This window comes from Pedococcus sp. 5OH_020, from assembly GCF_027812955.1.
Taxonomy (GTDB): Bacteria; Actinomycetota; Actinomycetes; order Actinomycetales; family Dermatophilaceae; genus Pedococcus.
On sequence record NZ_JAPYZV010000015.1, the window covers coordinates 1 to 55,525 of the forward strand.

Consider the following 55,525-nt stretch of genomic DNA (forward strand, 5'->3'; position numbering starts at 1 on the left):
ACCAATCTCCCAGCACGGCGGGGCATCTCGTTGTTACGGCGCGCTCAACACCTCAGGCCCATCGGTGGATCGAGGCTAAGCCGTCCGCGGTGAATGCGGGTCCGTTTGGGACCGCGAGTCCCTCCACCTGGGTGCTGATGGTTTCGTCGTGGTCCACGAGGAAGACGGAACCCGCGCCAGGTTCTGCGTTCCAACCCATGCAGGTCGCCTAGAACCGCCCGCGGGTGTCGCAGGCGCCATCGTTCATCCGACGAGGAGTGCCGCCGTCCGCCGGTCGGCCCAGCCAGTGCAGCCCCGCGCCCGGCTCCAGTAGAGCGATTCCTGTGCCCACGGCCGCCACCCACGTGTCGGGGGCCGATTTGACGGGGGCCACTGCGCCGAGCGGCAGCGGTGACGTTGACCTCCGCCAGCATGTTCTACAGCTACGACTGGATCGACACGGCGCGCTGGGACCGGTGGCTGTACGAGAATTACGGACAGTGGCAGCAGGCGATGGACCAGGCCCTCGACGACCGTCTCGGCGTGCTGGCCCGGTGGTCCGACCGTCACTCAGTGCCACTGGTCATCGGCGAGGGCTGGATCGGGTACACACCGCTACACGCCGAGGTCGAGGACGGACCCGTCGGGCAGGCCGTCGCCGAAGCGGCCCTGCGCCGGTGCATGGCCGCCGGCGCCTGGGGCGTAGTCCTGGGATCGAACTCCGCCCCCCACCACCCGGGATGGCAGAACGTGGCCTGGCAACAGCACTGGAACAGCGAGTTCCTAGGCTCCTGAGGAGGCGCCAGTACGAGGACTCGATACCGACACTTCGCCGGCCGAGCTTCCGATCTTCAGGCAGACGGGAACGCGCACGTCATCGGCCCACCCTGCGTCTTCGTGCACCGCCTCGTGCAACATTCGGGTCTTCCGTGGCCGCACGTGGCGTACGCACGGCCGGAAAGCAAGATCGAATCTCGGCCATTCGAGAGCGGGGCCAGGTCCACAGAGGCTGTTGCCGTGATCTCAGCCAAGCCCGAACCACGTCACAAGGATTGCGGCCACCTATGCGGCGCCTCGCGGCGACGTCGTTGAATCCGGCATGCGACCCAATGAGCCCCTCCCTGGCAGGAGGCCCTCTGCAGATCGAGGAAGACGGGCCCAGAAATGGGCCCAAGAAGCCCGGCGTGGAACGACCTGAGTAACGATCCGACAACACTCGGCTTTGGACGACTGAACGCGTCTGCAGCGCCGTGACCTGCAACGATGCGCCACGGGGATCCTCTGTGAGTCGTGCCGAGTCACGGCCAGTCGTTGTCCGGGAATTGCTACGGATCAGAAGGTTAGGGGTTCGAATCCCTTCGGGCGCACTCTGTGTTGAGACAGAGCCCAGCAGGTCACAGCCCCGCGCCGATCCACACGGCCGGGGCTGTTGCTGTGCCGGTCGACCGTGGTGCCGCCATCAGCACCTGGCAGAGCCGGGCGACAGGGGTCACAAGCGGCCGCAAGCAGGGCAGCGCCTGCCGTTCCGCGCGCCTATGCAGGCAAACGCGACTGTGCGACTGCCCTCCAGGGCCAACGCAAGAACCGTCATGGGCTGAACGGCTACACGGGCGTTACTTTCTCGGTCCGTGCCGACGTCGGAGCGGTACCTTCGCGACTGTCCGGGAAACGCCCGCACAGTCGCCCGGGCAGCGGTGAGGCTGCGCTTTGCGCAGTCCTCTCGGGGGACCAGGCAGGTGGCCGCAGATGAGGAACAGGACCACGTTCAGGCGTGCTGAGGCGAAGGTGCATGCCCTCAAGGCCGCTGGGGAGTTCAGCCTCCGCGACGGGCCTGGCGCGAAGGTCGCCGTGCTCATGCCTTTCGTCGCCGGACTGGTTCAGGACCAACGCGACGACTACGCGTCCTTCGAGAGCGATGCGCAGGCTCTGGTCGCCCATATCGAGGCGAATGACCGCGAGCCCGTGCTCCACATGCGCGCGACCGTGGCGGACTTCGAGTCGGCGATGACTGACCCGACGATCCCGACGGTCATTCTGCGAGGCTTCGGGAACCTGTCCGCGATCTCGACTCCGAGGGAGGCCGGTCCAGACGCCCCGTACACCGTGCTCGAGTGGTCGCACCTCGCCGCGATGGCGGACCATCTGAAGCTTGGCAAGTTCGTGATGCGCTCGTGTGGTGGCATGACGCGGATCTTCAACCCACCACTCGGCTACGGAGTGGTCGCGTCACACCGCGACATCCTGGCGCCGGTCGGCCTCGCCATCAGCGTGGTGGGTCTGGACGACCCGGTCAACGACTTCATCCGACCCGTCACGGAGACCGAGCAGCTCACTCGGGAGGACATCCTCAGCCAGTTCCCGCTCCAGCGGCTCCGAGATGTCCCCGAGTTCATCCCCGACTCGGTCTACGTGGGGGCCCGCGCCCTCCACTTCCTCTTCTCCGACCCGTACGCCGGTCGTCCGCGGCCCACGCGCTAGCGTCGCCATTCCGCCGGCCCTACCGGCACTCGGCCCGGGCCCTACCGCCACTTGGCCCCCGGCCCTACCGGCGGGCCGGGACCCGCTGCTGTCCCTCCAGTCGGGGAAAGCCTGTCCCGCGCAACGCCCCCGGGCGTACATTCAGGGCATGGCCGAGTCCGTGGGCATGACGCCCGACTTCGTGCGTCTGATGCTGACCGGAGACCATCCCGGCCTGGCCGACCGGCGACGCCGGAACCTGCGGTTCCCCTCCGACCCCCGGTGCAAGCTGTGCGCGGCACCCTTCGCAGGAGTGGGCCGCCTCGTCTTCGGCCCACGGGGCTACGGCCGCTCGGGTAACCCCTCCCTCTGCATGAAGTGCGTGGAGGTGCTGCGCGGCTTCGGCCTCACGGGGGTCGAGATCCCTGTGTCGTTGGTCTTCTCCGACGTCCGCGGCTCCACGACTCTCGGCGAGCAGCTGCGGCCGGCGGAGTTCCACGCCTTCCTCCACCACTTCTACAAGCTGGCCACCCAGGCCATCGTCAGCCACGGGGGCCTCGTCGACAAGATCGTGGGGGACGAGGTCATCGGCCTGTTCTTCGGAGGCATCTCCGGCCCTGGCTATAACGACCAGGCCGTCTCGGCGGCGCTGGACCTGGCGGAGCGTGCCGCCAGGTCCGACGCCACGCCGTCAGGAGCCATCCCCGCAGGCACCGCCGTGCACACCGGTGAGGCGTTCGTCGGCGCCAGCGGCCCTGCGGACACGGTCGACGACTTCACCGCTCTGGGGGACGCCGTCAACACCACCGCGCGGTTGGCATCCGCCGCGCTGGCCGGCGAGGTGATCGCAAGCCAGGCGGCCGTCTCCGCCTCGTCCGCCACGGCGGAGAGCAGGGAGTGTCGGCTGGTCGACATCCGTGGGCGGACGGAGCCGATCGAGGTCGTGGTCCTGCGGCAGGCGACGCCCCGGGTCTCAGCAGCACCCTGAGCCTCTCCACAGCAGCCTGAGCCGCGAGCCGTCACGGCCTCCGACGGGACCCGGCGTGGTTGCCCTCAGCCCAGCTCGCGACCCAGGGCGGAGCCCAGCCAGACGGCGAGCAGGCCCAACCCCAGTGACAGCGACAGGTTGGCGACGAGTGGGCGCCAGTGCCGCTCCTCCCAGAACGCCCAGGTCTCGAAGGCCAGTGTCGAGAACGTCGTGAGGGCTCCGCAGAACCCGACACCGACGAGTGCGAACACCCAGCTCGGGGCACCTGGCAGGCCGGCGACCAGACCGAGCAGGAGCGACCCGACGACGTTGACGACCAACGTCCCCAGCGTCGTCCCGGCGCGGCTGTGCCGGCGGCTCCAGCGGTCGACCAGGTAGCGGACCGGTGCCCCTACGGCAGCTCCGCAGACCACGAGCAGGGCGGTCATCGACGTCGGCCGAAGACGAGCTCACCGAGACTGACCCCGAGACCGACCGCCGCCAGGCCCACGACGAGGGAGCCGACGAGGTACGCAGCCGCAAGCCCCTGGTGCCCCCCTACGGCCATCGTGTGGATATCGAGGGCGTAGCTGGAGAAGGTGGTCCAGCCCCCCAGCACCCCCACGCCCAGGAACGGGCGCAGCCAGGGGTGTGGCTCCGCGAGGGAAAGCACCCATACGACCAGGAGTCCCATCGCGAACGAGCCCGTGACGTTGACCACGAACGTCGACCACGCGAACGAGCCCGCATTATGCGGCAGCGCCACCGCGAGCCCGTACCGGCTCAGCGAGCCGATCGCGCCGCCGAGGGCCACCGCACCCAACAGCCCGCTCGTCAGGTCGGGGTGGTGGGCGGACACCCGCGACAGTCTGCCAAAGGCCGGCCTGCCGTGACTCGGCCTGCCATGGCTCTGCTGCAGAGCGCCTGCCGCCGCGAACCTAGCGCTGGGTGGCCAGGAACTCCGCGATCCGGCCGATGGCGAACTCCAGGTCCTGGACGCTCGGCAGGGTGACGATGCGTACGTGGTCCGGCGTGGGCCAGTTGAAGCCCGTGCCGTTCGTGATCAGGATGTGGGTCGCCCGGAGCAGGTCGATGACGAACGCCTGGTCGTCCTCGATCGGGTACACCTGTGGGTCCAGCCGTGGGAACAGGTACAGCGCCCCCTGCGGCTTCACGCAGGTGACGCCGGGGATGTCCGTGATCAGCCGGTGCGCGAGGTCGCGCTGGGCCAGCAGCCGGCCACCCGGAAGGATCAGGTCCCGGATCGACTGGTACCCGCCCAGTGCCGTCTGGATCGCATGCTGCGCAGGGACGTTCGCGCACATCCGCATGTTTGCGAGCAGGGTCAGCCCCTCGAGGAAGTTGCCCGCGCGCTGTCTGGCTCCCGTCACGACGACCCAGCCGGAACGGAACCCGGCCACCCGGTAGGCCTTGGACAGCCCGCTGAAGGTGAGGCACAGGATGTCGTGCGCGTACGTCGCGGCATGATGGTGCCGGGCGCCGTCGTACAGGATCTTCTCGTAGATCTCGTCAGCGAGGACGACGAGGTCGTGCTTCGTGGCCAGCTCGACGAACCCCTTGACGGTCTCCTGCGAGTAGACGGCACCCGTGGGGTTGTTCGGGTTGATGAGCACGATGGCCTTGGTGCGGTCCGTGATCCGGCTCTCGACGTCCTCGAGGCTCGGGTTCCAACCGTCCTCCTCGTCGCACAGGTAGTGCACGGGCGTGCCCCCGGCCAGGGTCACGGCGGCAGTCCACAGCGGGTAGTCGGGGGCCGGGATGAGGATCTCGTCGCCGTTGTCGACGAGCGCCTGGAGGACTAGCGAGATCATCTCGCTGACGCCGTTCCCGATGAAGACGTCCTCGACGGTGACGTCCTTGAGCCCCTCCTCCTGGTAGAAGTGCGCCACCGCGGTCCGTGCCGAGAAGATGCCGCGCGAGTCCGAGTACCCCTGGGCCTCGGGCAGGTTGTGGATCATGTCGACGAGGATCGACTCGGGGGCCTCGAAGCCGAACGGCGCCGGGTTGCCGATGTTCAGCTTCATGATGCGATGGCCTTCGGCCTCGAGCTTGTGGGCCTCTTCGAGGATCGGCCCGCGCACGTCGTACCGGACGTTCTGGAGCTTTCTGGACTGGTTCACCGGGCGCACCAGGCCAGTGTTCCAGGCTCGGTAGAGGCGTGGCGCGCCGCCACCCCGGCCCGCGCGCCAGCGCCGCTGAGGAGCGGCCTGCGCTCTCAGGAGTGGCGCACCACGGTGGCCGTGGTGACGACCGTCGTGACGAGCTGCGTCACGCAGGGGGTTGCAGGAGTGAGCTGAAGCCGAACCGGCACGGCGGATCGACCGGCGCGAGCTCTCCCAGGTCGGTGCCTCGCCAGCTGCCATGCACAGAGGCCAGCGCATGCAGGTCGGTGGCTCCGTCCGGCCCACGACCAGCTCGGCGGTGAGGTGGTCGCCCGCCCGGACCGCCCAGGTGCGGTCGGCGACCGTCACGTCGACCGGTGTGACGCAGACTTCGTCGAAGACATACGTCCGCGCGACGAAGTCCGCGAGCTGCGGCGTCGGCGCGAGCAGCGTGCGATGGCCCTGCCGGTCCTCGACCATGACGTCGGCGAAGGTGCCGAAAGGCGAGGTGTCCCAACGGCCCACGACGAAGCGCGTCCCGCTGGCGGTGCCGACCCCGGCGATTGCCCCACTGAACCTGAGCTCCTCCACGGCGCCCACCCTGACAGTCCCCTGGCGGTCGCGCGAACCGTGCGTCCGCTCCCCGTACTCTCGTGCCCATGGCGCCCACCTCTGCGTTCGACGAGCTCGAGGTCGAGCTGACGCGCTTGGTGCGTAGGGCGCGCAGCGGTCAGCGGCGTACGGCCGCGGACGTCCATCCCGAGCTGGATGCCGCCGGGTATGCCGTGCTGGTCGCCGTCCGCGAGCTGTCGGCGGGCGGGGGAGGGGTTCGCGGTGGCGAGGTCTCGGATGTGCTCGGGCTGCACAAGTCCACGACGAGCAGGAACCTCGCGACGCTGGAGGCGCTGGGGCTCGTCGAGCGGATCCCCGACCCTGCGGACGCCCGAGCCCGCCAGGTGCGTCTCACGCCGCCCGGCTCTGAGGCGCTCGAGCGCTCCTTCGAGGCTCGGCGGGAGCGGCTGCGGGCGCAGCTGGGCACCTGGGAGCCCACCGACATCGCGGAGCTGGCCCGGCTGCTGCGTCGCCTCAACACGACGCTCTCCGCCTGACCGGGCCGGGTGAGCCCCGGCGCCGAACCATGGGCGCCACGCGCGCGCCCTCGGCTTCACCGCGATCGCCGGCGCCTTTTCGTCTCCGACAGACTCGGTGCCAAATCAAGTTGCATTCGGCAACTAATTGGCTTATGGTTGTGTTCTGCAACCAACTAAGGGGACGCCATGACTGTCTCGACCGGTGCCCGCACCACGACCCGCGACGTGGTGTCCGCGCTGTCCAGCCTCATCCGGGCCAGCCGGTCCGCGGCTCGTCAGCGGCAGGTACAGCTCGGTGCTTCGGGGACGGCACTGGCCATCCTCAAAGCCCTCTCCTACGACAGCGCCCTGGACCGCCCGGGCGACCTCGCGCAGGCGACCGGCGTCGCGCCATCCGTGGTCAGCCGCGCGCTGGCGCGTCTCGAGGACGACGGGCTGGTGGAGCGGACCCGGGACGACCGGGACGCTCGTGCCTGCCACATCTCGCTCACCGAAGAGGGTCGCAGGCAGCTGGAGACGGTCGAGCAGGAGTACGTGACGCTGCTCGACGATGCGCTGACCGAGCTGAGCGACGAGGACGTCCAGCGGCTGCCCGGTCTCCTCACCCTGCTCGAACACTCCATCCGACGCGCCGGCGAAAGGGCGACAGCCCCCCGGCGGCTGACGATGGTCGCCAGCCTCACCGACCACGACCCTCACCCCCTCCACCACCCCCACCACGCCACGTCCGAAAGCCTGTGATGTCGACTACCACCGCACCCACCCGACCCCTGGCCCTCAGTGGGGACCGTGGGGACCCGGACACGGGGCAGATGAGCCACCGTCAGATCCTCGAAGCGATGACCGGACTGTTGGCCGGTCTCTTCACGGCGATGTTGAGCAGCACCATCGTCGCCACGGCCCTGCCGACCATCATCGGGGACCTGCACGGCACCCAGCGCCAGTACACCTGGGTCATCACAGCGTCACTGCTGGCCACCACGGTCAGCACCCCGATCTGGGGCAAGCTGTCCGACCTGTTCAGCAAGAAGCTGCTCGTCCAGGCGTCTCTGGTGGTCTTCGTCGCCGGCTCCGTCGCCGCCGGAGCCTCCCGGACGGTCGGCTTCCTCATCGCCTGCCGCGTCGTCCAAGGCCTCGGCATGGGCGGCCTGACGGCCCTCACCCAGTCGATCATGGGAGCCATGATCGCCCCGCGCCAGCGTGGCCGGTACTCCGGCTACATGGGCGCAGTCATGGCAGTCGCTACCGTCAGCGGTCCGCTGCTCGGCGGCGTCATCGTCGACAGCAGGCTCGGCTGGAGGTGGACCTTCTATGTCTGTGTGCCGCTGGCCGTCGTCGCGATCTTCGTCCTGCAGGCCAACCTGCACGTCACGACCGCCAAGCGGACCCCCAAGATCGACTACCTCGGCGCGGCGCTCATCGCCGTCACGGCGTCGTTGCCGCTGCTGTGGGTCACGTTCGCGGGCAGCGACTTCCCGTGGTGGTCCCCGCAGACCGCGTGGTACCTCGGTGGGACACTCGTCGCCCTCGCGCTGACGCTCGTCGTCGAGTGGCGCGCCGCGGAGCCTGTGATCCCCATCCGGCTCCTCAAGAACGTCACCACCGGGCTCGTCGTGGTGGCGAGCGGTGCCGTGGGGGTCGCCATGTTCGGCGGCACCACGTTCCTCACCCAGTACTTCCAGGTCTCCCGTGGCTACAGCCCCACCCATGCCGGTCTCCTGACGATTCCCCTGATGGGCGCGCTGCTGGTCTCCTCCACGGCCGGCGGCCAGTACGTGAGCCGCACCGGTCGGTGGAAGGGCGTCATCGTGGGAGGCGGCGGGTTCCTGGTGGCCGGCCTCGTATGGCTGGCGCGCCTGGACCACGTCACCCCTCTCTGGGAGATCGGCGTCGCGATGGCGTTGATGGGGTTCGGCCTCGGCGCCATGATGCAGAACCTCGTCCTGGCGGTGCAGAACTCCGTCGATGTGGCGAACATCGGCGCGGCCTCGGCCACCATCGCGTTCTTCCGGACGCTGGGCGGTGCGGTCGGCGTCTCGGTGCTCGGCGCAGTGCTCGCCAACCGCGTCCGTGACGGCATCGTCACCGGCCTTGCCGAGCTCGGTCCCAAGGCGGCAGCAGCGGCACAGTCCGGCGGTGGCACGGGCACCCTGGACCTCAAGGACATGCCTGCTCCCGTCGCGCTCGTCGTGCGAGGCGCGTATGGCGACGCCACCGGCCACATCTTCCTGCTCAGCGCCGCCGTCGCGGTCGTCGCGCTCCTGGCCGTGCTGTTCGTCAAGGAGGTCCCGCTGCGTACGACGGTCGCTATGGTCGAGGAACGCACCCCGGATGGGCCCACGGCGTCCGACTTCCGCACCGACGAGCCCAAGGCAGGCGCCGACCATGTCGACGGCACAGTGGCGGCGACGAGCGTTACCCGGCCCGTCGGCTGAGGGCCCCGAGCCTCAGAGCTCGCTCAGCCACCCTTGTCCAGGTGCCAGCGACGGGTCGCCCGCACCGTGCTCAGCATGCGCCGGTCGTGCGTGACGAGGAGAACCGTGCCGGGGAAGGAGTCCAGCGCCTGCTCGAGCTGCTCGATGGCGGGCAGGTCGAGGTGGTTGGTCGGCTCGTCGAGGACCAGCAGGTTGACCTGGCGCGCCTGGAGAAGTGCCAACGCCGCCCGAGTCCGCTCTCCAGGCGACAAGGAGGCCGCGGGCCGCTGCACGTGGTCCGTCCCGAGGCCGAACTTGGCGAGCAAGGTTCGCACCTCCGCCTGAGGCCAGCCCTCCAGGGCGTCGCCGAAGGCCCGCGCCAAGGGCTGGCGCCCGAGGAAGAGCGCACGCGCCTGGTCCACCTCTCCCACGCTCACACCGGATCCGAGGCCTGCCACGCCCGCGTCAGGGCGGACCGTGCCCAGGAGCAGGCCGAGCAGCGTGCTCTTCCCGGAGCCGTTCGCACCCGTTACCACCACGCGGTCCGCCCACTCCACCTGCACGTCGACCGGGCCGAGGCTGAAGGCGCCGCGGCGGACGACCGCACCGCTGGCACTCGCGACGACCGTTCCCGACCGTGGCGCGGTGGCTATCGACATCCGCAGCTCCCATTCCCTGCGCGGCTCGTCGACGACCTCCAGTCGTTCGATCATGCGCTCGGTCTGCCGGGCCTTGGCGGCCTGCTTCTCCGCCGACTCCGCCCGGAAGGCGGGGATGAACTTGTCGTTGTCCGTCGCCTTGCGCCGGGCGTTCCGGACCCCCACGGTCATCCAGCTGCGCTGAGTGTCCGCTCGCTGCACGAGCCGGCTCCGAGTCTGCGCGTAGTCCTCGTACGCCTCCCTGGCATGGCGGCGGGCCAGCTCGCGTTCGGCGAGGTAGCTCTCGTACCCGCCTTCGTAGACGCCCACCTGCTGCTGCGCGAGGTCCAGCTCGACGACGCGGGTCACCGTGCGAGCCAGGAACTCGCGGTCGTGGCTCACGACGACGGCGGCGCTGCGCAGGCCGATCACGAACCGCTCCAGCCGCTCCAGGCCCTCGAGGTCGAGGTCGTTCGTCGGTTCGTCGAGGAGCAGCACGTCGTAGCGCGAGAGCAGCAGCGCTGCGAGCCCCACTCGGGCCATCTGGCCCCCGGACAGCGTCGTCATCACCGTCTCGGGGGATACGTCCAGACCGAGCGCCGCAAGGGTCTGGGCCTGCCGCTCCTCCAGGTCTGCGCCGCCGAGGGCCAGCCATCCGTGCAGCGCGGCGTCGTACCGGTCGTCGGCGGCCGTGACGTCCTCGGAGAGCGCCTGGGCGGCGGCGTTCAGCTCGCCCTCGGCCTCGGCAACGCCCGTGCGCCGGCCGAGGAAGCCGGCGACCGTCTCGCCGGGGCGCCTCTCGGGCTCCTGGGGGAGGTGTCCGACGGTGGCGGTCGGCGGGCTCAGCGTCACGCGGCCGTCCTCGGGTTCCAGCTCACCGGCGAGGACGCGCAGGAGCGTGGACTTGCCGGCACCGTTGGCTCCGACGAGCCCGATGACGTCCCCCGGCGCCACGACGAGGTCGAGACCTGCGAAGAGCGCTGTGGCGCCGTGGCCGGCGGCGAGCTGCGTGGCCTTGAGGGTCGCGGACATGACGCCAGGACGGTACCGGCACGGGCGCAGCGCAGGAAAGCGGGATTCGGCGACGACGGAGGCCGGCCCGCACGTGTGCCGGGGGTTGTGGGGCGGCGGCGTCAGGGGTGGGATGGCAGTCATGACAACGCTGTCGCACACGGTCGGTGAGACGCAGCCTCCGCTGCTGGAGCAGACGATCGCGGACAACCTCGACGCCACGGTCGCCAGGTTCGCCGGCCGAGAAGCCCTCGTCGACGTCCAGCAGGGGATCCGGTGGACGTATGGCGAGTTCGCCGAGGAGGTCACCCGGCTCGCTCGCGCCCTGGTCGCCGCCGGTGTGGGCAAGGGGATGCGGGTGGGCATCTGGGCACCCAACTGCGCGCAGTGGACGCAGGTCCAGTACGCCACGGCGAGGATCGGAGCCATCCTCGTCAACATCAACCCCAGCTATCGCACGCACGAGCTGGGGTTCGTCCTCAACCAGGCGGGGGTCTCTCACCTCTTCCTCGCCCGGTCCTTCAAGACCAGCGACTACGTCGCCATGCTCGAGGAGGTGCGGTCGGGCTGTCCGGCGCTCGTGGACGCCTACGTCATCGGTTCCGACTCGTGGCATGCACTCCTCGCACGTGCGGCCGACGTCGGTGCCGAGGTGGTGCGCGACGGACAGGAAGGGCTCGACCCCCACGACCCCATCAACATCCAGTACACGTCCGGCACGACCGGCTTCCCCAAGGGCGCCACGCTCAGCCACCGCAACATCCTCAACAACGGGTACTTCGTCGGCGAGCTGTGCCGGTACACGGAGCAGGACCGGATCTGCATCCCAGTGCCCTTCTACCACTGCTTCGGCATGGTGATGGGAAACCTGGCGGCGACCTCGCACGGCGCCTGCATGGTCATCCCAGCGCCCGGGTTCGACGCGGCCGCCACCTTGAGGGCCACCCAGGACGAGCGCTGCACGTCGCTCTACGGAGTACCGACGATGTTCATCGCGGAGTGGTCGCTGCCAGACTTCGAGACCTACGACCTGTCGAGCGTACGCACCGGAATCATGGCGGGATCGCCTTGCCCCGCAACGATGATGGAGAAGCTCATCGCCGCTGGGATCGAGGAGGTCACCATCTGCTACGGGATGACGGAGACCTCCCCGGTGTCCACGCAGACGCGCACCGACGACTCGTTCGAACGCAAGGTCGGCACGGTAGGCGCCGTGCACCCACACCTCGAGATCAAGGTCGTCGACCCGACCACGGGTGAGACGCTGCCGCGCGGCGAGGCGGGGGAGTTCTGCACCAAGGGCTACTCCGTGATGCTCGGGTACTGGGAGCAGCCGGACAAGACCGACGAGGTCCTGGTGGACGGCTGGATGCACACCGGCGACATCGCCGTGATGGACGACGCGGGCTACGTGCAGATCACCGGACGCATCAAGGACATGGTGATCCGGGGTGGCGAGAACATCTACCCGCGTGAGATCGAGGAGTTCCTCTACACCCATCCCGACATCCTCGACGCACAGGTGGTAGGGGTCCCCGACGCCACGTACGGAGAGGAGCTGTGCGCCTGGATCAGGATGCGTGAGGGCGCGGCACCACTGGATGCCGAGTCCGTGCGCGCGTTCGCCACCGGCAAGCTCGCGCACTACAAGATCCCGCGGTACGTCGTCGTCGTCGACGACTTTCCGATGACCGTCACGGGCAAGGTCCGCAAGGTCGAGATGCGTGAGAAGTCGGTGGCGGAGCTGGGACTCTCCTCCACCTGACCCGACCACTACCGGCTAGGTGGTCACGAGGTCGGCGGGGGTCCCCGAGCTAGCGAAGGTCGCGAAGGTCGCGGAGGTCGCCAGGTCACCCAGTCGCTCGGGTCGCGGTGTGAGCGGACGGGCCAGTGGGTAGGACATCGGTGGACCGACCCCCGCGAGGGGGGTTTGCGAACCCGGGAGAGATCCATGGATACCAGCACGATCGTCTGGATCATCGTCGCTATCGTCGTCGTCGCCGTCATCCTGGCGCTCGTCATGAGGGCTTCACGGACGCGGCGGGCGGAGGCGCATCGCACAGAGGCTGCCCGGCTTCGCGACGAGGCCCGCGAGCACGACCGCGGGCTGCGCGAACGAGAGGCCCACGCCGCCGAGGCGGACGCCAAGGCGCGGCAGGCCAAGGCCGAGGCGGACCTGCGTGCAGCCGAGGCGCAGCGTCTGGAGGCGGAGGCCGAGCGACGCTCGGAGCGGGCGGATGAGGTGCGTAGCGCCCGGGACGAGCGGCTGCGCGCCGCCGATGCTCGGGACCCTGACGTGCAGACGGACGACGACGGCTACCGACTCGACGAGAACGGAGAACGCATCGACGACCTCCGGGGCACTGACCGCCGTGGGAATGACGATGGCGTCAACCGTGAGGCGGGTTCCGGCTCGTGGGAGGGCGAGCGACGCGATGGCGTCGGGACGGAGCGTCAGCAGGGCTGAGGGCTGCCCGGCCGGCTGGGTGTCCTGGCCACCAGAACCGCTCGCCGAGCAGGCTGACCAGCGCCGGCACGAGGACGGACAGCACCAGGGGCGTGTCGGGGAGCACGCCGATACCGACGATGACGCCGCTCTGCGCCAGCTGCACGAGCGGTAGGACGCCGAGAAGCGGGCGCGACGCTCGGAGAGTGACGTCTCGCCTGGAGAGCTGGCGACGGCCCTCGGCCTCAGCCGCCCGGCGACCTCAGCCCTGCTTCGGCGTGTGGAGTCTGCCGGCCAGGTCCGGCGCACGCACGGCGAGGCAGATCGTCGGCGGGTCTCCGTGGAGGTGACCGATGAAGCGATGAGTGTCGCCCAGGGCATCTTCGCCCCCATAGGCGCGACGATGCGAGAGGCGATCGCGACGTACTCGCCGGACGAGCAGGCCACCGTGCTGCGCTTCCTCCTCGATGCCGTCGACGCGGCCGCCCGGGCTCTGGAGGAGGGCGGCGGGTCGCGGTCGGGAATGGGTTGACTCGGATCGGCGTTCACGGAATAGTTGAAATTTGAACGACTAGGAGATCCAGATGCCAGCTGTCACCGTCCCCGACCTGACCGTCCTTCCGCGAGTACCCGCCCCGGCGGCGTCCGCCGTGCGGCGCCCTGTTCGTTCGTTGTCGACCGCGCCGGGTGGCCTCGAAGGTGAAGGCTTCCCGGTCAAGCGCGCCTTCGCCGGGGTCGACCTGCGAGACCTCGACCCGTTCATCCACATGGACGAGATGGGGGAGGTCGAGTACGCGCCTGGCGAGCCCAAGGGCACCCCGTGGCATCCGCACCGTGGGTTCGAGACGGTGACGTACATCATCGACGGCATCTTCGACCACCAGGACTCCTTCGGCGGCGGCGGCACCATCACGAATGGCGACACCCAGTGGATGACGGCGGGATCGGGCATCCTGCACATCGAGGCGCCGCCCGAGCACCTCGTGGTCAGTGGCGGCCTCTTCCACGGGTTCCAGCTGTGGGTGAACCTCCCGAGGGTCGACAAGCTGAAGGCGCCGGCCTACCAGGACCTGCGGTCCAGCGAGGTGGGCCTGGCCACGTCCGCCGACGGCGGTGCGCTCCTGCGGGTCATCGCCGGCGAGGTGGGCGGGGTCCGCGGCCCGGGTTCCACGCACACGCCGATGGCCATGGTCCACGCGACGGTGACGCCCGGCGGAGTGCTCGAGCTGCCCTGGCGACGCGACTTCAACGCACTCGTCTACGTGATGGGCGGCGACGGTCTCGTCGGGCCGGACCAGACGCCGATCGGCACGGGCCAGCTGGCGGTCCTCGGGACCGGTGACGCGCTGAGCCTGTCGTCGGCGCGCACGCAGCAGCAGCGGTTCTCGGAGGGGATGGACGTGCTGATCCTCGGTGGTCTGCCCATCCGCGAGCCGGTTGCGTGGGCTGGGCCGTTCGTGATGAACACCAAGGCCGAGGTGATGCGGGCCTTCGAGGACTACCAGGCGGGACGGCTCGGTCAGCCGGTGCCCCACGGCCACGTGGGCGGCGGCTCATCGTGAGTGCCATGTCCACGGTGTGGACGGCGGGCGCGACGGCAGTCACAGGTACGCGCCGGTAGCGACCCGCTCCCGTAGGTTGTCGTCGTCACGCGACCTTGCAACGACGGGAGCTGTAGGTGCGAATCGGTGTACCGGCTGAGTCCAAGCCCGGGGAGTCCCGGGTGGCTGCCACGCCCAAGACCGTCGGTCAGCTGACCGCGCTGGGCTACGAGGTGGCGCTCGAACGGTCGGCGGGAGCCCGAGCCGCCTTCTCCGACGAGGCGTATGCCGCCGCGGGCGCAGCCGTCGTGAGTGCGGACGAGGTGTGGGCGAGCGACATCCTCCTGAAGGTCAACCCCCCGTCGGAGGCCGAGATCGCCCGTCTGAGACCGGGTGCCGTACTGGCGTCGCTGCTCTCCCCGGCGCTGAACCCGGAGCTGGTCACCCGCCTGACGGAGGCCGGCGTCACGGCCCTCGCCATGGACGCGGTGCCGCGCATCTCCCGAGCACAGTCCCTGGACGTGCTGTCGTCAATGGCGAACATCGGGGGGTACCGCGCAGTCATCGAGGCGGCTCACGAGTTCGGTTCGCTCTTCACCGGCCAGGTGACGGCCGCCGGAAAGGTTCCGCCCGCCAAGGTGCTGGTCGTCGGGGCCGGCGTCGCGGGGCTCGCGGCGATCGGCACGGCGAGCAGCCTGGGCGCCGTGGTCCGCGCGTTCGACGCCCGCCCTGAGGTGGGCGAGCAGGTCGAGTCGATGGGCGCGGAGTTCCTGCGCATAGACCTGGGGAACGCCGCCGACGACACCCCGAGCCTCACCGGGTACGCCAAGGAGATGGGGGAGGACTTCAACGCCAAGGCGGCAGCGTTGTACGCCGAGCAGGCCCGGGACGTCGACATCGTCATCACCACGGCGCTGATCCCCGGAAAGCCGGCGCCGCGACTGCTCACCGAGGAGATGGTCGCCTCCATGAAGCCGGGATCCGTGGTCGTCGACATGGCGGCCGCCAACGGCGGGAACGTGGCTGGGACCGTGGCCGACCAGCTGGTCACCACGAGTGGGGGCGTAAGGATCATCGGGTACACCGACCTTCCGGGCCGGCTGCCCACTCAGGCCAGCCAGCTCTTCGGCACCAACCTCGTGAACCTGCTCAAGCTCCTCACGCCCGGCAAGGACGGGCAGCTCGTGCTCGACTTCGAGGACGTGGTCCAGCGCGGCATGACCGTATGCCGCGACGGACAGACGCTGTGGCCACCACCGCCGGTCCAGGTGAGTGCTGCGCCCGCCGGCCCGGCGCCGGTGCAGGCCCGCGAGCCCAAGGCTGCACCTGGACCGCGCGACCCCCGCCGCAAGTACGGGGGGATGGTGGTCGCCGCGGCGTTGTTCGCGCTCGTCGCAGCGAGCTCGCCGGCCGCCTTCCTAGGACACTTCATCGTCTTCGCACTCGCCGTCATCGTGGGGTTCTACGTCATCTCCAACGTGGCCCATGCGCTGCATACGCCGTTGATGTCGGAGACGAACGCCATCAGCGGCATCATCCTGGTCGGCGGGATCCTGCAGCTCGGCCACACCGACCCGCTGATCCGGTCTCTCGCCTTCGTCGCCACGACCGTGGCCAGCATCAACATCTTCGGTGGCTTCGCGGTGGCCGGTCGCATGCTCCAGATGTTCCGGAAGGACTGAGCGGCGTGACGACCTCCAACCTCGTGCAGGCCGCCTACATCGTCTCGGCCGTGCTGTTCGTCCTGTCCCTCGCCGGCCTCTCCCGCCATGAGTCGGCCAAGGAGGGCAACGCCTTCGGTGTGACCGGCATGGCGCTGGCTCTCGTGGCGACCATCTGGCTGTCCGTGGACAGGTCTGGCAGCCGGCTCGCCACTCTCGCCCTCATCGTCGCCGCCATGGCGGTCGGGGCAGCGATCGGGCTCTGGCGGGCCCGCGTCGTCGAGATGACGCAGATGCCCGAGCTCGTGGCGATGCTGCACAGCTTCGTCGGCCTCGCCGCGGTCCTGGTGGGGTACAGCTCGTACCTGGAGTCCAGCGACGCGGGGACTGCTGACGGCCTGCACCTGGTCGAGGTCTTCCTCGGCGTCTTCATCGGTGCGGTCACCTTCACAGGCTCCATCGTGGCCTTCCTCAAGCTGAGCGCCCGCATCCGTTCAGCGCCGCTGATGCTGCCTGCCAGGCACTGGCTCAACCTGACGGCGCTCGTGCTCTCCGCCGTGCTGCTGGTGTGGTTCGTGCGGTCGCACTCTGTGGTCCCCCTGCTGGTGATGACCGTGGTGGCGCTGGCCTTCGGCTGGCACCTCGTCGCGTCCATCGGTGGCGGTGACATGCCGGTGGTCGTCTCCATGCTGAACAGCTACTCCGGCTGGGCGGCGGCAGCGGCCGGCTTCATGCTCGGCAACGACCTGCTCATCGTGACGGGCGCGCTCGTCGGGTCGTCCGGTGCGATCCTCAGCTACATCATGTGCCGGGCCATGAACCGCTCCTTCGTTTCGGTGATCGCCGGCGGCTTCGGTCAGGAGGTCTCCATGGGCGAGGACCGCGACTACGGCGAGCACCGGGAGACGACGGCCGCCGACGTGGCGGAGCTGCTGCGCGACGCCTCCTCCGTGGTCATCACTCCCGGCTACGGGATGGCCGTTGCGCAGGCGCAGTACCCGGTGGCGGAGCTCACCGCTCAGCTCCGCAAACGCGGCGTCGACGTCAAGTTCGGCATCCACCCCGTCGCCGGACGACTCCCCGGCCACATGAACGTGCTCCTCGCCGAGGCGAAGGTCCCCTACGACATCGTGCTGGAGATGGACGAGGTCAACCCCGACCTCCCGGGCACCGACGTCGTTCTCGTGATCGGTGCCAACGACACCGTGAACCCCTCCGCGGCCGAGGAGCCCAGCAGCCCGATCGCCGGTATGCCGGTGATCGAGGTCTGGAAGGCACGCACCGTCGTCGTGTTCAAGCGCTCGATGGCGACGGGCTACGCCGGCGTGCAGAACCCGTTGTTCTTCAAGGAGAACGCCCAGATGCTGTTCGGTGACGCCAAGGACCGGGTCGAGGACATCATCAAGGCGCTGTAGCCACTCGGCGGGCGGCACTCTGGCGAGCCGGCGAGAGGCGCTCTAGGGAGCCGGCGTGGCGGGCGAGGCCGGCGTCCCGGGCGCGGGGCCCGGATGGCCGGGGCCCGGATGGCCGGGGCCCGGATGGCCGGGGCCCGGATGGCCGGGGCCCGGATGTCCCGGGTCCGCGACGATGTCGAGCTCGTTGCCCTCCGGGTCCGCCATGACCTGCCACCAGATGCCCAGCGACGCCAGCAGATCCGTCACCGGCTCCCCGAGGCGCCGCCCGCCCAGCGCTTCCAGGCGCTCGACCAGGCCGGGAACCCCTAGCTCGAGCGGCGGGTGCACGTCCACGTGCATGCGGTTCTTGTGCACCTTCCCTTCGGGGACCCGCTGCAGGATGAAGACTGGCCCCGTTGGCTCGCCGTCGCGGGCGCGGAGCACGTCGAAGTCTTCGAGGGCGCCGGCCACCTCATAGCCCAGGGCGGCGCACCAGAAGGGCCTGAGCAGGCTCAGGTCCTGCCCGTCGAGCACCACACTGATGCGCATTCGGCCGACCCTAGGTGCTGGTGAGGCTGGGGACCTCGTCTTCCTTCGGACGTCCGGCGAGGCGGGCGTTGCGATGGCTGTAGAGGAAGTAGATGACGAAGCCTGCGGCCATCCACACCAGGAACCGGATCCAGGTCTCGATCGACAGGTTGAGCATGAGGTAGAGCGACGCCACCGCGGCCAGCAGCGGCACCACCGGCGACAGCGGCACGGTGAAGGCTCGCTTGAGGTCCGGACGCTTGCGCCGCAGGATCGGCACGGCCACGGACACGAGTGTGAAGGCGGCCAGCGTGCCGATGTTGACCATCTCCTCGAGGTCGATGTGGTTGCCCAGGTAGGCGCCGATGAAGGCCACGACGAGGCCGACGAGGATCGTGATGCGGACGGGGGTGCCCGTCCGGGGGTTCGTCCTGCCGAGGCTCGGCGGCAGGAGCCAGTCACGGCACATGGCGAACAGGACTCGGGAGGCGCCGATGATGAGCGTCATCACGACGGTCGTGAGCCCTGCGACCGCGCCACAGGAGATCACCGTGCCGTAGCCGGCCTTGCCCGCGTCCTTGAAAGCCGTGGCGAGTGCCGCGTCCGGGTCGATCTTGTCGTACCGCACCATCCCGGTGATGACGAACGCGACTGCGACGTAGAGGATCGTGCAGATCACCAGCGAGGCGATGATGCCGATCGGCAGGTCTCGCTGGGGGTTCCTGGCTTCCTCCGCGGTGGTCGCGACGACGTCGAACCCGATGTACGCGAAGAAGACGATCGAGGCGCCGGCCACGATTCCACCGAGGCCGTACGTCGTGGGCGTGAAGCCGAGCAGCGCCTGGATCACCGGCTGCTTGAGCCCCTCGCTGGCGGCCCCGGCCTTGGCCGGCGGAATGAAGGGGTGGTAGTTGGCCGACTTGATGTACGCGAGGCCCGCGAAGATGACGAAGAGCACGATGAACAGCTTGATCCCGACGAGGACCAGGTTGACCCGCATCGACTCCTTGATTCCCCAGGCGACCAGGGCGGTGAGGATCGCGATGAGCAGGAAGGCCAGCAGGTTGAGCTGGCCGGCCGGGTTGTCCTCGGTACGTGGCGCAAGGGCGTCCGGTAGGTGGATTCCCAGGTCGCCGAGGAGGAGGTTCGCATAGGACGACCAGCCCTGCGAGACGACGCCTGCGCCGAGGGCGAGTTCCAGGAGCAGGTCCCACCCGATGATCCAGGCCACCACCTCGCCCAACGAGGCGTACGAGAAGGTGTAGGCCGATCCAGAGACCGGGACGGTGGAGGCGAACTCGGCGTAGCAGAGAGCGGCGAGGGCGCACACGATCGCTGCGATGACGAACGAGATGACGATGGAGGGACCGGCGTAGGCCTTCGCCGCCTTGCCGGTGAACGTGAAGATGCCCGCGCCGATGATGACGCCGATGCCGAAGACGGTGAGGTCGAGCCAGGAGAGGCTCTTCTTGAGCGCGTAGTCCGGGTCGTCGGTCTCCCTGATGGACTGCTCGATCGACTTGGTCCTCAACACGGACATGGCCGGCCTCCAGGTCTGGTGCGTAGGCCGCCCTCCGGCGGCCCAGACGTCACGACACGCTAGCGCGGGGCGAGCCAGGACGCTTGTCGGCGGCGGCCCGTTCTGGGGACGGCCGCGACGCAAGGACGGGTCAGTCGTCAGCCATGGGTCAGTCGTCGTACTCGTCGCGCGGCGGGTAGAGCGGCATGGGCCCCGTGTCGGCGCTACGGTCGCGGGCCTGGAGGTCGGAGGAGCGGTACAGCGAACCGGCGGCGCGGTTCGGGCCCCGGTCCTCCTCGTTCCAGCCGGCATACAGGTCAGGTGGCGAGGGCTGCGAGGGGATGGAGCCCTCCCGGCCGTGTCCCACGCTCGCAGGCCACCCGTCCTCCTCCGCGACCAGCAGCGCCCGGTCCGGGACGCCGAAGATCTCCGCGCAGATGGCCCGGTAGTGGTGGTCGGGCTGAGGTACCCAGTTCACCACGCGCAGCGCCTGGTCCTGCCCGGCCGACTCCATGACGAAGCGCCCGTACCCCGTCAGCCGGCCTGGGACAGAACGCTCGTACGACATGTCGGTCACCTTCGTCAGCGGCATCATCGAGACCCTTCGGGTGATGAATCCGTAGAAGAGCAGGAGACGTTTGTCTGTGGCGACGAACCAGTCGTGACGCCATTGCGCGAGCAGGTAGAGCAGCCGCAGCACCAGGGCGAACCAGGCCCACCACACCACCGTGCTGACCAGGTGGAAGCTCGGCCCGACCTTGGCGTCCACCCAGAGGGCCACGATGCCCCCCGCCACCGCGCTTCCCACTGGCTCGGCCACCTTGCCCCAGTGCTGGTGCACGGCCGTGACGAGCCGTTCACCGTCGAGGAGGTACCGGTCGAGCTCCGCATGGCGTCGCGCCTGGCGGTCCATGGCGCGCTAGCGGCCGAGCAGGGCGTCGAAGAAGCTTCCGATGCTCTTGCCGCCGTCGACCAGGATCGACCCGGAGGTCCGGACGATGTCGGCTGCCTGGTTGGGCGAGGTGAAGATCGCGTAGGCGGCGAACGCGACGAGGACCCACAGCAGGATCTTCTTCACGCGCTGCATGCTGGTCTCCTTGGGGGCGGGTGTGCGGTGGACGCACCGCGTCGTCCATCGTGGCGCACGGCACCCGCGGGAGCGGTGAGGCGCGCCGCGCACTTCAACGGCTGGGGGCGGGCGCCTCAGACCAGTCCGTAAAGGCGGTCGCCGGCATCGCCGAGCCCCGGCACGATGTAGCCCTTGTCGTTGAGCCGCTCGTCCATGGCGCCGGTCACGATGGTGATGGGGATGTCCAGGTCGGCGAGCTCATCCTCGAGGTGGGCGATGCCCTCCGGCGTTGCCAGCAGGGTCACGGCGGTGATGTCGTCGGCGCCACGGTCCGCGAGGTAGCGGATCGTCATCGCGAGGGTTCCGCCCGTCGCGAGCATCGGGTCGACCACGTAGCACTGCCGCCCCGCCAGGTCGTCCGGCAGGCGGTTGGCATAGGTGATCGCCTCCAGCGTCTCCTCGTTGCGCTGCATCCCGAGAAAGCCCACCTCCGCACTCGGCAGCAGGCGCACCATGCCCTCGAGCATCCCGAGCCCGGCGCGCAGGATCGGCACGATGAGCGGCTTCGGGTTGGACAGCTTGATGCCCGTGGTGGGTGCTATGGGCGTCTCGATCTCGAAAGGCTCCACCCGCACGTCCCGCGTCGCCTCGTACGCCAGCAGGGTCACCAGCTCCTCGGCGAGCCTTCGGAACGTCGGGCTGTCCGTGCGCTTGTCACGAAGATAGGTGAGCTTGTGGGTGATCAGCGGATGGTCGGCGACGAGGACACGCATACGCGAAACTTAGCGCGTGACTCCCGCCCGCGGCCCCGCCCTCGACCCGCGGTACGCCGAGTGGATGGGGGTCGCGCTGGCCCTGGCAGCGCGCGCCGGTCGCGAGGGTGACGTGCCTGTCGGCGCGGTGGTGGTCTCCCCCGAGGGCGAGCTCGTCGGTGAGGGGCGCAACCTCCGTGAGGGCCGAACCGACCCGACGGCACACGCGGAGGTGCTCGCGTTGCGGGCCGCCGCCCTCGCCCTGGGCTCCTGGCGGCTGGAGGGTTGCACGCTGGTGGTCACGCTCGAGCCGTGCCCGATGTGTGCCGGCGCCTTGATGCTCGCCCGCATCTCGCGACTGGTGCTGGGTGCTTGGGACCCTAAGCTCGGCGCCACGGGGTCGGTGTGGGACATCGTGCGCGACCGCAGGGCCACCCACCGCGTCGAGGTGCTGGGGGGCGTGCGAGAGTCTGAGTGTTCCCAGGTGCTGCGGGAGTTCTTCGCCGCTCACCGAGCCGACGGCGTTCGAGGGGTAGGACCATGAGCGGGCTGGTCGGCGACCTCGTCAAGGAGGTCCTGAGCGCGCCGGCCTGGCTCGTCTACGTCATCGTTGCCCTGGTGGTCTTCGCCGAGGACGCGCTGTTCGTGGGTTTCGTCATCCCCGGCGAGACGCTGGCCGTCATCGGCGGGGTGACCGCGAGCCTCGGGCACACTTCGGTGTGGTGGGTCCTGGTCGTCGTGGTGGTCGCGGCGGTGGTGGGCGACTCGGTCGGCTACGAGATCGGCCGGATGTTCGGGCCTCGCGTCATGGGCCTGGGCGTCCTGCGGCGCAGGCAGAGGAAGCTGGATGCGGCGCAGGAGTTCCTGCGCCGTCGGGGCGGTTCGGCGGTGTTCCTCGGGCGGTGGACCGCCTTCTTCCGGGCTGTCATGCCGGCACTGGCAGGGCTTTCCGGGATGAGGTACCGCGTCTTCCTCCCGTGGAACGCGGTGGGCGGCATCGCCTGGGGTGCCACAGCCGTGACGGCCGGCTACCTGGCCGGGCAGTCCTACCACCGGGTGGAGAAGTGGCTTGGCCGTGGCGCGGCCGGCGTCGTCGCCCTGGTCGTGGTCGTGGCGATCGCCGTATGGGCGGTCAGGCGGCACCGCGCAGGAAGTGCAGCGTGAGTTCGCGAGGCGGTCGCCCCGGGTCGGGTCCGTCGTTCGCCTGAGCGCTGGACAGCACTCCAGTGCCCTATGACCGAAGGACGCTACCTCGGGCTCGGGGCGGAGGCGGCCTGCACCGTAGGTGAGCTCTCGGCCGACCTCTGGCCCGACTCTTCTGCGGATGCTGCGGTCACCCGTGGCATGACGGCGCCGGCGACCACCGTCAGGACGGAGGCGACGAGGACCGCTACGAACACGGCAGAGCCGGAGGCCACCGCCGTGCTGGGGTCGGTCTCCGGACGGCCGGAGGAGGCGATGACAGCATTGGCCACCGCTCCGAAGACCGCCGCGCCCACGGCACTGCCGATCGACCGGGCGAACATGCTCGTCCCGGTGGCCACCGCCCTTTCGTGCCACGCCACGCTCGCCTGGGCCGCGATCAGCGCGGGGGTGGCCACGAGGCCCATGCCCATGCCTGTGACGAAGCAGCCGATGGCCACGACCGCCACCGAGGGAGAATGCGAGAGCAGTGCCAGTGTGGCGGAACCCGCCACGATGAGGGCGAGGCCGATCAGGATCGTCGGGCGAAACCCCAGGCGCAGGTAGAAGATCCGGCCCGAGAGCGTGGCGCTGAGCGGCCAGCCGAGGGTGAGCGCTGCGAGCGCAAGACCGGCTACCAGCGGTGGTACGCCGAGGGAGTTCTCGAGGTAGGTCGGGACGAAGGACGTCAGCCCGATGAGGATCACGCCCACGCCCAGGGACAACGCCGTCGTCGTGGCGAGCAGCCTGCGGCTGAACACCCACAGAGGCAGCACCGGCTCGGCGGCGCGCCGCTCCACGAGGGCGAAAGTGGCGAGGAGCAGCCCTCCCACGACGAACACCGCGACGCTGGTCGGCGAGGCCCACGCCCAGGCCTGCCCACCTTCGAGCACGCCCAGGATCACCAGCGTCATCGCCGTGGTGAGCAGGACCGAGCCCAGGTAGTCCACCCGATGCTGTCGGCGTTCGACCCGCTCGTGGAAGCTGCGCAGGATCAAGCCACCGGCCACCAGGCACAGGGGCACGTTGACGAAGAAGATCCACCGCCAGATGCCGAGCTGGGAGAAGACTCCACCCAGGGTCGGGCCGACGACCGAGGCGATCGCCCAGACACTGGCGAGGTATCCCTGTGCCTTCGCCCGCTCGGCGACGCTGTAGATGTCACCGGCGATGGTGATGGCCATGGGCTGGACCGCCCCCGCACCGAGGCCCTGCACCGCGCGAAAGGCGATGAGGGCAGGCATGCTCCAGGCGAACCCGCACAGCACCGATCCGACCAGGAACAGCCCTATGCCGAGGAGCATCAGCGGCTTGCGCCCGACGGTGTCGGCCAGCTTGGCGTACACCGGGACGGACACGGCCTGGGCCAGGAGGTACACCGAGAAGAGCCAGGGGAACTGCGCGAAGCCGCCGAGGTCGCGCACGACGGATGGTACGGCGGTCGCGAGGATGGTCGCATCGATGGCGATCACGCCGGTCGAGACCATCAGCGCCAAGAGGATGGGGCCGCGCTCTGAGCGCAGTCCGACGGAGGCGTGCGAAGGTGACGTCACGCTCAAGGACAAGGCTCGCCGGTCCAGAGGCATTCCCCAGCGTCTCGATCTCGGACGCCAGCGGGGCCGCGGAGGCGATTTCGGGGGCGGGTGCGGCTCTAGTACTCTGCTCGGCGGTGGCGTGTCCGAGCGGCCTAAGGAGCACGCCTCGAAAGCGTGTGAGGGTTAACGCCCTCCGTGGGTTCAAATCCCACCGCCACCGCCAAGCCAACCAAGCGTGAGGGATCCCGACATGCTCGTCGGGGTCCCTCACAGTTCTCGAACGCCCGGGATCTGGCAGGAGCACGTTACGAACGACGGTTCGCACCGCGGCCGGCGGTGCTACCGCATACATCGACGGGCGCGTGCGGTCAGCTGCGGTACTCGTCCTCGGTGACATGGTCGAGCCACATGACGACTTGCCCGTCGTCTGCTTCCTGGATGGCGACGTGGCCCATGAACCGGTCGGGGGTGGCGCCATGCCACTGTTCCTCGCCCGGTTCGATGTAGACGACGTCGCCGGGGCGGATCTCCTGGACGTCTCCGCCGCGGCGGGCGACGTATCCGATGCCGTCGGTGACGTACAGGGTCTGACCCTTGCGATGGGTGTGCCAGGCCCTGCGGGAGCCGGGGGGGAACCGAACGTGGGCCGCGCCAACGGCGGACTGGTCGTCAGGATTGGCGGATGCCGTCGATGTGGACGGCGCCGGTGGACCAGTCGGCCGGGCCGGTACCGGTCTGACCGCTGCTGGGGGTGAACTTCACGCTGAGTGCCTCTTCTCGGGGAGTGTGCGGGCTGGTGGTGGAGGTCAGCGGTCGCCGACGCGGACGAGGGCCTTGATCGCGCGGCGCTCGTCCATGGCGGCGTACGCGTCGGCGATGTCCTCGAGGTCGACGCTCAGGTCGAACACCTTCCCCGGGTTGATGCTCCCTGCGATCACGGCCTCGAGCAGGTCGGGCTGGTAGTGGCGGGCTGGTGCGGGGCCGCCACGCATGCCGACGTTGCGGTAGAACGTGCCCCCTGCGTCGACGGGCGCGTCGTGGGGGACACCGACGCGGCCGACGACCGCGCCGGCCCTGGCAACGGCGAACGCGGTCTGCGTCGCTTCCCTGGTGCCGACGCGCTCCAGCACGGCGTCGGCGCCGTACCCGTCGGTCAGGTCCTGTAGCGCCTTCACGGCCTCCTCACCGCGGACGGTGATGATGTCGGTCGCGCCCCACTCGCGGGCGAGAGCGTGACGGTCCTGGTGGGTGCTGCCGAGGAGGATGATGCGCTTCGCGCCGAGGAGCTGCGCGGACAGGACGCCGGACAGGCCGACGGCGCCGTCTCCGACGACAGCGACAGTTGAGCCGGCCGTGACGCCTGCACTGACCGCGGCGTGGTACCCGGTGCTCATGACGTCGGTGAGCGCCAGCAGGGACGCCATCGTCTCCTCGGAGTAGTTCGCTCCGGGCACCTTCAGTGGCCCGGCAGCGAAAGGCGCGGGACTGCGGGGGTGGTGTTGCTCGTTCTTCTTGGTGCGGGCGAGCTCGTCGGCGACTGCGCGAGCCTGCTCGGACAGCTCCTGCGTGCGAGCGTCGTCGCCGGCTTGGACGGCACGCCAGTACTCGACTTTGAGGCGCACGTACCGCTGACGTAGAGCGATGCGCTGCGCCTCGGCGGTGAGGCGGCGGTCCTGCTCCTGTAGCAGCCGGACCTGGTCCGCGGCACCCGACGGGCCGAGCTGCCCGTTGGACACGTACTGCCGCATCTCAGCGACAGACATGCCCGTCGCAGCCAGGCAGGCGACCCAGATCAGCCGGTCGAGGTCCTCCTCGTCGTACACCCGGTGGTCGCTGCTTGCTACGCGACCCACTGGTGCAACGACACCGATGGTCTCGTAGTACCGCAGCGTGCTCGAACGCGAGGGAGCCAGAGGGCTGGGGGCCAGGCTCTGCGAGCGTTCGCGATCCCTGTTCGCCCCCGACGTGGATCTGCTGGGTCCACTGGTTGGCGGTCTGGGTGTGCACGGTGCAGTGGCGCTCGGCGACGAGGTCGGGCGCGGTGCCGGCGCTGCCCGAACGGCTCCATCTCGAGTCGCGTTCGACCTAGGAGATGGCCACAGGCCACCATGTCGGTGTGACCAGCCACGTTCCGTCCCTCCCGCGCAGCCTCCTCGCCGAGTTCCTGGGGACCGCCCTGCTGGTGGCCGTCGTGGTCGGCTCCGGGATTGCGGCCCAGCGGCTCTCACCCGGCGATGCCGGGCTCCAGCTGCTGGAGAACAGCACTGCCACGGTGCTCGGCCTGACCGTGCTGATCCTGCTCTTCGGGCCCGTGTCCGGCGCTCACTTCAACCCTGTCGTGTCACTCGCGGACTGGGTTGCCGGCCGCCGCGTCGGGGCCGGCCTGTCACTGCGGGACACGGGCGCGTATGCCGTCGCGCAGTTCTCCGGTGCCCTCGCCGGGTCGGTACTCGCCAACGCCATGTTCGAGGCGGCGACGTCGCTGTCCACCAGGCATCGGGCGAGTCCAGGGCACCTGCTCGGGGAGCTCGTGGCGACGTCGGGCCTGGTGTCGCTGATCTTCGCGCTCGCTCGAACCGGCCGTGGAGCTGTTGCTGCCCCGGCGGTCGGTGCGTACATCGGGGCGGCGTACTGGTTCACCAGCTCCACCTCCTTCGCCAACCCCGCGGTGACGGTCGGTCGGATGGTGTCGGACACCTTCGCGGGCATCGCGCCCGCCTCAACGCCCGCCTTCGTCATCGCCCAGGTGATCGGAGGCGCGTTCGGCCTTGCCGTCGTCCTGGCCCTCTACCCCGACGTCAGGAACATCGCCGACGACCTGGTCCTGCCGCACCCCACCTGCTCCCTCCAAGGACCCGAGGCAGCATCAACCCAGCTTCCAGGACAGGACGCTCGGCAATGACGGCCACCCCGGCGACCCTCCCCTGCGTGCTCTACGTCTGCGTGCACAACGCAGGCCGCTCCCAGATGGCCGCGGCGTACACCCACCACCTCTCCCGCGGGGCCGTCGAGGTGCTCTCTGCCGGTTCGGAACCGGGTGACCGGATCAACCCCGCCGTGCAGGAGGCCATGCTGGAAGACGGCATCGACATCACCGCCGAGCGACCGAAGCTGCTCACGACCGATGCGGTGAAGGCATCCGACGTCGTCATCACCATGGGCTGCGGGGACACGTGCCCCATCTACCCGGGCAAGCGGTACGAGGTCTGGGACCTTGAGGACCCTGCCGGACAGGGCCTGGACGCCGTACGCCCCATTCGCGACGAGATCCGGACCCGCGTCGTCGCACTCCTGACCAGCCTGGACATTCCGCCCAGGGCGGTTGCCCACCACGTCGATCATGAGTGACGCAGGTGCCGGAACTGTGCTACGAGCAGTCGACGCGTGCCCCAGCCTCGGCCGACACCCACACAGGTCTGGAAAGGCTCAGCCGCCGTGGAGCAGGCACGCTTCCAGTCCCCGACGGGCGCCCCGCTCCTCAAGAGGTAGGTCGGTTCACCCCGGGCTGAGACTGCGCCAACCAGAGGATGAGACGCGTCAAATGCACATCTTGCCCTCGGAGAGGCGAAGGGTGACTATATGCGGAGCAAACGCCCGAAGCCCTAGGAAGGGCGCAGGGAACGGGAGCGGCGTCACCAGGACGACCGTGACCGCGGGCAAGAGCGTCGATATGTGCTGCGCGCAAACCACGGACCCTGTTCCACGCCCGGGTCGGGGCCAAGTCGTTCGTCACAGCCACGAAACGATGCAAGGAGTGCATCATGACCCGGTTGAGCGCTGGTCGCCTGTTCTGGATCTCTGCCCTACTTCTCGCCCTGTCCTGGGTCTCTGCGGCGCCCACGAGCGCCGCGACGCCGGCGATGGCGACTCCCAGCGTTGCGTCCGCGACGACAGCGACCACCGCCGTTCCGGGCACCTTCAAGCCAGTCACGCCGACGCGCCTTCTCGACACCCGCACCGGTGTGGGTGCTCCGGCCGCCGCAGTGGGTCCCGGTGGGACCCTGCACCTCCAGGTCGATGGAAGGGGCGGCGTCCCCGCCACCGCTGTCTCCGCAGTCGTGCTGAACGTCGCCGTGGCCAGCCCCACCCGAAGCGGCTTTGTGACCGCCTACGCGGATGGCGCGGGACGGCCTGGAACCTCCAACCTCAACTTCACCGCTGGCCAGGGCGTCGCCAACCTCGTGGTCGCTCAGGTGGGCGCCAACGGCAAGGTGTCGCTGTACAACGGCTCCGCGGGCTCGACGCACCTTTTCGCGGACGTCAGTGGCTACTACCTGTCGGGCGCTCCCACCACTCCTGGCGCCTTCCGGCCTGTTGCGCCGGCGAGAGTGCTCGACACGCGCTTCGGCGTCGGAGCGCCGGCCGCCCCGGTCGGGCCGGGCGGCGTCATGCCCGTGCAGGTGACCGGTCGCGGTGGAGTGCCGGCGACCGGGGTCTCGGCGGTGGTGGTGAACGTGACGGTCACCGCCCCGAGCCAGGGCGGCTACGCCACGGTGTATGCCGACGGGTCGGCCCGACCGGGCACGTCCAACCTGAACTTCAGGGCTGGCCAGTCGGTGCCGAACCTCGTGGTGGCAAGAGTGGGTACCACCGGCAGGATCGCCCTCTACAACGGGTCGACCGGTTCGACGCACTTCTTCGCGGACATCGCCGGCTACTACCTTGCGGGCACGCCGAGTGCGCCTGGAGCGTTCAGGTCTGTCGCGCCGGCGCGAGTTCTGGACACTCGCTCAGGTGTCGGGGCGCCGGCTGTCAAGGTGGCCCCCGGCGGCACTCTCCACCTTCAGCTCACGGGCCGGGGCGGCATACCGGCGACTGGCGTGGCCGCGGTCGTGCTGAACGTCACCGTGGCCAGCCCCACTCGTAGCGGCTATGCCACCCTCTACGCCGACGGGTCATCGCGCCCGGGGACGTCGAACGTGAACTTCTCAGCAGGACAGATCGTGCCCAACCTGGTGGTCTCCAGGCTAGGAAGCAACGGCAAGGTCGCCGTCTACAACGGGTCGGCCGGGTCGACGCACTTCTTCGCAGACGTCGCGGGCTACTACCTGGCCCCGGCAACCCCCGTGACCCCCGGCACCACGTGCACGAGCCCGATCTTCACCACCAGTGACCCCAACGGCGGGATCAGCAACGGTGGGTACTACGTGCACAACAACCTGTGGAACGCCTCGCGCTATCCCGGCACCAGAGGCACCACGGAGGTCTGCTCCTACAAGTCCTGGAACCACTACGGCACGGCCACCAACACCGGCGACGGCGCGGTCAAGACCTACCCCAACGTGCACAAGGACTACTCCGGGCGGACCATCTCCAGCTTCCCCCGGCTCACCTCCACCTACGCCGCCACCGCCCCTGGCGTCGGGATCTACAACGTCGCCTACGACCTGTGGCTCAACGGGGTGCCCAACGACGAGGTGATGATCTGGACCGACAACCACAACCAGGTCCCGGCCGGGTCCCGGTTCGCCTCCGGGGTCAGCCTCGGCGGGCGGACCTGGGACGTGTACGCGACCAGCGGCAACGGGTACATCGCCTTCGTCCCCTCAGGCGGGGCCCGGTACCCCTCGGGGACCGTCGACCTCAAGGCCATGCTGACCTACCTGGTCAGCCACGGCCGGGTCGCCTCGGGATCCACGGTCGACCAGATCTGCTACGGCGTGGAGATCGTCGACACGGGCGGCTCCCAGGCCACGTGGCACTTCACCGACTTCTCCATCACCGACAGCTGACACCGACTCCTGACCCCGCTCCCGACGCGTCTCGGGAACCGCAGGCGCAGGCGCCGCCGACACCCAGTGCCGGCGGCGCCCGGGCTTGTCAGCCGTGGGTGGGTGGCCCGATGGAGGAACGCTCAACGAACACCGTGGGAAGCCTGTCGTGGACCGGCGACCGCTGCTCGCCGCCGATGCGGTCCAGCAGGCGCTCACACGCTGCCACGCCGATCTCGTACATCGGCTGTGTGACGACCGTGAGCGGCGGCGACACCAGGTCGGCCCACTCCGCGTCGTCGAACCCCAGCAGGGAGACGTGCTCGGGGCACCGGATACTCCGCTCGCGAAAGCACTGCAAAGCACCCAGTGACTGGATGGAGTCGAAGGCGAGGATCGCGGTCGGCGGCTGTGGAAGGTCCATGAGGAGATGCACCTCGGAGACGGCGTCCTCGCGCCGGAAGCCGTTGGCGGAGAAGTACTCCGGACGCATCGTGATCCCCGCCGCCGTCAGCGCGTCCCGGTAGCCGGCGGCCCGCGAGCCCACGGTGGTGGCGGAGAGCCGCTCCACACCTCTCATGTCGGGGCGCACGAGACGCTCCCGGATCTCCGGTGTGCCGCCGGTCACGATGGCGATGCGCTCGTGACCCAGGGACAGCAGCCGCTCTGTGGCCAGTCGTGCGGCCTTCCGGTTGTCGATACCGACCGTATCCGCGGCGAGCCCGGACACCCGGCGGTCGAGCAGGACGATCGGCGTGCCCGACGCGATGACCTCGCGCAGGTGCTTGCGGTCGCCGGCATCCGCCGGGCACACGACCATCCCGTCCACGCGCCGTGCTGCCAGCAGTGAGACTGCGCTGCGCTCCTTCTCCAGCTCCTCGTCCGTGTTGGCGAGCAGGACCTCGAAGCCCCGGCTGCGCGCCGTGTCCGTGATGCCTCGCAGGGAACGGCGGAAGAACGGGTTCTCGATGTCGGAGATGACCACGCCGATGGTCTGCGTGGACCCCGTGATCATGCTGCGTGCGAGGACGTTCGGCCGGTAGCCGAGCACCTCGGCGGCGTCCAGGACCCGCTGGCGGGTCGACTCTCGCACCGACCCGTAGCCGCCGAGTGCACGCGCCGCTGTGGCCGTGGAGACGCCCGCGTGCTGCGCGACGTCCGGCAACGTCGCCATGCCCCTGACCTCGTCGAGCCTGCGCACGGTTGACCCTCTTCCTCGCCGCCCGGACGTCTGTCCTGGCCGTTGCCATGTCGACCCTAGCGGTGCCCTCGCGGGGGAGCTGCCTGGGCGTCGTCGAGGAATTCCGGGAAACCTCTTGGCCAGCCCATGCCACTTTTGAGAACGCTCTCAACGCCGTGTCTGAGAACGTTACCAAACCGCGGGGAGATGGGGAACGGAAGACGCCGGAGACACGGTTGCGCCGACCCCGTGGACGGGCGCGGCGGCCTCCTATGCTGGCGGGATGGATCTGGAGTTCAGCGGCGAGATCTGGTTCTGGAAGGGGCCGGCGCCGTGGCACTTCGTGACGGTCCCCGACGAGGAGTCCGGGGCGCTGCAGGCGGCGTCGGCACTGGTCACCTACGGGTGGGGGATGATCCCCGTGACGGCGCGCATCGGCAGTACCCGCTGGACGACGTCCCTCTTCCCCAAGGAGGGCCGCTATGTCGTGCCGGTCAAGACCGTCGTACGCCGCGCCGAGCGGCTGGAGGTCGGCGACGTGGTGACGGTGCGACTGCTGGTCGGAAGCTGACCTCGCACTAGGATCGGTCCCCTGCGGGAAGCCATGTACGGCTCTGAAGCCCCGTTGGGGTATGAGTCCCGATTCCGGAATGAGTCTCGATTCGGGAATGAGGACGGTGCCCAGTAGGGTTGACCCTGTCGATGCCCGACAAGGTGCATCGCGGTCGTCTGCTCCGCGCCCCAACTCTGGTTGGCGCCGTCAGCTCACAGGTTTGTGAGTGGTCGAGCATTGCCGGCCACCCCTACTGCTGATGAGAGCTCCTTCATGTCTTCGCACCATCCCACCGTCCCGTTCTCCGAGCTCGGCGTCCCAGCCGCCCTGGTCACCGCGCTGAACCGGGGCGGAATCACCGCGCCGTTCCCGATCCAGGCCGCCACGCTGCCGGACTCCCTGACGGGTCGCGACGTCCTCGGCCGTGGCCGGACCGGCAGCGGCAAGACCATCGCCTTCGCGCTCCCCACGTTGGCAGTCCTGGCGAGGTCGGCCCGTCGACGCAACGCCGGCGCTCCGCGCGCTCTCGTGCTGGTCCCCACGCGCGAGCTGGCCACCCAGGTGGCAGAGACCATGGCTCCGCTGGCGCAGGCGCTCGATCTTCGCGTCATGACGATCTTCGGCGGCGTGGGCCAGAACCCGCAGGTGACCGCGCTACGCCGAGGCGTGGACGTCGTGATCGCTACGCCGGGCAGGCTGGAGGACCTGATCGGTCAGCGGCACGTGACGCTCGACGCGATCGAGGTCACCGTGCTGGACGAGGCGGACCACATGGCCGACCTGGGGTTCCTGCCCGCCGTCAAGCGCCTTATGGACGCCACGCCCCGCGACGGTCAGCGGCTGCTCTTCTCGGCGACCTTGGACAACGCCATCGACCAGCTCGTCCGCCGGTACCTCAAGAACCCGGTCACCCACTCGGTCGACACCGCGGCTTCCCCCGTGCCGGCGATGACCCACCACGTCTTCCACGTCTCCCGCGACAACAAGCCGGCGGTCGTACGGGAGCTGGTTGCCGGTCGAGGGCGAACCCTGGCGTTCACCCGGACGAAGCACGGGGCGAAGAAGCTCGCGAAGCAGCTCACGGCGTCCGGCATTCCCGCCGTGGACCTGCACGGCAACCTCTCCCAGAGCGCGCGCCAGCGCAACCTCGCCTCCTTCAGTGAAGGCTCGACCCGCGTGCTGGTCGCGACCGACATCGCGGCTCGCGGGATCCACGTCGACGACGTCACCCTGGTCGTCCACGTCGACCCGCCGGCCGAGCACAAGGCCTACCTTCACCGGTCAGGCCGTACCGCGCGGGCGGGCGCCGAGGGCGTCGTCGTCACGGTCAGCACCCCCGACGAGCGCGGTGACACCAGGACCCTGATGCGCCAGGCCGGGATCAAGCCGACCGCCTCGGAGGTCGCACCAGGACATCCCCTCATCGGCGAGCTGACCGGCCCTACCGCCGAGCCTGTCGCTCCGGTCGCCGCCCCGGCCTCGCCGCAGCACGCGGCGCGGCGGGGGGCGACGGGTGACCGCAGTGCGGCCCGCACGTCGGGGGGCCGCTCTTCGGGCGAGCGCAGCCAGGGTGGCCGCAACGGTCGCGCCGGCGCCGGCCAGTCGCGCGGAAAGAGCGGGAGCCGGCGCGAGGACTCTCGGTCCACCTCCACGGCACGGCCTGCTTCCGGCAATGCCGGTGGGCGACCCCGTACGCCGGGCGTGGCTGCCCCGCGCTCGAGTGGTGGACTCGCCGGCTTCTCCGCGGGACGCCGCAGCCGCTGACAAGCTCGCCTGGCGTCGCGCGCGGACTCGTGGGCGGCGGTCGTGGGCTGACCCGGCTCCCCGTCGTTTGAGGGAGCCTCCCCCCTCCGCGGCGTGGGATCGTGACGCCATGGCGTCGCCCGTCCCACGGGGCATGGCCGCGCCGGTGAGGACAGGTCTCGCCGGAGTGCTGCTTCTCGGTGCCGGAGTGAGCGTGGCACTCGGGGTGTACGCCGCTGCGCACGAGCCGAGCTCACGGCCGCTCGTGACGCTGGGCTTCTCCGGCATGCTGCAGATGAAGACGTGGCTGGCCACCGGCGCCCTGGCCCTCGTCGTCCTACAGCTGGTGACGGCGCTCTGGATGTGGCAGCGGCTCCCGGGTGCGGGGCCGGCCCCCGGCTGGGTCGGACCCGTCCATCGCTGGAGCGGCAGTGTCGCGTTCCTCTTGACGCTGCCCGTCGCCTTCCACTGCCTCTGGGCCCTCGGGCTCGGCAGCATGACTCCCCGAGTCATGCTGCACAGCGTCGCCGGGTGCCTCTTCTACGGGGCGTATGCCGCCAAGATGCTCGGGCTGCGGCTGGACGGCCTCCCTTCCCTGGCCGTGCCCGTCCTCGGGGGCCTCGTCCTCGGCTCGCTGGTCGCCGTCTGGGCCAGCGCAGCGCTGTGGTTCTTCTCCCGTTCCGGCCTACCGGTCTTCTAGCTGGGACCAGGCGATGCCGATCAAGCCGTTGTCACGCCGGTCCGTCGTCAGGGGTGCGGGCCTGCTCCTGGCCTCGGCGGTCGTGGGCTTCGCGGCGGCGCGCTCCAGGGCGTCGTCGGTCTCCGCCGCCGGGACGGCGGCCAACGCCTACGGACCTTCTCCTGGGGGCCAAGGACGCGTCGTCGCGCGGCTCGACCAGGTGCCGGCGAGGGGAGGGCTCGTCGTCGCTCAGGACAAGGTCGTGCTCGTCGGTGCACCCGGTGGCGCCGTACGCGCGCTCTCCGCCGTCTGCACCCACCAGGGCTGCCTGCTGGTCTCAGGCCCGGGGGGCGAGCTCGAATGCCCTTGTCACGGAAGCCGTTTCGACGTCAGCAGCGGTGCGGTGCTGTCCGGCCCCGCGACCAGTCCCCTTCAGGCCGTGCCCGTCACCGTGCGGGACGGCGCCGTGCTCCTGGGATGAGGAGGCTCCGTGAACCGTCTCTGGTCGTCACTGCCGACTGTGCTGTGGCTCGTGGCCGCAGGCTTCGCGCTCGGTGCCCTGCTGGCGTTGTCCTGACCGCGGCGTTGTCCTGACCGCGGCGTTGTCCCGACCGCGGCGTTGTCCTGACCGAGGCATCGTCGTGGTCGCGGTCCTGATGGTCGCGGCATCGTCCTGGCCGCGGCAGCACCTGACTGGTCAGGCGGGAGACGCGCGGCGCCCCTTCGGTCAGGGCGACAGGGCTCCCTGGTCCTCCACCTCCTCCGCTGAGATGACCTTGAGGACGGCGTTGATCAGCCCGAGGTGCGTGAACGCCTGGGGGAAGTTGCCGAGGTGCCGGCCGCTGCGGGCATCGATCTCCTCGGCGTAGAGGCCGAGCGGCGTCGCGAGGTGCAGCAGCCGCTCGCACAGCAGCCTGGCCCTTCGCTTCTGACCCACGATGGCCAGGCAGGACACCAGCCAGAACGAACAGATGGTGAACGTCCCCTCCTCGCCGGAGAGGCCGTCATCCGTCTGCTCCACCCGGTAGCGCAGGACCAGCCCGTCGTCGGTCAGCTCGTCGGCGATGGCCAACACCGTCGCTCGCATCCGCGGGTCGTCAGGTGGAAGGAACCCGACCAGAGGGAGAAGGAGGTTGGACGCGTCCAGAGCGTCCGTCTCGTAGTGCTGGGTGAAGACGCCCCGGTCGTCCACGCCGTGCTCACAGATGTCGGCGTGCATCTCGTCCGCAGCCTCCTGCCAGCGCGCTGCCACCTCGAAGCTCTCGCGGACCCTGGCGAGCTTCGCACCACGATCGGCGGCCACCCAGCACATCACCTTGGAGGAGGTGAAGTGCTTGGGGTCGCCACGGACCTCCCAGATGCCACGGTCGGGTTCGCGCCAGTGCTCGATGGCTGCCTCCACGAAGCCCGACAGGATCGGCCACAGGCGTTCGTCCAGCGTGTCCCTGGAAGTCGTGTGGATCCACACGGAGTCCAGGATCGCGCCCCATACGTCGTGCTGCTTCTGGTCGAAGGCTCCGTTGCCCACCCGCACCGGACGCGCGCCGTCGTACCCCGTGAGGTGGTCCAGTGTCTGCTCCGAGAGGTCCTTCTCCCCGTCGAGCCCGTACATGATCTGAAGGCCGTCGGAGGCCTCGGCGAGGTCGGCGATGAACCAGAAGAAGTCGCTCGCCTCCCAGTCGAAACCCAGCGTGTCGAGGGCCCACAGCGCCAGGGTCGAGTCGCGGATCCAGGTGTACCTGTAGTCCCAGTTGCGCTCGCCCTTGGGCGTCTCCGGCAACGACGTGGTGGCGGCGGCCACCAAGGCGCCCGTGGGTGCATACGTCAGTCCCTTGAGGGTCAGCGCGCTGCGCTCCAGATGGGTGCGCCACGGATGGTCCGGGAACCTTCCGCGGGCGAGCCAGTGCTGCCAGTGGTGGGCCGTCCACACCTGCCGGCGGTAGGCCTCCTCGAACGACTGAGGAGCGCTGTGTTCCGTCCACGAGAGCGCTGCGTAATGGGTGTCCCCCTCCTTCATCAGCGTGCGGACCGTCGCCTGGGGTCCCTCGATGCCCACCCGCATGTCCGTGGTGAGCCGCACCTTGAGGTCCGTCCCGTCGCCCTCCGCCGTCACGCAGTGGTAACCCTCGCCCTCGTAGGACCACATCGCCTGTCGTCGCCCGTACTCGAAGACCGGGTTGCACTGCGCGACGAGCTGCACCTCGCCGTTGACACAGCGGATGGTGCGGAGCAGGACGTGCTCGGCGTCGTAGTCCGTGGGTGCCCGCCGGTACCGGTAGGCCCGTTCGGACTCGTGGTGCCACGGCCCCATCAGCAGAGCGTCGCGCACGATGATCCAGCCGCTGGGCGTCCCCCACGACGTCTCGAGGATCATCGTGCCGGGCAGGTAGCGGCGCGCCGTCGGCACGTTCATGTCGGCCGGTCCCAGGCGGAACCCGCCGGCGTCCCGGTCCAGCATGGCGCCGAACACGCTGGGGGAGTCCATCCGTGGCAGGCACATCCACTCGACGTTGCCGCTCGGTGCGATGAGGGCGGTCACCTGGCAGTCCGAGATGAAGGCGTAGTCGCCGATCGCCGGGAAGGGGGACCGCACGAGACGCTGTTCCGACGCGGCAAGCCCTTCCTGCCGGCTCGCCCCGGTCCGGGACGACGACTCCCCAGGTCCGACGGTTGACGTCATGCGACACCTCCTCGGGGCCACGGCGCCCCCTCCGAGAGTGCCGCAGTTTTCGCGGGTGCGCCATGGCTGCCCTGAAGGAGGCGCTGACCCGCACGCGTTCTGCCTAGCCGGCGCGCGCCGCGCGAGCCAGGGTCACGAAGTCCCGCAGCCCTGCGTGCGGCAGGTACGCCCGGCTCAGTGCGAGCCCGATCCGCGGCAGGTCGGTCGCCTCCGGGAAGACGAGGTACAGCGGGTCCAGTCGCGGCTGGAACTTGGTCTTGAAGGCGTGCAGTGAGCGGAAGCCGTAGTACGGCTCGAGCGCACCGCCGAGACGGTCGAGGAAGGCGTCGAGGGTGCCCCGGTCCATCACCGGCATGGTGCCAGGACCGTCCGTGTCGCGTCGCGCCCGAGCGAGCGGCGCCCCGGAAAGTGAGATGACACGGCAACCTTCCGCCTTGAAAGCCGTTGCAGCAGAGGAGATGAGGAACTCCATGGTGTACCGGAAGCCGCCGGGCAGGCGGCGCATGACGTCAAGAGTCCAGCCGACGGGCTCCCCGCCCCCCACGTCATAGATCGGCATCCACGAGGTCAGGCCATGGACCGTGGAGTCCTCGTCCACGGCTAGACCGACGCGGACGTGTGGGTCGAGGGCCTCGTCGACACCCCCGAGCGTGAAGCCCATCTCCGGAAGCCCTTTGTCCTCGACCCATTCCGAGGAGATGGCCTTGACCTGGAGCTGCAGACCACGCGGCTGCTCACCCAGTGGTCCCAGCCGCAACGAGATGCCCAGCCTGCCCGCCTGGTTCAGCGCAGTGCGCACGTCCTGCCAGGCCTTGCCGGTGAAGGAAAGCGTCTGCAGGTCGACCACGGCCTCCTCGGCAACCTGTAGCGACTGCCACCCCTGGCTGGCGGCGTTCGTCGATGCCTCCGCGGTGACTGTGAAGAGGCAGGGCACGAGGCCGGCAGAGCGGACAGAGTCGGCGAAGGCCGTCAGGAGATGCGACCGGTCCTGCGGCGAGGCCGCCACGGGGTCGCAGAGCCCCACCGCCACTCCCGCATGCACCCGGTAGGCCACATACCCCGGGTACGAGGCGCTTTCGAACCACCTGTTCTCCGGCCAGGTGGTCATCCAGGCCAGGCGGTTGACGGTGCCCTGCTCCGTCAGGCGCACTGTGGCCGCCTGCCGCTGGCCCTCGTCGGCCGGGGCGACCAGGCTTCCCGTGGTCCGGCGTGCCCGGCGTGGTGACGGGTTGCGGAAGGCATGACGACCGACATAGAGCACGGCGAGCCCCAGGGAGTTGCCCACCGCCTCGTAGAGCGCCACGGGCAGCCCCGGCTCGCCGGCGACGAGCATCACCACGATTCCGACCAGCTGGACGAGGACCACCAGCGCGAGCAGGCCCGTGGCCCACCGCCAGGCTCGTCGTCGACCCTTGTACAGGCTGCGTGCCAACCACAACCACAAGGCCGCCTGCACGACCGAGCCGAGCAGCTCGCGGTCCTGGAGCTCCTGGGCTCTCGCCTGGTCCGACAGGGTGCTGGCCAACGGGCCGCTCGCGGTGGTGAACGGCTGGAGAAGCCCCTCGAGGGCCGCCACAACGAAGAACGCGGACGCGAGCAGGCGGAAGTCGCGGCGGGTGAGGGCCCTGTGGCGCAGCCGGGGGAGCCGGCCAAGGAGCGCCGGCCCGAGGATGAGCCCTGCGCAGACAGCGAGGACGTGTTCGAGATCCGCCAAGGACCCGAGGTGGATCACGAACAGCAGCGCGTAGGCGCCCAGCGCCGCGCGGAGCCGCCCACGCCAGGGCGGCGACAGCGTCACAGAGGCCGCCGCCGCCGCGCCGAGGAACCCCGCTGACGGCCCCGCATCGCGCTCCTGGGCCAGCCTCGTGCTCCACTCGTACCCGTGGCCGGCGGTCAGCCACAGCACGAGCGCAGCCCCACCGATGCCCAGCACATGAGCTGCAGTCATCAGTACGGCCGTCCGTCGCCCACCCAACCGCCATTCGCTGAAGCCGCCGAACAGGACCAGCCCGAGCAGGATCGGCACGTAGTGCAGCGGTTGGACCGCGACGAGGAACCCCGTGGCCACAGTCCACCAGCTGCCGGACCGGAACGCCGGAAGCCCGTAGGTCACTGTCTCGGCGAGCGGCCGAGAGCCCAGGGGGTCCCACAGCGAGCGCGTCACCACGGACAGCATGAGGATGGTGACCACAAGTCCGACGGTCAGGGGGAACCGTCGCAGGACAGCCGTGAGACGGGCCATTCCCTCACTGTGTCGTCTTGCGGTGGCCCCGGGCACCCCCCAACATGACTACGTCGCCGGGCGCACGGATACTCCCGCCGGCGTAGCCGCGACTGCAGCCACGGACGGACGCTCCGCCGAGCAGGGGTTCCCTACGCTGGGGGTATGCCTGCGCACGCCGACCCGGCCCCCGGCGCTGGGTCGGCCCACCAGGCCGGACCGTGGTGGGCCCGTGAGGCTGGGTCGCGGTCACCCCACGACGCTGCACCGTGGTCCACCCACGGGCTGCCGCGGCGTGGCGGTCCGCCGCGACCGGTTCGGGTGGTGGGGCTGGTCCTGCTCCTCCTGCTGCAGGTCGGTGGTTCGTTCGGCGCGGCTCACGCCCAGCCGGAACGCCGCGCGCTGGACAGCCTCGCTGTGGCCCTCCTTCTCGCTGGGCCGGCGACACTGCTCCTGTTGCGAGGTCACCCTCGCCTGCTGTGCGCCGGGGTGGGCGCTGCGACTGCCGTCTACCTGGCGACGGGCTATCCCTACGGCCCGGTCTTCGCCAGCCTCGTCGTGGCGCTCGTCGTGAACGTCGCCAGGGGGCACCGCTTCGTGGCGTGGCTCGTGGCCGGGGCGGTGGTCGGGGTCGATGCAGTGGCACGGCTCCTCGGCGCGGGACCGTGGTCCTGGGCCTCCGAGACGGCGGTCGTCGCGTGGCTCACGGTCGTGCTCGCGCTGGCCGAGGTCGGCCGGGTCAGGGTGGAGCGTGCCGCCACCTTCCGTGAGGCTGCCCGAGAACGGACCCGGCGGCAGGCAGGGGAGGAGCGGCTACGCATCGCCCAGGAGCTCCACGACGTGGTGGCCCACCACCTTTCCCTCATCAACGTGCAGGCTGGCGTGGCGCTTCACCTCGCCGACCGACGGCCCCAGCAGGTGGAGCCCGCTCTCGTGGCGATCAGGGACGCGAGCAAGGAGGCGCTCACGGAGCTTCGCTGGATGGTCGACGTCCTGCGCGACGGGGACGGCCCAGCCCCCCGGGCCCCGGCGCCCACCCTTGCGTCCATCGACGACATCGTGGGCCGCAGCGCCACTGCGGGTCTCGTCGTGACGAAGTCTGTCGAGGGGCGTCCTCGCGCGTTGCCCGCCTCGGTGGAGCTGGCGGCATACCGGATCGTCCAGGAGGCCATCACCAACGTGGTCCGGCACTCGCGGGCCGGTCACGCCTCGGTCGTGCTGGGCTACGGTGCCGCGCTGCTGACGGTCCGGGTGGACGACGACGGGGGCACCGGTGTACGGCCGGACGGCATCGTCCAGGGGAACGGCCTTCGGGGTATGCAGGAGCGCGCCGCTGCGCTGGGCGGGCGGCTGAGCGTCGCCCCGTCACCCCTCGGCGGCCTGCGGGTGGAGGCGCGACTGCCGACGCGCGAGGGACCGTGATCGAGGTCGTCCTGGCGGACGACCAGGTACTGCTTCGCGCAGGCCTCCGTGCGCTCCTGGACGCGGAGCCGGACCTCGACGTGGTGGGCGAGGCGTCCAGTGGCGCCGAGGCGGTCCGGGTGGTGCGCGAGCTCAGGCCCGACGTTGTACTGATGGACGTGCGTATGCCGGGGGGAGACGGGCTCGAAGCGACCCGGACGATCGTCGAGGACCGCACGCTGACGCGTACGCGCGTCGTGATGCTCACGACCTTCGACCTCGACGAGTACGTGTTCGAGGCGCTGCGAGCAGGGGCCAGTGGCTTCCTCGTCAAGGACACCCAGCCCATCGAGCTGCTGCGCGGGATCCGCGCCGTCGCGGCTGGCGACGCCCTCCTCAGCCCAGGAGTCACGCGACGGCTCATCGGCGAGTTCGCCAGCCGCAGCAAGGCCATCGGCGCCCGCGAGCACGGCCGGCTCGGGCAGCTGACTCCCCGCGAACGCGAGGTCGTCGCCCTCGTCGGGGAGGGCTTGAGCAACGACGAGATCGCCGAGCGGCTCTTCCTCAGCCCCGCGACGGCGAAGACCCATGTCAGCCGGTCGATGGTCAAGCTCCACGTCCGTGACCGCGCGCAGCTCGTGGTGCTGGCCTACGAGAGCGGGCTGGTTAGGCCCGGCTGGCGGAGCGACTGAGCGGTGCGGAGCGGCCGCTCTCGCAGCGGCGTACCACCCGGGGAGCAGTCCAGGTGACCCCCGGTGGGGGATTCGGCGGACGGTAGTCCAGCCCAGGATCGAGGTGTCCGGTCAAGCCCCTCGACAAGGAGTCTCATGCACACCATCCTCGCCGGCACCATCCTCGCCGGCACCGCCACCGCCGCCTCGGACGACCACTGGAACGGGCCGGGGCCCTGGTGGCCGATCTTCCCGATCCTGTGGTTCCTCGTGGTCATCGCGTTCATCTGGACCTTCGGCTTCCTCGGACGCCGCCGCTGGGGCAGGATGCACGCCCTCACCGGACAACGAGCGGGTGAGGCGCGTCTGGCCGAGCGCTACGCCGCCGGGGAGATCGACGAGCAGGAGTACGAGCGTCGGCTCGCCACACTCAAGCGGCTCGGGTCGGCATAGCCCACCGCCCATGCTGCCCGCCGCCCCATGCTCAGGCGATGCTGAGCAAGGCCCGGGCGTACGCGCACTCCGGGTCGGGGTCACAGAACTGGCTGCGACCTTCGGAGGTGTCCACGTCGACCGTCCACTGTCCGTCGGCGCGCTGCAGGCCGGCGAAGCGGTCGCCCAGCAGCTCTCGGAGCTGGTCTTCGCGGGGAAGCCACAGCGCCGTGTCGAGCGTCACGGAGTCCAACGCCCATTCGGTGGTTCCGTTGAACCCGAGCAGCGGCTGCCCCTTGAAGGTGTGGACGTCGATGGTCAGGTGGCTGATCCAGAACACCTCCCCCACGACGTTGGGCTGGTCGATCGTGAACCGGTCGCCAGGGGCCGGCTCCCACAGGACGCCTGCCGCACCCAGGCTCCGCGCCAGCTCGACGGTGATCATAGGGACAACGCTACGACGAGGCTGCGCCGTCAGCAGGTGGTGGTCGTGGGGCTGCTGGCCGGAGTGGTCTTCGCTGGGCGAGCCAGGGCGGTGAACCTGTTTCCCAGCACGAGGTCGACCGAGGAGTCGGTGCGGGAGTCGCGCACCGCCTTGGCGCCTTTGACCAGCCTGAGGACGAGCCTGCTGCCGGCCGCCCCACTCTTCCCGTATCGGACCTCGGCTGTCCCGGTCACGGTCTTCTGCAAAGGGTCGTTCGCCACGGTGGACACCTTGAAGCCTCGCTTGCGCACCTCGGCGGCCGTCTTCGCGGCCAGACCGCTCCGGTCGGTCGCGTTGTAGACGTTTACGGTGACCCCCGAGGGGCGCGCGACTCCCGGCCGGGTGCTGCAGGTAGCGGTGGGTGTGGCGCGGCGCACCGGCGCGTCGCGGTAGTACGAGTAGGCGTACCAGAAGGCGAAGAACAGCATGAGAGTCACGACGGCCAAGGTCACGAGCGTGCGACGACGTCGTGCGCGCCGTGAGGTGGACGCGCCGGACTCGACGATGTAGCTCATCTGCACCTCCGACCGCGCCGCCGGGCCAGTCCGGTTGCGGGCTAGTCAAGCACGAGGACGCGGGCGTGCAGGGTAGGTCGCTGCTGGAGCGCTGCCCGCAGCGCGCGGTGCAGGCCGTCCTCCAGGTAGAGCGTGCCTTCCCACTCGACGACGTGCGCGAAGAGGTCCCCGTAGAACGTGGAGTCCTCGGCGAGCAACAGGCCCAGGTCGAGGTTCCGCTTCGTGGTGACCAGCTCGTCGAGACGCACCATGCGCGGCGGGACGTCCGCCCAGTCGCGGGGAGACTGCCGCCCATGGTCGGGGTAGGGACGACCCTCGCCCACCTTCTTGAAGATCACGACGACACCTTAAGGGCAGGGGGACGGACGTGGCCGCGCACTAGAGTGCCGAAGATGAGCCAGAACGCGAGGCCGGAGCAGCCATCGGAGCCCCACGCCCAGCTCGACGCCATCCGCGCCGGGTACTCCTTCCAGGGAGCCGCCCTGCACTTCGGCGCGGCGGTGGTCGCGGGTCAGGCCTACCCTGATGCGCCCGTCCGGATCCCCTTGTCCACGTTGAACAGGCACGGGCTGGTGGCCGGGGCGACCGGTACCGGAAAGACGAAGACCTTGCAGCTCATGGCCGAGCAGCTCTCGGGCCAGGGCGTTCCCGTCTTCCTCGCGGACATCAAGGGCGACCTCTCCGGAATGGCCACCGCTGGCCAACCCAGCGACCGGATCACCGCGCGGGCGAGCGAGGTCGGTCAGGAGTGGGTCGGCACGGCGTACCCCACGGAGTTCCTGTCGCTCGGCGGTGTCGGCACGGGCATCCCGGTCCGGGCCACCGTGACCTCTTTCGGTCCCACGCTGCTGTCCAAGGTCCTCGGGCTCAACGACACCCAGGAGTCCAGCCTCGGCCTGGTCTTCCACTACGCGGACAAGAACGGGCTGGGCCTGCTCGACCTCAAGGACCTGCGTGAGGTGATCTCGTTCCTCACCTCGGACGAGGGGAAGGCCGACCTGAAGAGCCTCGGAGGGCTGTCCTCGGCGACTGCCGGAGTGATCCTTCGTGAGCTGGTCTCGTTCGCCGACCAGGGTGCCGAGTCCTTCTTCGGCGAGCCCGAGTTCGACACCAAGGACCTGCTGCGGACCGCTGCCGACGGCAAGGGGCTGGTCACCTGCCTGGAGCTCCCGGCTGTGCAGGACCGTCCGGCGCTGTTCTCGACGTTCCTGATGTGGCTGCTGGCCGACCTCTTCCACGACCTCCCGGAGGTCGGCGACGTGGAGAAGCCGAAGCTGGTCTTCTTCTTCGACGAGGCGCACCTCCTGTTCGGCGATGCCAGCAAGGCGTTCCAGCAGTCGATCGAGCAGACGGTGCGGCTCATCCGGTCCAAGGGGGTCGGCGTGTTCTTCGTGACCCAGAGCCCCAAGGACGTGCCTGGGACTGTGCTGGCTCAGCTCGGCAACCGCGTGCAGCACGCCCTGCGGGCCTATACGCCGGACGACGCGAAGGCCCTCAAAGCCGCCGTGTCGACCTACCCGCACAGCGAGTACGACCTTGAGGAGCTGCTCACCTCCTTGGGCACCGGTGAGGCGGTCGTGACGGTCCTGTCGGAGAGGGGCGCGCCGACCCCTGTCGCCTGGACCCGGATGATCGCCCCGCAGTCGCTCATGGCCCCGTCCGAGCCCGCGACCGTCGCCCAGGTCGTCTCCTCCTCCGCCCTGGCCGCGAAGTACTCCGCCGCGGTCGACAGGGAGTCCGCCTACGAGAAGCTGCGATCGCGCCTGGAGTCGGCGCCGACCCCGTCACAGGCCCCGGCGCCACCGACGCCGGCTCCTGAGCATGCTCCCGAACGGGCCTCTGCCCGGACGCCCGGGCCGGCCAGGGAGGAGCCGGGCATCGTCGAGCAGGTCGTACGGTCCAGCGCCTTCAAGTCGGCGATGCGATCGGCGGGCACCGTCATCGGGCGCGAGATCACGAGGTCGATCTTCGGCACGGCGCGCCGCCGCCGCTGACCTCGGCCCTCGCAGTTTCCCCTCCACCACGGCGCTCCGGTCCACCGCCGGTGAGGCGTCCGAGCAGCTCGGCCCGGCCCGAGACACCACCCAGGTCAGCCGAGGAGGGCGGCGACCAGGAAGATGACCGGCAGGGCTCCCACAGTGGTGATCAGGATCGTGTCGCGAGCCAGCACCGGCGCGCGGTCGTACCGGGTGGCGTGGACGAAGATGTTCTGTGCCGTCGGGAGCGCGGAGGTCACGACGATGGCCAGCAGGGCGTGTCCGTGCACGCCCAGGACCGCACTCGCGACGACCCAGGCGACCAGTGGCTGGGCCACGAGCTTGAGCAGCGACGTGGTCGCCAGCTCGGCGGCCGACCCGGCGCGACCGAGGCCTGGACCCAGCCGCAGCGCGATGCCATACGCGACGAGCATCGCCGGGACCGCCATGTCCCCCAGGAGGCCGAGCGGCGCCGCCACGGCTCGCGGCAAGGTCCACCCGGTCAGCGACAGCCCCACGCCGACGAGCGAGCCGACCGTGAGCGGGTTGCGGAAGGGCCGGCTGAGCAGCTCCGACCAGCGGGCACGCCCGCCGCGCGCGTCCGCGTCGAGGAAGCCGAGGGCGAGGGGTTGCAGCACGAGCAGCTGGAGCAGCAGGGTGGGCGCCACGAAGGCGGCGTCACCGAGGACGTAGCTCGCCACGGGGATGCCGAGGTTTCCGGCGTTGACGTATGCCGCGGAGAGGGCCCCGATGGTGGTGTCCCCCAGCGACCTTCGCCAGAGCAGGCGGGCCAGGAGGACGTAGGTGCCGGCGGCCACCAGCACACCCGCGACGGACGCCACGAGGTTGGCCGAGAGGACCTGGTGCACGTCGGCGCGCGACAGGGTGAGGACCATGAGCGCCGGGCTGGCGACGAAGAAGGCCAGGCGCGAGAGCACATGCTGGGCACCGAGGTCGACGATCCGCAGGTGAGCGAGGACGGCTCCGACTCCGATGACCACGGCGATCGTCGTGAAGCCGGTGAGTACTCCCTGCACCGGGACAGGTTAGGCGCGCGAACGGAGCACCGGGGTCAGCGTCTCGAGGACTGCGGCATCCTCGATGGTGCCGGGCACCGTCGGTTCGCGCCGTCGGCGATCTCCCGCATGGTCTTGCGCAGGATCTTGCCGGAGCGCGTCTTGGGCAGCGCCGGCACGATGTCCACCCGTCGCAGCGACGCGACGGGTCCCACCTCGGCACGGACCCGCTCGACGAGCTCGGCGCGGATCCGCTCGCTGTCCTCCGCGGCATCCACGCCGGCCTTCAGCACCACCAGCCCTCGGGGCACCTGCCCCTTCAGCTCGTCCGCGACCCCGATCACGGCACACTCCGCCACTGCTGCGTGACCTGCGAGGGCGGCCTCGATCGACCCTGTCGAAAGACGGTGTCCCGCAACGTTGAGCACATCGTCGGTGCGGCCCATCACATAGAGGTAGCCGTCCTCGTCGACGAGGCCGCCGTCGCCCGTGAGGTAGTAGCCCTCGAAGGCGGACAGGTACCCGGCGACATACCGCTCGTCGTCCTCCCACAGCGTCGGCAGGGTCCCCGGCGGCATGGGGAGCCGCAGACAGATCGCTCCCTCCTGCCCGGGTTCCAGGACGGAGCCGTCGTCGGCGAGGACCTTCACGTCGTACCCGGGCACCGGCACGGTCGGGGAGCCGGGCTTGATCGGCATCGGCTCGAGGCCGCGCAGGTTGGCGGCGATCGGCCAGCCGGTCTCCGTCTGCCACCAGTTGTCGACGACCGGGACCCGCAGCCGGTCGGTCGCCCAGGCGTACGTGTCGGGATCGAGCCGCTCACCAGCGAGGAACACCGTCTCGAGCGACGACAGGTCGTGGCGCCGCATGAGCTCACCGGCAGGGTCCTCCCGCTTGATGGCGCGGTATGCCGTCGGAGCCGTGAACATCGACTTGACGCCGTAGTCCTCGATGACCTTCCAGAACGCGCCGGCGTCCGGGGTCCCGACGGGCTTCCCCTCGTAGAGCACCGACGTGGCGCCGGTCAGCAGCGGGGCGTACACGATGTAGGAGTGGCCCACTACCCACCCGACGTCGCTCGCGGTGAACCACGTGTCGCCAGCACGTATGCCGTAGACGTTCTCCATCGACCACCGCAGTGCGACGGCGTGCCCCCCGTTGTCCCGGACGACGCCCTTCGGCCGACCGGTGGTTCCCGAGGTGTACAGGATGTACAACGGGTCGGTCGCCGCGACCTCCACGCACGCGGCGGGCTCGGCGTCGCCCATCAGCTCCGCCCACTCCATCTCCTCCCAGTCGGTGTCGCGCTCGCCGACCGCGGCGCGGGCCTGCTCACGCTGGAGGACGATGACGGACTCCGGCTTGTGGCTGCTGCGGTCGAGAGCGGCGTCGAGCAGGGGCTTGTACTCGACCACCCGCGCCGGCTCGATCCCGCAGGAGGCCGACACGACCACAACGGGCCTCGCGTGCTCGATCCGGACAGCGAGCTCTGAGGGGGCGAAGCCACCGAACACCACGGAGTGCACCGCTCCGATGCGCGCGCAGGCGAGCATCGCGACGACTGCCTCGGGAACCATCGGCATGTAGATGACGACGCGGTCGCCGCGCCCGACCCCGAGCGAGTCGAGCACCCCGGCGAACCGTGCGACCTCGTCCAGGAGCTCGCCGTAGGAGATGGTGCGCTGGGTGCCCGTCACGGGACTGACGTAATGGAGCGCGGCTCGTTCGCCGAGGCCCGCCTCCACGTGGCGGTCCAGGGCGTTGAAACAGGTGTTCAGCGTGCCGCCGGTGAACCAGCGGTAGAAGGGCGGCCGGTCGTCGTCCAGCACGCGAAGCGGCGGCGTGAGCCAGTCGATCGCCCGTGCAGCCTCGCCCCAGAAGGCGTCAGGGTCGCTCAGGCTCAGCTCGTACGCCGCGCGGTAGGGACTCGTCGTCATTGCCCCATGGTGGACGGTCCGCTCGGTGCACCGCCAGGGGCCGGCCCGTCAGGCTCTCGAAGCGTCCAGGGGTGGCGCCCACCCGGGTCGCCGGATGAGGCAGAACGGGTGGCCGGCCGGGTCGGCGTACACGTGCTCACCAGGAGGGCTCAGTGGGCGGGCGCCCAGGGCGACGACTTCGGCCCCCGCGATGTCGGGATCGTCCGTCATCACGTCGAGGTGCAGCTGCTGAGGGGCCGAAGGGTCGCCCCAGACCGGGGCCACGTGGTCCGGCGCCCGTTGGAACGCCAGGCCCGAGTGATGGTCGTCAGGGGCTACGACCATGAAGTCGTCGCTCGCGTAGGTGATGGGCTGGCCGAGCAGGTGCGACCAGAACGTCGCCTCTGCCTGCGGGTCGGGGCAGTCGACGACCACATGGTGCACTCGGCCGATCACGACGCCTCCTCGGGGAGCCGGACCACGACGCCTCCTTGGGAGAGCACGGTGAAGCAGGAAGGGCCTTGCGGCGCGCGGGCGAACAGGTCCGGTGGCGGAGGATAGGGGATTCGAACCCCTGAGAGCTTTCACTCAACACGCTTTCCAAGCGTGCGCACTAGGCCACTATGCGAATCCTCCGCCGAGGAGGCTACCCGAGCACGGGGCTCACCTTGAAATCGCCGCGGCGGCGGCTGGGACCGGCTTCCGGGCATCGGCCAGTTCCGCGCTTGTGGCACTGGCTGCCTCCGACGGGTTCACGTCAGCGTCCCGGGCCCGGCTACACTGGCGGCAGGCACCCCGCGTGGTGGTACCTCTCCGAACTCCCCCAGGGCAGGAATGCAGCAAGGGTAGGAGAGCTCTTCCAGGTACGCGGGGTGTCCTGTCTCCCGTACCGATCTGCCGTCTGCGCGCGCTACCAGCCCCGAGGCGCCCCGGCAAGGGGTCATTCGAGACTCCTATGGCTCCTTGCCTCGGATGGCAGGGCCGGGTCTATCGTCCCTGACAAGCGCCGACTGGGGGTCCTGCGAGCACGCGGCATCGGGCGCTGAGGGGTTCTGACAAGCGGGGCGAGCAGAGTCGGAGAGCCAACTGTCGCGGGGAGCGCCAGGGGCGTGCGGCGCCGACTCCGACCGCGCCTTTCACTGGGGACATGAAGGAGATCGGCATGCGCAAGAGCTTTGTAGTGGCCTGTATGGCGTCGGTGGCTCTGGTGGTGGGGGCGGCTGGCTCGGCCCAGGCACTGGCCTCCGCCAGGTGGCCCTTCAGGGTCGGAGGTGGGTCCACGACGTACTACTTCTACGGGAACGACAGCACCGGTGGAGGGCTCGCAACCGCCTCGACGACCGTGGGCGGCACCCCATGCCTGCTCTACACGAAGTCCGTCAAGGCGACCATCTCGCTGCCCAACGGGAGCCACGCCTCATCCTCCTCGCTGTTGGGCCAGTGCGCGACGTCGATCAGCATCGCCCAGGGCCAGTACACCGGTCTTCAGATCAAGTCCAACCACACGTTGAACCTCTGGAACGGCCAGACCTGGACCTATGTGGACTAGCTCCACCAGGGTGGGGACAGTGGGGGCGCTCGTGCTGCTGGCTTCTGTACCGTTCGTCGCCTGCGCTCGTTCGCCGGACCGGCCGGCCACGGCGGTCTCCGCCTACAAGGCGCCGGCTGCTTTCGCCCTCGACGAGCGCCAGATCTCACGCGCCGTCAAGGGCTTGCCGAAGTCCTCTGCGCAACGTCGTCCGCTGCAGGACGGAAGGGTCAGCCGAGAGGAGATGATGGTCGCGTGGAAGGAGCTGAAGGCCTGTGTCCAGGCCGACGGCCTCTCCGTCTCCGGTCCCTACCTCAACCCCATCACCGGCACGGACTATCTCTACACCTACCTGCGCCCGGGGGCGACGAGGGTTCCCTCCCAACGAGGCGCCGCGGCCGACGACGCGATGGTCGAACGTTGTGAGGACACCTACTGGCTGCCCCTCTCCCAGATCTTCTCGGCCAACACCCCGCAGCGGATGAGCGACGTCCTGGCTCGCTTCATGGAGGGCTGCATGAAAGACGCGGGCGAGCTGACCGAACACATCACGACGTTCGACGAGATCGTGCGCGACGCCAACGGTCAGGTGACCCAGGCACGTCTCGCGAAAGCCAACCAGTGTCTTGACCGTGGGATCCCCAGGCTGTTCCCGCGGCTGCCCTACTTCCCGCGACCCTGACGACGCACCGCGGTATCGGCGTCCCCCCACGACAGAAGGCAAGAACCCATGACGACCCAGCCCCATCCCCACGCCGCCTCGCGCTGGGAGCGTCTGCCGTCCGGATGGTCGACGGCCGCTGTCGCAGCGGCGGCGCTCGCATGGGTCGGCGGGGTCCTGCTGCATCTCCTCGGCGTGGCCGGGCCCGTGGTCGCGGCTCTCGGTGTGGTGGCAGCCGCGGTCGCGTTCCTGCGAGAGCGGCGCAGCCCATGGCGCGTCGCGGTCGCGTTCGCCGGGCTTGCCAGCCTGGCCGCAGCCACCATCTACGCGCTCGTCCTGACCTCCACCATCGGCTGGTCGCCGGCTGGCTGGTGAGGACGGCCGGGGCCGAGGCAGGAGGAGGTTCGGGCAGCCTGCGCCCTGTCAGGCAACGCGACTAGGGTTCCCGAGGTGAGCACCGCCCTGTACCGCCGATACCGGCCGGAGACCTTCGCCGACGTCATCGGCCAGGAGCATGTCACTGAGCCGTTGATGCAGGCCCTGCGCACGAACCGGGTCCACCACGCTTATCTCTTCTCGGGTCCCCGTGGGTGTGGCAAGACGACGAGCGCCCGCATCCTGGCGCGGTGCCTCAACTGTGAGCAGGGACCGACCCCCACCCCATGCGGCGTCTGCGACTCCTGCGTCGCTCTGGCGCGTGGGGGATCGGGCTCTGTGGACGTCATCGAGATCGACGCGGCCAGCCATGGTGGGGTGGACGACGCCCGTGACCTTCGCGAGCGCGCGTCCTACGGGCCGGCCCAGAGCCGGTACAAGATCTACATCATCGACGAGGCGCACATGGTCACCCCGCAGGGCTTCAACGCCTTGCTCAAGATCGTGGAGGAGCCACCGGAGCACGTGAAGTTCGTGTTCGCGACGACCGAGCCCGAGAAGGTCATCGGGACCATCCGGAGCCGTACCCACCACTACCCCTTCCGGCTGGTGCCACCCGGCCAGCTGTCCGAGTACCTCCAGCGGCTGTGCGAGCAGGAGGGCGTGGCCGTGGCGCCTGGCGTCCTCTCCTTCGTCACGCGCGCCGGAGGGGGGTCGGTGCGCGACTCGCTGTCGGTGCTCGACCAGCTGATCGCCGGCTCGGGGGAGGAGGGCCTCACGTACGAGAGCGCTGCGGCACTGCTGGGCTTCACTGATGGTGAGCTGCTCGACGCCACGATCGACGCCTTCGCCGCAGCCGACGCCGCGGGGGTGTTCCACCAGGTCGACCGTGTGATCGAGACAGGTCTGGACCCGCGGCGTTTCGTCGAGGACCTGCTGGAGCGGTTGCGCGACCTCATCGTCGTGGCCGCGGTCCCGGACGGCGCCTCCTCGGTACTTCGCGGGGTGCCCCAGGACCAGCTCGAGCGGATGCGCCAGCAGGCCGTCGCGTTCGGCAGCGGTGCCCTGTCCCGCGCGGCGGACATCGTCAACGCAGGGCTAACCGAGATGACGGGAGCGACCGCGCCCAGGCTCCAGCTCGAGCTCATCTGCGCGCGCGTGCTGCTCCCCGGCGCCTCGGGTGAGAGCGGGTATGCCGCCCGCCTGGACCGTCTGGAGCGCCGCCTGGACGTGGAAGGCGCTCCCTCGCTGCCCTCCCGCCACCACGCGGCGGTTCGCGCCGTCACGCCCGGTCCGTCTGCGCCCGGTCCGTCTGCGCCCGGTCCGTCTGCGCCCGGTCCGTCTGCGCCCAGCGCGCCTGCGCCCAGCGCGCCTGTGCCCAGCGTGCCCGCGGCGACCGCGCCCAGGCCGAGCGCCCCCACGTCGAGCCCGTCGGTGTCGCCCTCGGCCGGGTCCGGAACCGCCAGGTCCGGAACCGCGCCGATGGTCCCCGAGCCACCTGTCGAAGGGGGCGACCCAGAACGCGACGGGACCCGGACCGTAACCGCGGCGCCTGACGGCGGTGAGCCGCAGAACCTCGGAGCAGCCGGAGGCGCCGCGTCACCGGCGCGACCTCCTGGCGGCATCGACACGGCCGCGCTGCGGCGTGCCTGGCCCGACGTCCTCGGGTGGATCTTCAAGCACAAGCGCACTACGTGGACGTTGCTGTCGGAGCACGCCACGGTGCACGACTACGACGGCACGAAGGTGGTGCTCGGGATCTCCACCGTGGGCATCGCCAACACCTTCCGTCATGGCCCACACGCGGATCTGGTCCGCCAGGCGTTGATCGACGTCCTGGGCGTCGACGCCCGTGTCGAGGGCGTCCCCGTGCCCGACGCGCCGTCCGACGCGACTGGGCCACCCCGCCCCGGCGGCGGTTCCGGAGCCGCCTGGAGCGTCGAGCCGTCAGAGGCTCCCCGTGCCGACGGGTCGTCCCCGGGTGCGGGAGCCGACTCCGGCGTCCGCGCCGCTACTCCGGCTCACCTCGTCGCCTCACCGGCCGGGTCGGCGTCCGCGCCGGCACCCGAGGCAGGAGATGGCGGTTGGGCGAGCGCCTCGACAGGTCCGGGTAGCGGTCCGTCCTGGGCGTCCGACTCCGGGACCTCTCCCTCAGCCGCCTCGCCGCGGGAAGAAGCCGTCGTGGCGGTGTCTCCCCTGGCGCGGGCGAAGGCAGAGGTCGCAGCGGAACCCACCGCGGCCGCCCGGAGGCCCTTCGCGGACGACAGCGCCGCGAGCGCCGACGACGAGGACATCGAGGCGATGGGCGACGTCGGCCGGCCGGTGATCGAACGGCTACTCGGCGGCCGCGTCATCGACGAAGGCCCGTGACCGTGCGCGAGCGCCGCGACCCGTCCCGGCGCCGTGTCCTCGCCGTGGACCTCGCTCTCGCAGTCGGGACGGTGGTGGTATGGCTGCTGGCGAGGCCGCGTCGGACGATGTTGGCCGAAGATGCCGAGGCGACCTCGAGCGCTGCGGCCGACCATGAACGCCTCGATCTCCCCCCGGAGCTGGAGGTCTGACTCACCGGGCCTTGTGGCCGTCGCGGGCCGCGGTCTCGCGGTGACGGTCAGAGGGCATAGGCTCGTCGACGTGTACGAGGGAGTGGTCCAGGACCTGATCGACGAGCTGGGGCGCCTGCCCGGCGTCGGGCCCAAGAGTGCTCAGCGGATCGCGTTCCACCTGCTCCAGACCGACACCGTCGACGTCAAGCGCTTGGTTGACGCGCTGCTGGAGGTCAAGGCCAAGGTCCGGTTCTGCGACACGTGTGGCAACGTCGCGGAGGGTGAGCAGTGCAGGATCTGCGCGGACCCGCGCCGTGACGGGACGTCCATCTGCGTCGTCGAGGAGCCCAAGGACGTCGTCGCGATCGAGCGGACGCGCGAGTTCCGCGGCCGGTACCACGTGCTCGGTGGCGCCATCAGCCCCATCGACGGCGTAGGTCCCGACGACCTGCGGATGAAGGAGCTGATGACCCGCCTGGCCTCCGGCGAGGTCACCGAGATCATCATCGCGACCGACCCGAACCTGGAGGGCGAGGCCACGGCGAGCTACCTCGCCCGCTTCCTGCGACCGATGGGCATCAAGGTCACCCGGCTGGCCTCCGGCCTGCCGGTGGGCGGGGATCTGGAGTATGCGGACGAGGTCACGCTGGGGCGGGCCTTCGAAGGCAGGAGGCTGCTCGATGTCTGACGACCTGCGGGTGCTCGCCGAGGAGTCGGCCAACGACGCACGTCACTACCTCACCACGGTCATCGAGGTCGCCTCGGGCACAGCCCCGGACGCAGCCATACCGATCACGCTGCTGGCGCTGTCCCAGGCGCTGGTCATGGGCGCCCGGCTCGGAGCGATCCAGGACGTCGTCCCGGCCGAGCGGTTCGAGCCCGACCTCACGGACCCCGAGCTGGACCCGCTGCGGACAGGCTTCGCGAACCTGTTCGAGGGCCTCGACGAGTACGCCGACCTCGTGGACCCGGTCACCTCGACCGAGCTCACCACCGGGTCGCTGTCCAACGACGTCAGCGTGGTCGCCGGAGCGCTCTCGCACGGCCTGGGACACTACGACGCGGGGCGGATCTCCGAGGCGCTGTGGTGGTGGCAGTTCAGCTACCTGTCCGACTGGGGAGAGCGGGCCGCGTCCGCCTTGCGGGTCCTGCAGTCGCTCCTCGGGCACATCCGGCTCGACGCCGACGAGGAGACGATCTCCGAGGCCGAGTTCGACGCGTTGCATCCCTGACGCGCGCGTCGACTACCGCGCGTCGACTACCGCGCGCGTCGACTACTGCGTGACCGCATCGCGCGGCAGGGCGGTGTAGACGCGCGCGATGTAGGCGGCGAACTCCTCCATGTACGTCCGCAGGAAGTCCTCGGTGCTCTGGTCCTTGATAGTGCCGTCGTCGCCATAGGCCTCCGGCTTGAACTGGATATACGCCTCCACGGCGTTGAACATCGGCGAGTTGCAGAACGCCAGGACCGCGCGGAGGTCCTGCTGGGCCAGGGCGGTCCCGATCGAGCCCGGCGACGTGCCGATGACGCCCGAAGGCTTGCGGGAGAACGAGTTCTGACCCCACGGCCGGCTCGCCCAGTCGATGGCGTTCTTCAGCGGTCCCGGGATGGAGCGGTTGTACTCCGGAGTCACGAAGAGCACCGCGTCGACCGCGGCGAGTGCCTCCTTGAGCGTTCGAGCGGCAGGCGGGAAGTCGTGGTCGAGGTCGTAGTTGTAGAGCGGCAGGTCACCGATCCCGATCTCGGTGAACTGCAGCTGAGGCGGCGCCACGCCGATCAGCGCGGTGGCGAGGGTGCGGTTGATCGAGCCTTTGGCGAGACTGCCGACGAAGTAGCCGACGCGGTAGGTGTCCATGGGGGCCTTCCTGGGATCTGGAGGTTTCCTTCGGATCCGGACGTTCTGGGGATCCGGACGTCCACCACGGGCCGTGCCCCCGGGCCGCGCGGTGCAAACCTTCGCCGGCACTGACTACGGGTGCACTACGCGATCCGGGTCCCGTTCGGCAGGCGGCGGATCGGGGTGCGGAGCCGTTCACCGGCCACGGCCGCCGACCCGGCTCCGACCAGGAGCAGGAAGCCGAGGCCATATGGCCAGACCGGCGCGGTCCCCAGTGCCTTCTCCATCGGGTCCACGCCCGGCGAGCCGTCGGCAGAGGTGCCGGTGCTGAGCTGGCATTCGTCGACGACCTCTTCCGGACCGTTGCGAGCCATCCGCGCACCCGCGCTGATCCACCGCATCGGGGTGAAGGCGGAGCTGTACGCGTCCTGGGGCCGTGGCTCCGAAGGCGCGGCGTCGGCCACCACGACGAAGGGGTTGAGCGGGAGCATCCACCAGATGCGCTCGGTGTGGGCCACGGTCCCGTTGCGGGTGAACCGCACGCAGTCCGCACGCGTGGGCTGCAGCTGGCTTTTGCTGAGCTGCTCACGCTGCTCGGCGGTCAGGTTGGGGTCGTTGGGGTCGAGGGGCGGCGGCTGGTGCTCCTGCCACCACGAGTCCGGGAGCCCGTAGACCGTCCTCGCCTCCGTGTCGGTCACGAGGAACGCCGACAGGGCGAAGCCGATGGCGGTCCCGAACACGAGGGCGCCCATGGTCAGGTACGTGAGGACGGCGGACGCCACCGGACGAGCCGTCAGCGTCGAGAACATCAGCCCGAGCGTGCCCACGACGGCCAGCACGAGGACGAGCACCACCAGGGACAGGGCGATCCGGGCGGCGGACACGCCGCCTTCGAACCAGGCCCAGGCCAGGAACGGCAGTGCCGCGACGAGGAAGGCCAGAGAGATCGCCCAGGCGGCGACGAGCTTCCCGAGCGCCAGGTCCCAGTGCGTGAGCAGAGTCGTCTGCAGGGTCGCGAGGACCCCGTGCTCCCGGTCGCCGTTGACCGACGTCGCGGTGAGGGACGGCACGATGAGCATCGCGAGGCCCAGCACG

The 55,525-nt window shown here is 70.0% G+C and carries 53 protein-coding genes, 2 tRNA genes, 1 other RNA gene and 4 pseudogenes (1 of these 60 cut by a window edge); 35 read left to right on the forward strand and 25 right to left on the reverse strand.

Annotation, left to right across the window (positions count from 1 at the left end):
• The first annotated feature begins 390 nt into the window (after nt 1–390).
• The 3 genes from PHA84_RS19520 to PHA84_RS19530 all read left to right on the forward strand — a co-directional run bounded on the left by PHA84_RS19520 (nt 391) and on the right by PHA84_RS19530 (nt 3,424).
• Nucleotides 391–774 carry a cellulase-like family protein gene (locus tag PHA84_RS19520; protein ID WP_270889817.1) on the forward strand — a complete coding sequence of 128 codons (384 nt, stop codon included), beginning with the start codon at nt 391–393 and terminating at the stop codon, nt 772–774.
• Between the two features lie 951 nt (nt 775–1,725).
• The gene (locus tag PHA84_RS19525) at nt 1,726–2,457 is read left to right on the forward strand and encodes a hypothetical protein (protein WP_270889818.1); all 732 of its coding nucleotides are present in this window, start codon (nt 1,726–1,728) and stop codon (nt 2,455–2,457) included.
• Between the two features lie 148 nt (nt 2,458–2,605).
• On the forward strand, nt 2,606–3,424 hold the full coding sequence (locus tag PHA84_RS19530; RefSeq protein ID WP_270889819.1) for an adenylate/guanylate cyclase domain-containing protein: 819 nt from the start codon (nt 2,606–2,608) through the stop codon (nt 3,422–3,424).
• A 65-nt stretch (nt 3,425–3,489) separates the two neighbouring features.
• Here PHA84_RS19530 and PHA84_RS19535 read toward each other — a convergent pair whose 3' ends face one another.
• The 3 genes from PHA84_RS19535 to PHA84_RS19545 all read right to left on the reverse strand — a co-directional run bounded on the left by PHA84_RS19535 (nt 3,490) and on the right by PHA84_RS19545 (nt 5,553).
• Nucleotides 3,490–3,852, reverse strand: a complete 363-nt coding sequence (locus PHA84_RS19535; RefSeq protein ID WP_270889820.1) for a fluoride efflux transporter FluC — start codon at nt 3,850–3,852, stop codon at nt 3,490–3,492.
• On the reverse strand, nt 3,849–4,262 hold the full coding sequence (locus PHA84_RS19540; protein WP_270889821.1) for a fluoride efflux transporter FluC: 414 nt from the start codon (nt 4,260–4,262) through the stop codon (nt 3,849–3,851). Before PHA84_RS19540 ends, PHA84_RS19535 begins: the two co-directional genes overlap by 4 nt.
• A 79-nt stretch (nt 4,263–4,341) precedes the next feature.
• Entirely contained in the window at nt 4,342–5,553 is a 1,212-nt protein-coding gene (locus PHA84_RS19545) for a pyridoxal phosphate-dependent aminotransferase (protein ID WP_270889882.1), read from the reverse strand.
• A gap of 632 nt (nt 5,554–6,185) precedes the next feature.
• Between PHA84_RS19545 and PHA84_RS19550 the strand changes: the two genes are divergently transcribed.
• From PHA84_RS19550 to PHA84_RS19560, 3 genes are all read left to right on the forward strand, one after another.
• Nucleotides 6,186–6,635 carry a MarR family winged helix-turn-helix transcriptional regulator gene (locus tag PHA84_RS19550; protein ID WP_270889822.1) on the forward strand — a complete coding sequence of 150 codons (450 nt, stop codon included), beginning with the start codon at nt 6,186–6,188 and terminating at the stop codon, nt 6,633–6,635.
• A 168-nt stretch (nt 6,636–6,803) separates the two neighbouring features.
• Nucleotides 6,804–7,358, forward strand: coding sequence for a MarR family winged helix-turn-helix transcriptional regulator (locus tag PHA84_RS19555; RefSeq protein ID WP_270889823.1), 555 nt, complete (start codon nt 6,804–6,806; stop codon nt 7,356–7,358).
• Nucleotides 7,358–9,052: an MDR family MFS transporter gene (locus PHA84_RS19560; RefSeq protein ID WP_270889824.1), complete on the forward strand. Its 1,695-nt coding sequence runs from the start codon at nt 7,358–7,360 to the stop codon at nt 9,050–9,052. The genes PHA84_RS19555 and PHA84_RS19560 overlap by 1 nt, the downstream gene beginning before the upstream one ends.
• 23 nt (nt 9,053–9,075) lie before the next feature.
• Here the strand turns inward: PHA84_RS19560 and PHA84_RS19565 are convergent, their stop codons facing one another.
• On the reverse strand, nt 9,076–10,701 hold the full coding sequence (locus PHA84_RS19565) for an ABC-F family ATP-binding cassette domain-containing protein (protein WP_270889825.1): 1,626 nt from the start codon (nt 10,699–10,701) through the stop codon (nt 9,076–9,078).
• Between the two features lie 121 nt (nt 10,702–10,822).
• Here PHA84_RS19565 and PHA84_RS19570 point away from each other — a divergent pair, with 121 nt between their 5' ends.
• Both PHA84_RS19570 and PHA84_RS19575 read left to right on the forward strand, forming a co-directional pair.
• A complete protein-coding gene (locus PHA84_RS19570; RefSeq protein WP_270889826.1) occupies nt 10,823–12,445 on the forward strand; it encodes an AMP-binding protein in 1,623 nt (540 codons plus the stop codon).
• A 186-nt stretch (nt 12,446–12,631) separates the two neighbouring features.
• Nucleotides 12,632–13,147 (forward strand): hypothetical protein, encoded by a 516-nt coding sequence (locus tag PHA84_RS19575; RefSeq protein ID WP_270889827.1) that lies wholly within the window; start codon nt 12,632–12,634, stop codon nt 13,145–13,147.
• Here the strand turns inward: PHA84_RS19575 and PHA84_RS19580 are convergent.
• Nucleotides 13,071–13,298, reverse strand: a pseudogene (locus PHA84_RS19580) (MMPL family transporter); the annotation flags it as partial. The gene PHA84_RS19575 and the pseudogene PHA84_RS19580 sit on opposite strands and share 77 nt — an antisense overlap.
• Before the next feature lie 42 nt (nt 13,299–13,340).
• Here PHA84_RS19580 and PHA84_RS20900 point away from each other — a divergent pair.
• From PHA84_RS20900 to pntB, 5 genes and pseudogenes are all read left to right on the forward strand, one after another.
• A pseudogene (locus PHA84_RS20900) lies at nt 13,341–13,451 on the forward strand (MarR family transcriptional regulator); the annotation flags it as partial.
• Between the two features lie 36 nt (nt 13,452–13,487).
• Nucleotides 13,488–13,658: a hypothetical protein gene (locus PHA84_RS19585; RefSeq protein WP_270889828.1), complete on the forward strand. Its 171-nt coding sequence runs from the start codon at nt 13,488–13,490 to the stop codon at nt 13,656–13,658.
• Between the two features lie 52 nt (nt 13,659–13,710).
• Complete coding sequence (locus PHA84_RS19590; RefSeq protein WP_270889829.1) at nt 13,711–14,688, forward strand: pirin family protein; 978 nt, start codon at nt 13,711–13,713, stop codon at nt 14,686–14,688.
• A gap of 116 nt (nt 14,689–14,804) precedes the next feature.
• On the forward strand, nt 14,805–16,349 hold the full coding sequence (locus tag PHA84_RS19595; protein ID WP_270889830.1) for a Re/Si-specific NAD(P)(+) transhydrogenase subunit alpha: 1,545 nt from the start codon (nt 14,805–14,807) through the stop codon (nt 16,347–16,349).
• Nucleotides 16,350–16,354: 5 nt separating this feature from the next.
• Entirely contained in the window at nt 16,355–17,743 is a 1,389-nt protein-coding gene (gene pntB / locus PHA84_RS19600; RefSeq protein ID WP_270889831.1) for a Re/Si-specific NAD(P)(+) transhydrogenase subunit beta, read from the forward strand.
• 42 nt (nt 17,744–17,785) lie between these two features.
• Here the strand turns inward: pntB and PHA84_RS19605 are convergent, their stop codons facing one another.
• The 5 genes from PHA84_RS19605 to upp form a co-directional block, all read right to left on the reverse strand.
• Nucleotides 17,786–18,271 carry a VOC family protein gene (locus PHA84_RS19605; RefSeq protein ID WP_270889832.1) on the reverse strand — a complete coding sequence of 162 codons (486 nt, stop codon included), beginning with the start codon at nt 18,269–18,271 and terminating at the stop codon, nt 17,786–17,788.
• Between the two features lie 10 nt (nt 18,272–18,281).
• Nucleotides 18,282–19,790, reverse strand: a complete 1,509-nt coding sequence (locus PHA84_RS19610) for an APC family permease (protein ID WP_270889833.1) — start codon at nt 19,788–19,790, stop codon at nt 18,282–18,284.
• A gap of 148 nt (nt 19,791–19,938) precedes the next feature.
• Nucleotides 19,939–20,682 (reverse strand): PH domain-containing protein, encoded by a 744-nt coding sequence (locus PHA84_RS19615; protein WP_270889834.1) that lies wholly within the window; start codon nt 20,680–20,682, stop codon nt 19,939–19,941.
• A gap of 6 nt (nt 20,683–20,688) precedes the next feature.
• Nucleotides 20,689–20,856 (reverse strand): hypothetical protein, encoded by a 168-nt coding sequence (locus PHA84_RS19620; protein ID WP_270889835.1) that lies wholly within the window; start codon nt 20,854–20,856, stop codon nt 20,689–20,691.
• A 116-nt stretch (nt 20,857–20,972) separates the two neighbouring features.
• Nucleotides 20,973–21,611, reverse strand: coding sequence for a uracil phosphoribosyltransferase (upp, locus tag PHA84_RS19625; protein ID WP_270889836.1), 639 nt, complete (start codon nt 21,609–21,611; stop codon nt 20,973–20,975).
• Between the two features lie 64 nt (nt 21,612–21,675).
• On the opposite strand from upp, the gene PHA84_RS19630 reads away from it, so the two are divergent.
• Nucleotides 21,676–22,134 carry a nucleoside deaminase gene (locus PHA84_RS19630; protein ID WP_270889883.1) on the forward strand — a complete coding sequence of 153 codons (459 nt, stop codon included), beginning with the start codon at nt 21,676–21,678 and terminating at the stop codon, nt 22,132–22,134.
• The gene (locus PHA84_RS19635) at nt 22,131–22,754 is read left to right on the forward strand and encodes a DedA family protein (RefSeq protein WP_270889837.1); all 624 of its coding nucleotides are present in this window, start codon (nt 22,131–22,133) and stop codon (nt 22,752–22,754) included. The genes PHA84_RS19630 and PHA84_RS19635 overlap by 4 nt, the downstream gene beginning before the upstream one ends.
• 83 nt (nt 22,755–22,837) lie before the next feature.
• Here the strand turns inward: PHA84_RS19635 and PHA84_RS19640 are convergent, their stop codons facing one another.
• On the reverse strand, nt 22,838–24,325 hold the full coding sequence (locus PHA84_RS19640; RefSeq protein WP_270889884.1) for an MFS transporter: 1,488 nt from the start codon (nt 24,323–24,325) through the stop codon (nt 22,838–22,840).
• 115 nt (nt 24,326–24,440) lie between these two features.
• On the opposite strand from PHA84_RS19640, the gene PHA84_RS19645 reads away from it, so the two are divergent.
• Nucleotides 24,441–24,530 (forward strand) — tRNA-Ser (locus tag PHA84_RS19645).
• Nucleotides 24,531–24,675: 145 nt separating this feature from the next.
• Here the strand turns inward: PHA84_RS19645 and PHA84_RS19650 are convergent.
• Nucleotides 24,676–24,927 (reverse strand): annotated as a pseudogene (locus tag PHA84_RS19650) (cupin domain-containing protein); the annotation flags it as partial.
• A 186-nt stretch (nt 24,928–25,113) separates the two neighbouring features.
• Entirely contained in the window at nt 25,114–26,535 is a 1,422-nt protein-coding gene (locus PHA84_RS19655; protein WP_270889838.1) for a zinc-binding dehydrogenase, read from the reverse strand.
• Between PHA84_RS19655 and PHA84_RS19660 the strand changes: the two genes are divergently transcribed.
• From PHA84_RS19660 to PHA84_RS19670, 3 genes are all read left to right on the forward strand, one after another.
• Entirely contained in the window at nt 26,424–27,209 is a 786-nt protein-coding gene (locus PHA84_RS19660) for an aquaporin (RefSeq protein ID WP_270889839.1), read from the forward strand. The two genes, PHA84_RS19655 and PHA84_RS19660, sit on opposite strands and share 112 nt — an antisense overlap.
• Nucleotides 27,206–27,655, forward strand: a complete 450-nt coding sequence (locus PHA84_RS19665) for an arsenate reductase ArsC (protein WP_270889840.1) — start codon at nt 27,206–27,208, stop codon at nt 27,653–27,655. The genes PHA84_RS19660 and PHA84_RS19665 overlap by 4 nt, the downstream gene beginning before the upstream one ends.
• Nucleotides 27,656–28,068: 413 nt before the next feature.
• Entirely contained in the window at nt 28,069–30,039 is a 1,971-nt protein-coding gene (locus PHA84_RS19670; RefSeq protein ID WP_270889841.1) for a GH12 family glycosyl hydrolase domain-containing protein, read from the forward strand.
• An 88-nt stretch (nt 30,040–30,127) separates the two neighbouring features.
• Here the strand turns inward: PHA84_RS19670 and PHA84_RS19675 are convergent, their stop codons facing one another.
• Nucleotides 30,128–31,219, reverse strand: a complete 1,092-nt coding sequence (locus PHA84_RS19675; protein ID WP_270889842.1) for a LacI family DNA-binding transcriptional regulator — start codon at nt 31,217–31,219, stop codon at nt 30,128–30,130.
• 262 nt (nt 31,220–31,481) lie between these two features.
• On the opposite strand from PHA84_RS19675, the gene PHA84_RS19680 reads away from it, so the two are divergent.
• The 4 genes from PHA84_RS19680 to PHA84_RS19695 all read left to right on the forward strand — a co-directional run bounded on the left by PHA84_RS19680 (nt 31,482) and on the right by PHA84_RS19695 (nt 34,654).
• Nucleotides 31,482–31,769 (forward strand): DUF1905 domain-containing protein, encoded by a 288-nt coding sequence (locus tag PHA84_RS19680; protein ID WP_270889843.1) that lies wholly within the window; start codon nt 31,482–31,484, stop codon nt 31,767–31,769.
• A gap of 255 nt (nt 31,770–32,024) precedes the next feature.
• Nucleotides 32,025–33,515: a DEAD/DEAH box helicase gene (locus PHA84_RS19685; RefSeq protein ID WP_270889844.1), complete on the forward strand. Its 1,491-nt coding sequence runs from the start codon at nt 32,025–32,027 to the stop codon at nt 33,513–33,515.
• Nucleotides 33,516–33,624: 109 nt separating this feature from the next.
• Nucleotides 33,625–34,194: a DUF6529 family protein gene (locus PHA84_RS19690; protein WP_270889845.1), complete on the forward strand. Its 570-nt coding sequence runs from the start codon at nt 33,625–33,627 to the stop codon at nt 34,192–34,194.
• A 13-nt stretch (nt 34,195–34,207) separates the two neighbouring features.
• Nucleotides 34,208–34,654 carry a Rieske (2Fe-2S) protein gene (locus PHA84_RS19695; protein WP_270889846.1) on the forward strand — a complete coding sequence of 149 codons (447 nt, stop codon included), beginning with the start codon at nt 34,208–34,210 and terminating at the stop codon, nt 34,652–34,654.
• 246 nt (nt 34,655–34,900) lie between these two features.
• On the opposite strand, the gene PHA84_RS19700 is transcribed toward PHA84_RS19695, so the two are convergent.
• Both PHA84_RS19700 and PHA84_RS19705 read right to left on the reverse strand, forming a co-directional pair.
• Entirely contained in the window at nt 34,901–36,853 is a 1,953-nt protein-coding gene (locus PHA84_RS19700) for a glycoside hydrolase family 15 protein (protein ID WP_270889847.1), read from the reverse strand.
• A 103-nt stretch (nt 36,854–36,956) separates the two neighbouring features.
• Nucleotides 36,957–39,095, reverse strand: coding sequence for a bifunctional lysylphosphatidylglycerol flippase/synthetase MprF (locus PHA84_RS19705; RefSeq protein WP_270889848.1), 2,139 nt, complete (start codon nt 39,093–39,095; stop codon nt 36,957–36,959).
• A gap of 144 nt (nt 39,096–39,239) precedes the next feature.
• Between PHA84_RS19705 and PHA84_RS19710 the strand changes: the two genes are divergently transcribed.
• The 3 genes from PHA84_RS19710 (at nt 39,240) to PHA84_RS19720 (ending at nt 41,599) form a co-directional block, all read left to right on the forward strand.
• Nucleotides 39,240–40,496 carry a sensor histidine kinase gene (locus PHA84_RS19710; protein ID WP_270889849.1) on the forward strand — a complete coding sequence of 419 codons (1,257 nt, stop codon included), beginning with the start codon at nt 39,240–39,242 and terminating at the stop codon, nt 40,494–40,496.
• Nucleotides 40,493–41,167, forward strand: a complete 675-nt coding sequence (locus tag PHA84_RS19715) for a response regulator (protein WP_270889850.1) — start codon at nt 40,493–40,495, stop codon at nt 41,165–41,167. The genes PHA84_RS19710 and PHA84_RS19715 overlap by 4 nt, the downstream gene beginning before the upstream one ends.
• A gap of 135 nt (nt 41,168–41,302) precedes the next feature.
• Entirely contained in the window at nt 41,303–41,599 is a 297-nt protein-coding gene (locus PHA84_RS19720; protein WP_270889851.1) for an SHOCT domain-containing protein, read from the forward strand.
• A 31-nt stretch (nt 41,600–41,630) separates the two neighbouring features.
• On the opposite strand, the gene PHA84_RS19725 is transcribed toward PHA84_RS19720, so the two are convergent.
• From PHA84_RS19725 to PHA84_RS19735, 3 genes are read right to left on the reverse strand one after another with little or no spacing between them, the layout of a single operon-like run.
• A complete protein-coding gene (locus PHA84_RS19725) occupies nt 41,631–42,023 on the reverse strand; it encodes a hypothetical protein (RefSeq protein ID WP_270889852.1) in 393 nt (130 codons plus the stop codon).
• A 29-nt stretch (nt 42,024–42,052) separates the two neighbouring features.
• Complete coding sequence (locus PHA84_RS19730; protein WP_270889853.1) at nt 42,053–42,577, reverse strand: LytR C-terminal domain-containing protein; 525 nt, start codon at nt 42,575–42,577, stop codon at nt 42,053–42,055.
• Between the two features lie 41 nt (nt 42,578–42,618).
• Nucleotides 42,619–42,915 (reverse strand): type II toxin-antitoxin system VapB family antitoxin, encoded by a 297-nt coding sequence (locus tag PHA84_RS19735; protein WP_270889854.1) that lies wholly within the window; start codon nt 42,913–42,915, stop codon nt 42,619–42,621.
• A 54-nt stretch (nt 42,916–42,969) separates the two neighbouring features.
• On the opposite strand from PHA84_RS19735, the gene PHA84_RS19740 reads away from it, so the two are divergent.
• On the forward strand, nt 42,970–44,571 hold the full coding sequence (locus tag PHA84_RS19740) for a helicase HerA-like domain-containing protein (protein ID WP_270889855.1): 1,602 nt from the start codon (nt 42,970–42,972) through the stop codon (nt 44,569–44,571).
• A gap of 95 nt (nt 44,572–44,666) precedes the next feature.
• On the opposite strand, the gene PHA84_RS19745 is transcribed toward PHA84_RS19740, so the two are convergent.
• From PHA84_RS19745 to PHA84_RS19760, 4 genes and pseudogenes are all read right to left on the reverse strand, one after another.
• On the reverse strand, nt 44,667–45,590 hold the full coding sequence (locus PHA84_RS19745; protein WP_270889856.1) for an AEC family transporter: 924 nt from the start codon (nt 45,588–45,590) through the stop codon (nt 44,667–44,669).
• A gap of 9 nt (nt 45,591–45,599) precedes the next feature.
• Nucleotides 45,600–47,506, reverse strand: a pseudogene (locus PHA84_RS19750) (propionyl-CoA synthetase).
• A gap of 48 nt (nt 47,507–47,554) precedes the next feature.
• Nucleotides 47,555–47,941, reverse strand: a complete 387-nt coding sequence (locus PHA84_RS19755; RefSeq protein WP_270889857.1) for a VOC family protein — start codon at nt 47,939–47,941, stop codon at nt 47,555–47,557.
• 92 nt (nt 47,942–48,033) lie between these two features.
• A tRNA-Ser gene (locus tag PHA84_RS19760) sits at nt 48,034–48,121 on the reverse strand.
• Nucleotides 48,122–48,271: 150 nt separating this feature from the next.
• Between PHA84_RS19760 and ffs the strand changes: the two genes are divergently transcribed.
• The 8 genes from ffs (at nt 48,272) to PHA84_RS19800 (ending at nt 53,824) form a co-directional block, all read left to right on the forward strand.
• Nucleotides 48,272–48,368, forward strand: an RNA gene (gene ffs, locus PHA84_RS19765) — signal recognition particle sRNA small type.
• A 264-nt stretch (nt 48,369–48,632) separates the two neighbouring features.
• A complete protein-coding gene (locus PHA84_RS19770; RefSeq protein WP_270889858.1) occupies nt 48,633–49,034 on the forward strand; it encodes a hypothetical protein in 402 nt (133 codons plus the stop codon).
• Nucleotides 49,024–49,695, forward strand: coding sequence for a hypothetical protein (locus PHA84_RS19775; protein WP_270889859.1), 672 nt, complete (start codon nt 49,024–49,026; stop codon nt 49,693–49,695). Before PHA84_RS19770 ends, PHA84_RS19775 begins: the two co-directional genes overlap by 11 nt.
• Nucleotides 49,696–49,743: 48 nt before the next feature.
• Nucleotides 49,744–50,049: a hypothetical protein gene (locus tag PHA84_RS19780; RefSeq protein WP_270889860.1), complete on the forward strand. Its 306-nt coding sequence runs from the start codon at nt 49,744–49,746 to the stop codon at nt 50,047–50,049.
• Nucleotides 50,050–50,124: 75 nt separating this feature from the next.
• Nucleotides 50,125–52,419 carry a DNA polymerase III subunit gamma and tau gene (locus PHA84_RS19785; protein WP_270889861.1) on the forward strand — a complete coding sequence of 765 codons (2,295 nt, stop codon included), beginning with the start codon at nt 50,125–50,127 and terminating at the stop codon, nt 52,417–52,419.
• A complete protein-coding gene (locus PHA84_RS19790; protein WP_270889862.1) occupies nt 52,416–52,610 on the forward strand; it encodes a hypothetical protein in 195 nt (64 codons plus the stop codon). Before PHA84_RS19785 ends, PHA84_RS19790 begins: the two co-directional genes overlap by 4 nt.
• Nucleotides 52,611–52,680: 70 nt before the next feature.
• Complete coding sequence (gene recR, locus PHA84_RS19795; protein ID WP_270889863.1) at nt 52,681–53,280, forward strand: recombination mediator RecR; 600 nt, start codon at nt 52,681–52,683, stop codon at nt 53,278–53,280.
• The gene (locus tag PHA84_RS19800) at nt 53,273–53,824 is read left to right on the forward strand and encodes a DUF5063 domain-containing protein (RefSeq protein ID WP_270889864.1); all 552 of its coding nucleotides are present in this window, start codon (nt 53,273–53,275) and stop codon (nt 53,822–53,824) included. The genes recR and PHA84_RS19800 overlap by 8 nt, the downstream gene beginning before the upstream one ends.
• Before the next feature lie 42 nt (nt 53,825–53,866).
• Here PHA84_RS19800 and PHA84_RS19805 read toward each other — a convergent pair whose 3' ends face one another.
• Entirely contained in the window at nt 53,867–54,448 is a 582-nt protein-coding gene (locus tag PHA84_RS19805; protein WP_270889865.1) for an NADPH-dependent FMN reductase, read from the reverse strand.
• Nucleotides 54,449–54,573: 125 nt separating this feature from the next.
• Nucleotides 54,574–55,525, reverse strand: the 3' portion of a protein-coding gene (locus PHA84_RS19810) for an ABC transporter permease (RefSeq protein WP_270889866.1). It continues 188 nt past the right edge of the window; only the last 952 of its 1,140 coding nucleotides appear in the window; the start codon falls outside the window, past its right edge — the gene reads right to left on this strand; the stop codon is at nt 54,574–54,576.

Coding starts and splice junctions, on each gene's coding strand:
- PHA84_RS19525 (WP_270889818.1), top strand. CDS start 1,726: ATGAGGAACAGGACCACGTTCAGGCGTGCTGAGGCGAAGGTGCATGCC.
- PHA84_RS19530 (WP_270889819.1), top strand. CDS start 2,606: ATGGCCGAGTCCGTGGGCATGACGCCCGACTTCGTGCGTCTGATGCTG.
- PHA84_RS19535 (WP_270889820.1), bottom strand. CDS start 3,852: ATGACCGCCCTGCTCGTGGTCTGCGGAGCTGCCGTAGGGGCACCGGTC.
- PHA84_RS19550 (WP_270889822.1), top strand. CDS start 6,186: ATGGCGCCCACCTCTGCGTTCGACGAGCTCGAGGTCGAGCTGACGCGC.
- PHA84_RS19555 (WP_270889823.1), top strand. CDS start 6,804: ATGACTGTCTCGACCGGTGCCCGCACCACGACCCGCGACGTGGTGTCC.
- PHA84_RS19560 (WP_270889824.1), top strand. CDS start 7,358: ATGTCGACTACCACCGCACCCACCCGACCCCTGGCCCTCAGTGGGGAC.
- PHA84_RS19565 (WP_270889825.1), bottom strand. CDS start 10,701: ATGTCCGCGACCCTCAAGGCCACGCAGCTCGCCGCCGGCCACGGCGCC.
- PHA84_RS19570 (WP_270889826.1), top strand. CDS start 10,823: ATGACAACGCTGTCGCACACGGTCGGTGAGACGCAGCCTCCGCTGCTG.
- PHA84_RS19575 (WP_270889827.1), top strand. CDS start 12,632: ATGGATACCAGCACGATCGTCTGGATCATCGTCGCTATCGTCGTCGTC.
- PHA84_RS19585 (WP_270889828.1), top strand. CDS start 13,488: ATGAGTGTCGCCCAGGGCATCTTCGCCCCCATAGGCGCGACGATGCGA.
- PHA84_RS19590 (WP_270889829.1), top strand. CDS start 13,711: ATGCCAGCTGTCACCGTCCCCGACCTGACCGTCCTTCCGCGAGTACCC.
- PHA84_RS19605 (WP_270889832.1), bottom strand. CDS start 18,271: ATGCGCATCAGTGTGGTGCTCGACGGGCAGGACCTGAGCCTGCTCAGG.
- PHA84_RS19610 (WP_270889833.1), bottom strand. CDS start 19,790: ATGTCCGTGTTGAGGACCAAGTCGATCGAGCAGTCCATCAGGGAGACC.
- PHA84_RS19615 (WP_270889834.1), bottom strand. CDS start 20,682: ATGGACCGCCAGGCGCGACGCCATGCGGAGCTCGACCGGTACCTCCTC.
- PHA84_RS19620 (WP_270889835.1), bottom strand. CDS start 20,856: ATGCAGCGCGTGAAGAAGATCCTGCTGTGGGTCCTCGTCGCGTTCGCC.
- upp (WP_270889836.1), bottom strand. CDS start 21,611: ATGCGTGTCCTCGTCGCCGACCATCCGCTGATCACCCACAAGCTCACC.
- PHA84_RS19630 (WP_270889883.1), top strand. CDS start 21,676: ATGGGGGTCGCGCTGGCCCTGGCAGCGCGCGCCGGTCGCGAGGGTGAC.
- PHA84_RS19635 (WP_270889837.1), top strand. CDS start 22,131: ATGAGCGGGCTGGTCGGCGACCTCGTCAAGGAGGTCCTGAGCGCGCCG.
- PHA84_RS19665 (WP_270889840.1), top strand. CDS start 27,206: ATGACGGCCACCCCGGCGACCCTCCCCTGCGTGCTCTACGTCTGCGTG.
- PHA84_RS19670 (WP_270889841.1), top strand. CDS start 28,069: ATGACCCGGTTGAGCGCTGGTCGCCTGTTCTGGATCTCTGCCCTACTT.
- PHA84_RS19680 (WP_270889843.1), top strand. CDS start 31,482: ATGGATCTGGAGTTCAGCGGCGAGATCTGGTTCTGGAAGGGGCCGGCG.
- PHA84_RS19685 (WP_270889844.1), top strand. CDS start 32,025: ATGTCTTCGCACCATCCCACCGTCCCGTTCTCCGAGCTCGGCGTCCCA.
- PHA84_RS19690 (WP_270889845.1), top strand. CDS start 33,625: ATGGCGTCGCCCGTCCCACGGGGCATGGCCGCGCCGGTGAGGACAGGT.
- PHA84_RS19695 (WP_270889846.1), top strand. CDS start 34,208: ATGCCGATCAAGCCGTTGTCACGCCGGTCCGTCGTCAGGGGTGCGGGC.
- PHA84_RS19700 (WP_270889847.1), bottom strand. CDS start 36,853: ATGACGTCAACCGTCGGACCTGGGGAGTCGTCGTCCCGGACCGGGGCG.
- PHA84_RS19705 (WP_270889848.1), bottom strand. CDS start 39,095: ATGGCCCGTCTCACGGCTGTCCTGCGACGGTTCCCCCTGACCGTCGGA.
- PHA84_RS19710 (WP_270889849.1), top strand. CDS start 39,240: ATGCCTGCGCACGCCGACCCGGCCCCCGGCGCTGGGTCGGCCCACCAG.
- PHA84_RS19720 (WP_270889851.1), top strand. CDS start 41,303: ATGCACACCATCCTCGCCGGCACCATCCTCGCCGGCACCGCCACCGCC.
- PHA84_RS19725 (WP_270889852.1), bottom strand. CDS start 42,023: ATGATCACCGTCGAGCTGGCGCGGAGCCTGGGTGCGGCAGGCGTCCTG.
- PHA84_RS19730 (WP_270889853.1), bottom strand. CDS start 42,577: ATGAGCTACATCGTCGAGTCCGGCGCGTCCACCTCACGGCGCGCACGA.
- PHA84_RS19740 (WP_270889855.1), top strand. CDS start 42,970: ATGAGCCAGAACGCGAGGCCGGAGCAGCCATCGGAGCCCCACGCCCAG.
- PHA84_RS19770 (WP_270889858.1), top strand. CDS start 48,633: ATGAAGGAGATCGGCATGCGCAAGAGCTTTGTAGTGGCCTGTATGGCG.
- PHA84_RS19775 (WP_270889859.1), top strand. CDS start 49,024: ATGTGGACTAGCTCCACCAGGGTGGGGACAGTGGGGGCGCTCGTGCTG.
- PHA84_RS19780 (WP_270889860.1), top strand. CDS start 49,744: ATGACGACCCAGCCCCATCCCCACGCCGCCTCGCGCTGGGAGCGTCTG.
- PHA84_RS19800 (WP_270889864.1), top strand. CDS start 53,273: ATGTCTGACGACCTGCGGGTGCTCGCCGAGGAGTCGGCCAACGACGCA.
- PHA84_RS19805 (WP_270889865.1), bottom strand. CDS start 54,448: ATGGACACCTACCGCGTCGGCTACTTCGTCGGCAGTCTCGCCAAAGGC.